The sequence below is a fragment of the Vibrio hippocampi genome (genome assembly GCF_921292975.1).
Classification (GTDB): domain Bacteria; phylum Pseudomonadota; class Gammaproteobacteria; order Enterobacterales; family Vibrionaceae; genus Vibrio; species Vibrio hippocampi.
The window spans coordinates 288,358-346,028 of sequence record NZ_CAKLCM010000002.1 but is presented as its reverse complement, the minus strand read 5'-3'; the positions used below and the strand labels follow the sequence as shown (position 1 = coordinate 346,028).

The window sequence follows — 57,671 nt, the reverse complement described above, 5'->3', positions numbered from 1 at the left end:
TTACCGACAATCTTAGAACCGTCCAAACCTTCGGCGCTAAATCCGCTCACGACCAAGTTACCTTGAGCCACCGCATACACTTCACCATCCAGACCTTGTAAGAAAGTCTGCATTAAGGTGCCGCCACGGAGACTTTTTGCCGCACCGATTGAGGAAACGGTGACGTCAATTTTCTGCCCCGGTTTCGAGAAAGCCGGTAAGTCTGCCGTTACCACGACCGCCGCAACGTTCTTTGACTTAGGCTTAAAGCCAATCGGCATCTGAATCCCGAATTTTTCCAGCATTGAGCGGAAACTCTGGTCTGTGAACGGCGTTTGCTCACCTGTACCCGGCAAACCAGTCACTAAACCATAACCGACCAGTTGGTTACTTCTGACTCCGGCAACTTCTGCCACGTCTTTTATACGTGCCGCCTGGCTGTTTGCCGCTACTAAAAATAGCGACAAAAGGAAAAATGTGATTTTTTTCATAACGTTACCTATAAAACGAAACAAGCCCTCTGTTGAGAGGGCTTGCCGCGTTATGTTCGTAATATCCTCTGCTAGAGAGAGACATTAAAGAATCGTGCCAAGAATCCAGGTTCCTGCATATCTTTTTGAGTTCCAGTGCCAGAGTATTGAATTCTTGCGTTGGAGATGCGGTTGGAGGCAATGGTATTGTCGAAATCAATATCGTTGGGACGGATTGTGCCACTCAGGCGAATATATTCGTCGCCGGTATTCAATGTCAGCCATTTTTCACCACGGATCACGAGGTTGCCGTTTGATAGCACTTCAATCACTTCAACGGTAATGGAGCCCGAGATACTGTTACTTTGGTTTGCTGAGCTATTACCAGAGAAGTTGTTGTCACTTTGTAGATCGTACGAGAAGTTATAGCCACTCACTGTCATCTCTTGTCCACCTACGGCGATAGGGTCCATGGAGGAGTCATTCGATTTTGACAGGTCAGCGTCGGCACTTTTTGCCGCTTTGGTGGCTTCGTTCAACTGAACGGTAATGATGTCACCGACTCGGCGTGGCTTGAAATCATCATACCAATTGCGTGCGTAGTGAGTATTGAACAGAGAACCTGTTGCCGCGGCATAGTGCTCCGGTTTGGCTTTTGGATGAATTGGCGCCCATGCTGGATCGTCAGCCACCGGATCGGTGCGACCGCGCATGGTGTCCACGAGACCGGTTGAATCAGATTGGGAGAGATCGCCCTCAACCGCATCGACAGTGGTGGTCGAATCGACCACGTCATCAATGGTTTCGGGTGGGTTGAACTGCGCACAACCTCCCATCACTAACATCAATGTGGCTAGTACTAGCTTCTTCATCACATATTACCTTTCAACTATTTACCTTGCCGCTATTGTCTTACTGTTGTTTCAACACAGCTATTTTGTCAGAGCTATTTTGTCAGAGCTATTTCGTAAGAGCTATTTCATCAGAGCTATTGCGCTACAGCGATAGCTTTACAGCTTAAAGCTGCTGGTTGGCGTAGCTCATCATCTTATCAACCGCAGAAATCACTTTAGAGTTCATCTCATAAACACGCTGTGCTTCGATCATGTTGACGAGTTCTTCGGTTACGTTCACGTTCGAAGTTTCTAACATTGATTGACGGATTTGACCGTAGCCATCAAGCCCCGGGACGCCCTCGGTTGGATCGCCACTCGCACCAGTTGGTAGATACAAGTTTTGACCAATAGGCTCAAGACCGCCTGGGTTGATAAAATCGACGGTAGTAATATTGCCCACGACTTGGTTTTCTTGTTGACCACGTAGACGCACAGACACTTCACCATCCGTACCTACGGTCACAGAAATCGCATCTTGTGGGATGGCAATTTCTGGCTCCAACGCATAGCCCGCGCCTGAAGTCACGATCACGCCTTCGTCGTTAAGGGTAAATTGACCGTTGCGGCTATAACCGATGTTGCCATCTGGCATCAATACTTGGAAGAAGCCATCGCCTTCAATCATCATGTCTAGGCTGTTACTGGTCGTTTGCGCGTTACCCGCCGTATGGATTTTCTGCGTTGCCACGACTTTGGAGCCGGCACCCAACATCAGACCCGAAGGTAATTCGGTATTCTGAGAAGATTGCCCACCCGCTTGATTAATATTTTGATAAAACAGATCTTCAAACACCGCTCGGCTCTTTTTGTAACCGACGGTCGAGGCGTTCGCTAGGTTGTTAGAGATCGTTGAAATATTAGTTTGTTGAGCATCTAAGCCCGTCTTACTTACCCATAATGCCGGATGCATGGTATTCCCCTATCATTTAACCCATACGCAGTAGAGAATCGGACGCTTTATCCATCTCTTCTGCGGTACTCATCAATTTAACTTGCATTTCAAACTGGCGCTGTAAATCGATAAGCCCAGTCATTTCACCAATGGTATTGACGTTACTGCCCTCTACCGCACCGGTCATCAGTTGCACTTGTGCTGATGCCTGATAAGGCATTTGCGGCACTTTGTTACGGAACAAACCGTTGGTATCTTTGAACAAAGATTGGTTATCCGTATTGGTCAATTTGATGCGATCTATCTCTTGCATCTCGTTAGCTGGCGCGCCCTGTGGGATCACCGAAACCGTACCATCTTTACCAATTTCTATCTTACTCAATGGGATCGGCAGCGTAATCGGTGTGCCATTTTCACCCAGAATCAAGTGACCGCGGTCATTGGTCAGCAGACCGTTTTGGTCCACTTTCAAACTGCCATTACGGGTCAAACCTTCTTTGCCATTGTTATCAAGCACGGCAATCCAACCCTGTCCTTGGATAGTGACATCCAAATCACGACCTGTGGTCACCACGCTGCCTTGGTCAAAGTTATAGCCTGGACGCTCTGTCATGCTAAACACGCGTGATGGCATGCCGTCACCGTAAGCCTGCATTGAGCGAGCTTGCGCAAGGTCAGCTCGAAAGCCAGGGGTACTCGCATTGGCTAGGTTATTAGCACGCATTTGTAGAGCATGCATATTTTGCTTTGCTCCACTCATCGATAGATACAGGGCACGATCCATTGGTCACTCCAAGATTCAAGGTACACCACTGATAAAGCAAGCACCGTGCCAAAAATGAAACTGGCTATTTATCAATAAGTTAAAGTTAAATCGTGGCAACAATAGGGGGAATCATTTGCCTAAGCGGCAAGCTGGAACGGCAAGGGGGAGATAAAAAAGGAAGGGTAATGCCGTTTTTGTTACCCACGGCAATTACCCTTAAAGCTAGACAGCATTGAGTCTGCCAAAGCCGACTCAATCTGTTAATTAGCGGATTTGTAGAATGTTTTGTTGTACTTGGTTGTGAACATCCAGCGCACGTGAGTTCGCTTGGAAGTTTCTCTGGGCAGAGATCAGGTCAACAAGCTCTTGAGTCATATCAATATTCGATTGCTCAAGCGTACCATTGTTAATCGTACCAAATGATCCCTTATTCGACTCACCCCAAATCTTCGCACCTGAAGCGGTGGTGGAATCCCATTGAGTGCCGCCTTTTTTATCAAGACCTTGCTCATTAGGAACACGAACCATGGCAACACGACCAAGGGTGACGTTTTCACCATTTGAGTAACTGCCTAGCACGTTACCTTTTTGGTCAAAATCAATCTTCGTCAAGAAACCTGTTGTGGCACCATCGTCTTTAAACGATGTTAGTTCAAACGGCGCTGCATATTGAGTGGCGCTGTTCAAATCAAAGTTCAGTGTTTGGTTAGGATCTGAACCTTGCAGGTTAATTGGGGTTTCACCCGAACCGAGTGCTTCGGTAATCATTGGGTTGCCGTTGTTTAGGCTCGCTAATGATCCATCACTATTAAAACGCACCGTGTGACCAACGTGACCCGTTGGTGTGGTTGCATCACCACCAGAGATATTCACTGGCTTTTCACCTTCGGTATCGGTGACGGTGTAATACGTATTCCAAGTGTTGGTTTGAGTCTGATCTTTCAAATAGTAAGTCGTTAACTTGTACGACTGACCCATAGAGTCATGAATAGTCGAAGACGTTGAACGGTTAAACGTATCTGGATCGTTGTAGTCAAACTGCAGCGGATCTTTCGCTTGATCGTTAGCTGGAAGGTTGACGCCGACTTCAACATTCGCACTCTGTCTTGGCTTACCAAACTCAGGCGGAATATTGATTGGCTTTGCTTCGTACGACACGACTTGGTCAGTATCAGGGTTTACATCATAGCCCAGCAAGAACTCATCGTTAGAGGTAACCATGTAACTGTCTTGATCAAGATGGAAAGCACCATTACGTGTTAATTCGTTCTGATCGGGAACAAAGCGGTCTTTAGATACGGCAAAAAAGCCAGTACCACTGATACGCAGATCCATTGGGTTATTGGTATAAATACTCGAACCTTCATGGAATTGCTGTGCCACTTTTTGTGCTTGCGCACCGCCACCAGGCGTGGTTTTAGCATTGGTAAACAATGACTTAGAGTAAACATCACCAAATTCAGCACGCGACTCTTTGAAGCCGAAAGTGTTAGCGTTGGCAATGTTGTTACTGGTCGTGTTTAAGTCTAATTGAGCAGCGGAAAGGCCACTTAAAGATACATATGACATTCTAATCTCCTAATTTAGCTAGCAGCGATGCTTGTTTAAAAGCAACTATGCTTTGCCAACTTCTAGTACTTCAGCTAGTCGAACTGGGTTCTCGAAGCCAGCTAAATTGAGTAATACATTTCCATCACCTTTGCCGAGAAGTACGCTGTTGACGTTTGCATAAGTGGAAACCTCAAACTCTTTACTCTCGCCTTCAAGTAGACCTGAGGCTTTCACCTTATATCTACCTTCAGGTAACGCATTACCACGGTCATCTTTGCCGTCCCATTCAACCCGTGCATCACCCGCAGGTTTTGCGCCAGCACTAAAGGTACGAACCAGTTGACCTGCTTCATTTTCTACACGAACAAACACTTCGTTCATGGCTTGTGGCAATTTCACCATTGCCGCCATGCCCTTATCCGCTTCTTTTACCCCTGCAGCGCCAGGTACGAGTACATCGCGACCAACCAGAGAAGAAGCTTGCAACGCTTGGTTAGAGGTCATCGAAGAGTTCAAGCTCTCAAACTGGCTATTCATCTTGCCGATACCGTCAACCGTTGCAAACGAAGCCATTTGGGCGATCATCTGATCGTTACCGACTGGCTTGAATGGGTCCTGCTGAGCCAACTGTTTAGTAAGCAGTGACAAGAAATCTTCTTGCTTGAGTTCCTGCTTACCTGTGGATTCATTAGGTTTGTTTTGTTCTTGCAGTTTTTTCAGTTGGTCAACGTAGGATAAACCGCCTTGACCAACATTGTTGATTCCAGACATCTGCTCTCTCCTATCTCTATTGACCCATACGTAAAGTACTTAACAACATCTGCTTACTCGCATCCGCTACCTGAACGTTTGTCTGGTAAGAACGAGAAGCAGAAATCATGTTCGCCATCTCTTCCATCACGTTGACGTTAGGCTTGTAGATATAGCCTTCTTCATTCGCTAATGGGTGATCTGGGTTGTACTCTGCGTTTAAGGGTTTATCGCTCTCTACAATGCCAAGCACTTTGACTGGCACCGTATGATCGCTGTTGTAACGAGCTTTGTTCAGCTCAGCGCCAAACACAGCATGACGAGCTTTATAAGTCTCTTTTGCTGAGCTGCTGACACTGTCTGCATTGGCAAGGTTACTTGAGGTCGTATTTAGACGTACTGACTCTGCACTCATCGCGCTGCCGGTAACGTTAAAAATATTAAATATACTCATCTAAATTACTCCCCTTTAATTGCCTTGGTCATATTTTTGAACTTGCCGCCTAAGAAATCGATTGATGCTTGATGTCTTAATTGGTTTTGCATAAACAAGTTTCGTTCTAAGTCCACATCGACGGTATTGCCGTCGCCGGTGTCCGGTTGAGTCGGCAAACGGTAAAGGGTTTCCCCTGGCGCTGCCGAGGTGGCAGAAATATGCCGTCCATCTGTACGACTCAAACCAAAGCTTGTTCCAGAAGTTGCCATTTTTAATGCGCGGTCGAAGTCCATCCCTTTTGCCTTAAAGCCCGGTGTGTTGGACTGAGCAATGTTGGTAGAGATAACTCCTGCGTTCTTTTCACGTACACCCACGGTGTGCTGATGAATGCCTAACGCGTTATTAAAAGAAATGGCCATTAAAACCTCTTAGTTCAAAAATAGTGCCTGTTTTGCCGTCTGGCAAAGCTTTGCGGCATTGACGATATAAACAAAGCAATTATCAAGCCAACATCGGTAGAGCGGTTAAATTTGTCTTGCTGCGATTTTGTCTTGTCGCGATTTTGTCTTGCTGCGATATCGTGTTATCGACAATTCTTCTCAAGATAGATTTGCAAAATGCAGACCAAGTTTTGGTTTAGGCATGAATCTAGCCGTGAAAGAGAGGTAAAAAAATACCACTCGCGATGGAGTGGTATTGATTGGGCTTGGGATGGCGAAGTAAGCACGCGCCTACTTAAGTTTGTAAATGATCCCTGGATTACAGCGCACCATCTCAAAATGATCCGTTAATCCGGTCAATGATTCCGATGCGCCGAGCAGCAAGTAACCACCTGGATTCAAGCTGCGAGCCATCTGATTGAGAACCTTCGCTTTCATTTCTGGCGAGAAGTAAATCAACACGTTTCGACAAAAAATAATATCGAACTTACCAAGTAATGCGTACGAGTCCATCAGGTTCTGAGTACGGAAGTTCACCATGCGTTTCACATTGTCTTTGATCTTCATCTTGCCATCGGTTGTTGGCTCGAAGAACGCACGTCGTCGCTCTGGTGATAAACCTCTACCCAAGGCGAGATTGTCATATTCACCGACTCGGCACATATCAAGCATCGTATTTGATATGTCTGTTGCAGTGATGGACACACTTGGCAAACCCGGACGTTTTAATTGAGTTTCTAGAACGGTCATTGCCATCGAGTAGGGTTCTTGACCTGAGGAACTGGCTGCAGACCAAATTTTTATTGGGCGCTTATTTGCCGCCATTTCCGGCAATAGTTTGTCCGATAACAAAGTAAAGGGATAACCATCCCTAAACCAAAGGGTTTCATTCGTTGTCATCGCATCCACTGCAGCAACCCTGAGATCTCTCATTCTTCCCGTCGCAACCTCTCTCAGTAGCTCCGATAACGAAGACAAACCAAACTTGGCAACCAAAGGACTCAGTCGACTACGAACCAAATATTGTTTACTGTCTCCCAGCACGATGCCGCACTGGGACTCAAGAAAACGGCTAAAATCACGATACTCTTGATCGCTAATGGTAATCGCTGTCATTCACTACTCTATCATGCTTACAAATGGCAAAGTGCCATTCAATCTATTCGTTACTGCTTGAAGTTTATTCGTTACTTCTTGCCGCCAGAAATGGCCGTTTTCACCGCGGTGCCAAGCTCATCTGGGTTAAACTTAGCGATAAATTCATTCGCACCTACACGCTCTACCATCGCTTGGTTAAACACGCCACTCAAGGATGTATGCAAGATAACGTGGAGATCTTTGAGATCGGGATGACGGCGAATTTCTGCCGTTAGCGTGTATCCATCCATCTCTGGCATCTCAATATCAGAAATAAGCAACGAGATTTGGTCTCGGATATCCCCTTCTGCCGCCATTTCTAACAGCTTATTGTAGGCCTCTTTGCCATCTTTAACCAAGATAGATTCAAAGCCGATAGATTCAATCGCGCGCTGTACTTGCTTACGTGCGACTGCCGAGTCATCCGCAATCAAGATGCGTCTTACGATTTTCTTCTCTTCTTTTTTCTCAACTTCAGCGATTTGTGACATCAGTTCGCCATTCATCGCTTCATCGACAGGAGAGATCTCAGCAAGGATCTTTTCTACGTCGATGATCTCAACCAATTCATCGTCAATATTGGTGACAGCGGTGAGGTAGTTTGAACGTCCAGCGCCTTCAGGAGGCGGTAAGATCGACTCCCAGTGCATGTTAATAATGCGCTCCACCGAACTGACTAAGAAGCCTTGCACGCTACGGTTAAACTCAGAAATAACCACAAAGCTATTTTCTACGTCTGTAGTAGGACGCCCACCCACCGCTAAGCTCAGGTCAATGACAGAAATCGTCTGTCCACGAATGTGAGCCACACCTTTAACCAAACGGTGTAAATTTGGCATGGAGGTAAGCCTAGGACATTGTAAGACTTCTTTTACTTTGAATACGTTAATGCCGTATCGCTGTCGCCCCATTAGCTTGAACATCAGCAGCTCTAGGCGGTTTTGTCCCACCAGCTGTGTTCTCTGGTTTACCGAATCTAAGATACCGGTCATAACTTCATCTCCATTTCAAACTTTTAGGCTAAAAAGTGATACTCTACACAGGTAGCTAGGAACCCGAGATACCTTATGATGCATTGTAAAACATCTTTTTTGATCATATCCAGTCGCAAATCAGGAAAAATGTTTCACTTAATTCCCTTATTTATCGTCTGCTATTTAATTTTCTTTAGCGCATTTACGCATGCCGCTACCATTGAGCAAATAGAAAATATTCAAAAGGCTGCCGAAGGTCATGTTTTAGATACCATTGACGCGCCTCGTGGCGGTGAAATTGTGGCAACCGCAAGCCGCTTGGACACCAGAGTCTTTGCAACCGACTGTCCGACTATCTTACAGACTTCTTCGTCGAATACTCGTCATACCAGCAGTAATATAACGGTATTGGTTGAGTGCCCACAGGACAATTGGCGTATTTATGTTCCGGTTAAGCTCTCCATTTCCGCTCCCCTTGTTGCGACCACTACTTCATTAAGTCGTGGAAGTATTGTGGGACCGCAAGATGTGACCTTGACCATGGTCGAGCAGAGACGTTTTCGGCGACAAGGCTTTACCGATCTCGACCAAGTGATTGGTTCAAAGTTAAAAAAGAACCTACAAATTGGCGACATCATCGAGCGCAACGACGTATGCGTTGTGTGCCGCAATGAAAAGGTGGTAATAAAGGCGGTCAAGGGCGAATTAGCCATCTCAACCAAAGGCACGGCTTTGAACGATGGGGCGAGCGGCGATCAAGTCAGGGTGAAAAATGACAAATCTCAACGTATAATTGAGGGAATTGTTACTGGTGTCGGCGAAATTACCGTTAATTTCTGATTTTTTTCTAAAGGTTTGTTTCACATCGTCGATACACCATGTATAAAAGCAAACCTTGCAATCATTTTGTGGGGTGTCACCATCCATTTTTATTCACTGATAGATAGGGGCAACCTTATGTATCTACATTTGAAGAAGGCTTAAACTATGGCAGGCATTGATAATATTCGTTCTGGACAGACACTGGCGACCACCAGTCGTACTGCTGCCCGTTCGGAAAATCGTAGCGATAACAGCTTAGACCAAGTTTCAACCTCATCAGCACAACAAGATGCAGTCACGCTTAGCCAAGGCGGCAAAGCGATTGGTCAAATGCATCAACAGATGGCCGCTCAACCTAGCTTTGATTCAGCAAAAGTGGCTGCAATCAAAGAAGCAATCTCAAATGGCTCATATTCCGTCGATGCCGAAAAGCTCGCTGATAACATGATGAAATTTGAAAACGAATTCGGTGGGCTAAGATAGTCCGCTGATTGATCGTCCGTTGATTGATAGGTAAACACCATGGCCGCTCTGGTTGATTTGATTGAGTATCAACTAAAAAATGCAAAAGCGCTTTCGATTCTTCTTAGTGAAGAAACGAAGGCGATTGCTGCGCGTGAGTCATCAAAAATAGAATCCATTGCCAAAGACAAAATGGCACTGATTGCTCAGTTGCAACAAACCGACCAGCGTTTGAGTCAACACCAAGATATTGAGCGACTCAAAAGCGAACCTCATCTTGCCCAGCAAGTGGCTGATATCCAGTCTGTCATACTCGACTGCCAACAGCTCAATGACATCAACGGTCAAAGCCTACAGCGTGCTCAACTTAGCTTTAACAAGCTAAACAACTTAATGCAGCAGAGCCATGGCAAGGTCGGTATGACTTACAATGCCGGTGGTCAAACGCACACGCTGTCTACCCTAGGCACCAATATCAAAGCCTGATAAACCTGATACGCGGCAAAGACAAAAGAAAACGGCAAAGAACATTCTTTGCCGTTTTTTTATCTATTCTCTAAAACAAGCTAACTCGCTTCTTCTCACTGACGGTCTGGATTTCTCCGTAGTCACGCAGTCTGTCCATCTTATCAATATCGAGGACAAGCTCAGTCACATAGCTGTCGCCCACTTTGTAGCTGCGAACCACTTGAGCGCCACGAATCACACCATCCACCGCGCCCGATGTTAATTCAACGCCTAGGCGTTGGTCTTGCAGATCGGCTCTTGCGGATACACGCAGTCCATACACCTGTTCAGCTAATTCACGATAGGCATCAATTTTTGAAGCACGCATCGCACGGACTTGCTGCTCGCCTTCATTCTTGCCGCTCTGTTCGCTGATGCTCGCATAGCCAACGGCGGTCAAAGTATTTTGCTTCATTACACTGATCGGCGCACAACCCAGCATAAGCAGTGACACTAGCGTGGCAATTAAAAGTCTCATCATTACACTCCAACTAAGGTCGTAAAATCACAGTATGTGGGGTTGTCATTGACGGGTCAGAGCGAATCAAGACACCATCTTCCGTACGGATTTGGTTTAGCGTATCTAAGTCTCGGCCGATACGGTCCGCAGGCAAGAAGCCCTGCGCAGACGCTACAACTATTCTTGACTGCATCCCCACAACACGAGCATTGACTAACACACCGCCGTCTTGGCGCAGCATTGTTCCGGTCAGGACAAACTGGATCTGCTGCTCTTTGGCTAAGTCTTGCCAGTCACGGCTAAAGGCAAAATCACCTTGACTCGTCACCTGAATCGAACCGGTTGTCTTATAGTCAACGACTTTAAAACCTCGGCTCTGAAACTGATGAATAAAACCTTCTGATACGGAGTTACCCAGCCAGTTAGTGGCGTCTAAGTTTTGTAAATCGACAAAGGACGCAACCGCGATTGGCGTACGTGCAGAGATACTGGTATTCGACTTGACCAGTTCATCAGTTAGGCTCTCTACAAAAAAATCCATGGTATGTCTCGGGCTCTGCATCAGCATAAACTGAGATCCCGCGTAGGATTCTTTACCATTGTAGATTGGTGAGTAGGCACAAGAGGTCAGTGTTAACACCGACGCCATCAATAGCCACTTTTTCATTTCACACTCTCCAAAGTTATTCATTGGGGCAATCATTCTTTACGCTATGTAAAAGCTGGAACAATCTTTGCTTTTCTAAAAATGCTCATAATTAGAAAGCCCGCTCCAATCTTCGCTGATTCGCTGATTTAGTGAATAACGAAAGCAAATATTGTTCCGCATTTGGATGTGACCATGAAAAAATTTATTTTCTCTTTAATTTCAACCACGTTAGCCAGCTTAACCATCAGCAGTGCTCACGCGGCTTGGTATGAAGTGACGGGTGTTGCCACCATCGTTTCCTCTGAGAAGGCGGCACGTCTGCACGCGCTAGAGGACGCGGTATATAAGGCGGTAGACTTTGCCGGTGCCGATATCGGCACATTGGCTCAGCTTGCCCCTTTATTAGAAGAAGAAAAAAGTCAGTATCAGTTTGTTAACTCTGAAGTTAGACATATCGTGATCGACAGAACCAGAGTGAGCGGCAATCAGGTGCGGATCAAGGCAAGGCTGGACATCTACCCGACGGCAAAGGCTTGCCATAACACCATGTACAAAAAAACCATTGGCGTGGCAAATTTTGAGATCGACGATCCTCAGCAAGCGGTAATGGGACAAATTTATAAGGTGGGGCATGATTTCAGCTCATTGGTTGAAAAACAGCTGGCAAATCGCTCTTACAGTTTTGTGTCTGTCGGTACCACCCGCTACCAAATCGAGAAAGCCCGACCAGAGCACATCAAGATGATTGCCGATGATCTTGGGGCACAATACTTAATCACCGGACATATTCGTGATCTCACCGCGACGGTCACGCAAGGAGGTCTGTTGAAAGACGATGTGATTAACCGTCAGTTTGCTATGGATCTTAAGGTTTTTGATGGCAAAACCGGTCACGAGATCAACCAATACTCCTTCCGAGAAGTGGCACAATGGCCATTTGCGAAAACCAGTAAGGTCGACACCACCAGCGCCCGCTTCTGGACCTCAACCTATGGGGAAATGATGCAGCGTATCAGCCGTAACATTATGTTGGCACTTGAATCAGACATCTCTTGTAAGATGACACTCCCTGAAGTGGTCGCCGCCTACGGCAATACCGTGACCCTAGATCTCGGTCGTGTTCATGGGGTAAAAGAGGGGGACAAGTTAACGCTTTGGCACACCGGCGCCTTTATCGACCAAAACGGCATCCCTCGTAATAAAGTGAGCCAGAGTGACATCACTCTGACCGTTTCGCGCGTTTACGAGAGAGAAGCCGAAGCCGTCGTTGACCAAGCCAATTTAGCCAACAGTATTCAAATTGGCGATGTGATGCACAAACAATAGGTTAAGTGACCGGCAACACGGCAAAGCAAAATCGCTTTTAGTAACATAACCTAAAAGCTCTCGTGGCACAGCTGGATAGCGCAGCCCCCTCCTAAGGGGCAGGTCACAGGTTCGAATCCTGTCGGGAGCGCCATATTTAAAAGGGCTAGCAAGTTAGTTAGTGACTGCCAGCCCTTTGTTGTTTTTGGGTTGAAAAACATATCTTTGCGCTTTGAAGGCTGGTATGGCACTCACTCCAAATGCTTAACATAGTGTACAAACGACACTTCCTCGCCATTCATATTAAAAGTATTTGTTTCCCTAACTGTTTCCGAGAAACCTTGCTTTTCTAAGACTTTCATTGAGGCAATATTGTTAGTCGTTGTCTTCGCATTTAATTCCTTTAAGCCTAATTTATGTTTTGCGACATCAATAAGGTAGTTCAAAGCTGCTGACCCATAGCCTTTGCCAGTTTGATTGCGGCAAACACGGTAACCAATACTTCCCACTCCATTCGATAGTTCTGTTAAATTTGCTCGTGCAATAATTGTGTCGCCTAAGTAACCAACATAGAAATAACTAGCGCCAGAATCCTGTTCTCGCAAAAGCGCGTCTGAAGCACAACTAAAACCGACTAGCGTTTGATATGCTCTAGGTCGAGGAGGAACAAACAATTCAAACCACTCTTTGTTTCTGGTTTCGAAGTCAAAAAGGGCTTTGTAATGTTCTTGATTTAATTGATGAACTTTCATAGTACTCCTTGAGTGCTAGCTCAATTCAGGACTGAGGCACGCGATTCCAATAAAGCTCGAATGGAAGAACACAAAGCCAGAACTCGCAATCGAGGAAAACCATGATTTGATGGGAAGAAGATTCCTTAATGATCTAGATAATATCTTTGAATTTCTCTAAGATTTCAAGCCTAAGGCAGCAGAGAGTGCTGCCCACCTCGTTGAAACCGATTCCAAACCGAAAGTACCAAGCGTTGCGAATCGCTCTTAAAAACCTTTCCTTCGGCGTGTTATACAAACTCTCTAACCGTATGAGTCACACCATTTTCTAACTAAGACTTCAAAAGGCTGCTTGATTGGTACACCTGAATCGAGACTCTGATTTATATGAAGTGCATCCTTCGTTTCTTTGTACGCTTTCATGCCCGATGAATTCGCCCAGTAATAAAGCCCCCAATTAGGCAGGTTCCATAGTGGGTCATATTGGTTATATTCATAGTCAACATAATAGAGTACTTCATTCATCACTACGAAATTATCAGGAAAGTAATCAATGTTGAGGTCTGATGCTTTTAGCACACGAGCCATTTCAAAAACTTGTTTCACACAAGCGTCTGGTAAAGAAGCTGCTATAACTAGGTCGGTAACAAGCTTTCCATCAATATATTCTTTTAGCAAGAAGTTGTGATCTGCATTCGCTTCCAATAGTCGGGGGAGTTTGATACCCATACGCTCTAATTTTTTGAATGCTACAACTTCTAGGTCTACTTTATTGGCATCACCAAACGAATAGTATGCACACGGTTCATAATGCATGAATTTTATCACATACGTGCTTACATCATTTTCTGCCAAGTAAGAATACCCTGATTTCCCTTTACCCAAAAACCTCCGAATGGTCACATCACCTAGTGTCGTGGCAACCCGTTCTCCAACTGCATTGGTGATGTCCATATTTGACCTCTCTTGTATAACGCTGATTTGATGCCTATCAACTATTCACAACCTACTATATTAATTCCTCAATTTTAAATTCAAAGCTTAGAGTGCAAACTAAGAAACCAGACCGCTCTGTAGCGCGAAATTCAGACGATTATTTGTAGTAGAAGTATTCATCCTCAAGTGACGCCAAGGCTATCTAAAGAGAAAGTCACTACGCAACAAAATTTTAGTAGTCGCTGAAACGAAGAGACGAGCGGCTCAATACAGTGATCACCCTGCCAACTCCAGACTTACCTCAAGCCAATATTAGACAAATGAAACTGCATTCATATACAGTTTCATTTGTTTGGTGGTTCAATGGAATGACTGGTTTTAAGAGAACTAGTGGTTGCAGATCTATCTCTACATTGATTAAAAGGAGAAGGCTTATGTCTCAAGAATTCGATGATATTCCGTCAATTATTTCCCATCTATCATTAAGCACCAATCAACTTGAAAAGGCGCTCAATTTTTACGATCAAGTGCTGGCAACCATTGGCGCAAGTCGTCAAGAGGAAGTCCCTAACGTTGCCGTTGCATACGGCAAGAAGTTCCCCGAGTTCTGGGTGCAACTCCCATACAATCAAAAGCCTGCAGAGGTTGCGAATGGCGTGCATTTTGCCTTTATTGCCAACTCAGAAAAGGCCGTGCATGCTTTTTACGACACCGCCTTAAAGCTGGGGGGAACCTGTGACGGCGCACCGGGACCTCGTCCAGAATATGGGGACCCATACTATGGTTGCTTTGTCCGAGACTTGGATGGACATAAGATTGAGGCTGTATTTTGGGACGAGACAAAGTTGATACCGAATGGAGCAATCCACTAGCTCTGCCTTTTTCTAGATATTAGCGCTCTAGCTCTGACAGGACTTCTTTTAGAGTAAACATACCGTTCAACGCCGCTGGAAATCCAGCATAAACCGACATTTGAAGTATGATTTCCTTAAGTTCTGTTTGAGTGCAGCCGACATTTAACGCGGCATGCAAATGCACTTTCAGTTGTGGAGTACAAGTGCCCATTGCCGTTAAGGCGGCGACCGTGGCGATTTCTCTCTCTTTTAAACTCAGACCTTCACGGCTGTATATATCGCCAAAAGGGTATTCAATGGTTAACCTCGCCAAATCTGGGCAAATGTCTTCCAAACTGTCGATGACTTTTTGCCCTACTTCACCATCAATTTTTGCTAGCTGCTCTAAACCTATTTGGTACCTTGAATTATTCATCATGCTTTCCTTTTGTTTGATAACAATAGGCTAGCCGTTAGAGCTTACTCTAAGTCAAGCGTCAATTTTAAGCTCATAGACGTGGATTTTTGCATCGAGTGCGGATAAGTGCCGCTTTTGCTTTTCGATTTCTTTTTCAATCTGGCGACGATGTTGCTCAAGTAACTGTTTTCTTTCGAGCAGTGTGGTGTCTCCCTGATGTCGCAGTTCAGCGTATTGCTTGATACCGTCCAACGGCATTCCTGTTTCCTTAAGACGGACAATAAACTGAACCCAGTCGATGTCCTTGTTAACAAAACTCCGTCGCCCACCAGAATCACGGTGGATATCTCTTATTAACCCTATCTTCTCGTAATATCGAAGTGTATGGGCTGATAAGCCCACCAATTTGGAAAATCGCGTTATGTCCATATAATGAGCCCAGATTATGTTGTTTGTACTGTCGCCGTTATCTAGTCTGCCCCTCTTAGCCCTTTGGTCAAAAACTCAATCAGGCGACGAACTTTGGTTGATAAGTGGCGATTATTGGGATACACCGCCCATATGCCTTGCTGCCCCTGTCGATACGCTTGCAAAATTTCAACCAAACAGATGTGAAGCTCGAGTTCGGACAATGAATACGGTTCACCGTATTTTTTAAGGTAGTCAGGAGAGGCACAAACTCTTATCTGACGTGACGCAAGTTGTTTTGCCATCATACTTGAATCTGTGAGGTGTCCAAGGCGAATCGCCAAGTCAAAATCTTACTCTATTAGGTCAAAGGTTTGATTGGACAACACCAACTCTAACTCTATCTGCGGATAAAGCAGCATAAATTGATTGATCAGCGGTGAAGCTCTGTTGTTCGGCTACGGCGACAAACTCGGTCACACCGATGATCGTTAGCATGATCGGTAACTTGATCGGTGCTGACCGATCAAATTCGAATTTCGTTAGAGATATTATATAGAACAACGCCTTAGCGAATAACCTCGCTAAGGCGCTTTCGTTTATTCTCGCTTACGTTTTTGCCATTACGGCGCACTGTCTACTTCAACTGGCAGGTAGTGCTTAGGCTCAATTTTCAACCACTCTGGCAAAATCGTACCGATGGAGATTGACGACCAAGTACCCGATAACACGCCAATAAACATAGCGGTTGAGAAGCCCGCTAATGCTGAGCCGCCAAGCAACCATAATGCACTGACGGTAATCAAGGTCGTTCCTGAAGTGACCATGGTACGTGAGAAGGTCGTCATAATCGCTTGGTCATTGATTTTACTGGTCGGCCAATCTTGCTTGGAGACCAGCAGCTCACGTATTCTGTCGGCGATAATGATGGAGTCATTGAGTGAATAGCCGAGTATGGCAAGAATGGCGGCAAAGACGGTCAAGTTAAACTCCATTTGCGTGGCCGCAAAAAAGCCTAGCACTAAAACGACATCGTGAATCAATGCCATCAGTGCGCCGCTGGCTAAGCGCCATTCAAAGCGAAAACATAGATAGCCGAGAATCGCTAACGTTGAAATAAGCAGAGCCAATCCGCCTTGTTCAAACAACTCCTGACCAACTTGAGCGCCAACAATACTGTTGCTGACTACCTCAACTTGAGTTGAGATTGGCGTTAATATATCAACGACGTTCGCCTGAACATCACCACCTTCCGGTGCCGAATAGCGGATCACCCAACGCCCAGCTTCACCCGACGCGGTCACAGACGTGGTATCACCCAACTCCGGCTTAAGGGTTTTAAGGAGTTGTTGGTTAGTCAATGACGGGGCGACTTTCACCTCGGTCACCATACCTCCGGTGAAGTCCAATCCCAGATTCAGACCGTTAACAGATAAACTCAGCAGCGAGACTGCCATCAGAAAAACGGAGATCCAAGTCGTCAAGTAGCGCAATTGACGCATATTTTTCTTAATCGTATTCAGCATCTTTATACCCTTACATCACGACGGGCATCGCGGCCCCAAATGAGATTGATCATCGCTCTTGAAGCGAATACACCGGTGAACATACTGGTCAGTAGTCCTAGCCCTAAAGTGAGTGAAAAGCCCTGAATCGGTCCATTACCGATGGTGTAAAGAATCACGGCGGTAATCATAGTGGTGACGTTGGCGTCCAAGATGGTTGAAAAGGCACTATCAAAGCCAGCATCAATCGCTTGAGCAAAGCTGCGACCTTCTCGCATTTTGTCTCTGATCCGTTCAAATATAATTACGTTGGTGTCCACCGCCATACCGACAGTCAATACCAATCCAGCAATGCCCGGCAAGGTCAACACTGAACCCGGTATCAAAGCAATTAACCCCAGTAAGCAAACCATATTGGTACATAAGGCCACATTAGCGACCCAACCTAATCGGCGATACCAGCAAGCCATAAACAGCAGCGTTAACCCCATGCCAAGCGCCAGTGCAGCAAAGCCATTTTTGATGTTTTCAGCGCCTAAAGAAGCGCCAATGGTACGCTCTTCGACTAAGGTCACTGGAGCAGTTAATGAGCCAGCTCTTAACAACAGCGCGAGTTCTTGAGCATCCGCCATACTGCCAGCGCCCGTAATGCGAAACTGGCTGCCCAGTTTGGATTGGATGGTGGCGACGCTAATCACGCGCTCTTCAAGTTGAGTCGCGCCCTGTGCATCTTTGGTGTATTCGCGGTAAACCGTTGCCATGGGTTTGTGGATATGGGTTTCGGAGAAATCACTGATCTTTTTACCACCCGCTTGGTCAAGTGAGATGTTCACTTCGGACATCCCCATCTCGTCAACGCCCGCTCTGGCGTTAACAATATGCTCGCCCGTCAATACAGGTCGTTTGGCCACCACAACCTGACGACCATCATTATCCTGCAACACTAGATTTTGCTTGCTTCGAGCGCGGTCGCCGTCTAGTACCTCATAAAAAGCCAGACTGGCGGTCGCGCCAATCACGTTCTTCGCTTGTGCGGGATCTTGGACACCTGGCAATTCAATCCGTATCTTGTCCTTACCCTGGCGCTGAACCATGGCTTCGGTGATCCCCAACTCTTCGATTCGACCACGCATGATCTTCAGGTTTTGTTCTACCGTAGTGGTTTGAAACTCCACCATACTCTGCTCAGTCGGTGTGAGCTCAAGACCACGACTGGTGCTGGTCAGTTGCCAAGTGGGGTAATTTTGACGAATAAAATTCTGCACCGCACTTCGCCCTGCATCGCTGTCTGTTATCACATTGATAGCGTTGTGTGCGTTGGCTCGCACCTGAACACCTCGGACTCGCTGTGCTCTTAGAGAAGTTTGCAGTTCATCCATCAACGCATCACGCTGTAGAGCAAACGCTTTTTCTATATCAACATCGAGTAGGAATTGCACCCCGCCACGTAAATCTAACCCTAGCTTTATCGGCGCAAAACCAAGGTCGCTAAGCCATTGCGGAGCAACTGAGACATAGGCAAAGGTAATGTTGTCATCCTTTGATAACGTATTGTCCAACAATGTACGTGCAGCGGTTTGCGCTTGTTCATCGGCAAAAACTAACGTGGTTTTATCGCCCTGTTGGGTGATCTGGCTTGCTTCAATGCCTTTGGATTGCAACAACTGCGATACCGCTAATGGCGAATTAAGATAAGGGCTATCCTGCTGCGAGGTGATCTGGATCGACGGCTTCTCTCCAAACCAGGTAGGAATAGCGCTGAGTCCCAAAATAATGATGGTGGTCACCAACACAATATATTTCCATGCCGAGTAGTGGTTTAACACTCGGCGCTGAGTATGCGTTCTTTTCATATACTTTTTGTCCCTCTGCCAACAGGCAGAGTTATCTTTTAATAACAGATTCGGTGGCTGGAGTTGCCCACAAGGACCTCAATCGGCGCTTGCAAATTAAAGCGCTTATAAACAAAGACGCTTGCGAACAAAGCCACTAATAGGAAGCACCTAAGTGCCAAAAAGTGATTTAAGAGAAGAACTGACTATTTAATGCCACATACAGGGCATTGGTTTCTTTCCAGCCTGAGATGCGATGGGATCGTGAATAATGAAAGTGGTGAGAGGTCTGTTTCCAACGAGCGACGTTTAATCGCGTCGAATCAGTAAATGCCGCACTTTTCGGATGAGAGTAAGGCTGTTCTAAGGAGTCTGATTCAGACTCTAAATCTTTTCTTTGAACATAAGCATGGCGATAGTAGTTAACTATCGCGACGACTTCTTCGCTAAAACGAGTTTTTGATTTCGGGGCTTTCGGGGTGACGGATTCGCTTTCGGCAAGAGAAAGGGTTACTCCCTTATAATGCGTGAATCCATCGGAAGGTGTGGCTGCTTGAAAAAGCGTTAAGCCCGTTTGGCTAGATAATGGATGATGTTGCCATTCTGCAGATGTGCCTTGCACTGGCATAAACACCAGCATAAGTAACAAGGTCAACAGAGTTTTCATCACATTCCGATACATACAGACTTACTTAAATAACTTACCTAAAAAGTTAATTACTCCGTGAATGACGCATAACCATCTTGGTTGGGGACAGCCGATCAAATAACTCGCTGCGGCGCTTAACCTAACCCAGTTGGGCGATGGGGATTTTGATTATGCACAAGATTCTATAAATCACCTATCAATTATTCTATCAGCAGCGAATTATTCTATCGGCAGTAGGTTAATCCATTGAAACCGTGATACTTGAAATACTCATTATCTAAAGAATAATAGTGGCTTCACCGAAATGAGTCAGCCACTGCTAATTTCACCTAAACCGTTACCCAAATAATTTATCTTAAACTTTGTAAATTACCTATAATAGTGAAATATTAACCTATAAGTTCCGGCCAGATACGCTGCCAATCATGGGGTCTGAGTGCCTGTCTAGTCACTTTTCCTTGAGTGTTTTTTTCTATCTGAACACAAAGTATTGGGTTAAGATTTTGCGATACACTGATAGCCTTTCTTAAATAACCTATTGAAGTTTCGCAGTTTTCTGCAAAAATCATTTGTTGATAAGGTTTCAAAGTATTTAGATAATTACGTAATTGTTCCATTCGTTACCTCCATATTTCTCTCTTGAACATACCTAGAGGTTAAAGCTTTATCAATACCTACAGGTCATTTACCTATTGGTAATCAAGCTGTTATAGTGATCGGGTTAAGAGTGATAAATGGAGAGAACGAACAATGGATAGGTATGAGGTCAGAAGACTGAATTTGTTACGAATTCGTAAGGATCGTTTTGACGACAAAAACGCCATGTTAGCAAGAGCTATCGATCGTGAGGCCTCATATGTGTCGAGAATGTTGAGCCCACCAGGTAATGAATATAAAAAACGTATCTCGGAGAAAATGATCGAAATCATTGAGACGGCGTTGCGATTGCCCAGCGGCTACTTAGATGACCCAGCTCACTGCGATCAAACTTTACCGTTGCCGATACAGGCAGAGCTAAAGCAAGTGACCCATTTAGACAATATGATGGTGTGGAATGGAGAGACGCCATTAGCCGAAGACGAAGTGGCTGTGCCGCTGTTATCTGATGACGAGATGATTGTTGATGACAACGTCATAAGAGAGCCCAAGCGCGGCAATAAAACCTACCTTAAATTCACTAAATCCATGCTGTATCGATACGCGATTGAACCCGAGGATGCCATCTGTGTGACCATGCTAGGAAAAAGTATGGAACCCGTGTTACCTCAAGGCTGTACCTTGGGTATTAACTGCGGTGATCAAACGTTAGTCGACGGTAGCCTGTACGTGCTCGCTCATGCCGGAGAGGTGTATATACGAAAACTCTACCACCTTCCGGGACAGGGAATGCGAGTCGTCAGTATTAACCACACTGAATATCCAGCTCGAGAATACACCCGGTCCGAAATCTCTCAACAAAACATTACGATTCTTGGGCGAGTTTTTTGGTACTCAGTGATCTTATGACACTCTAGCATCATTACCTGAGCAGACTCCATCGTTACCTTTAGAACAGTGTTTTATTGTACCTGCAGGACATAGAGCGGCTGTTAAAAGACGCTCTCGGTGATGTCAGCACTTGGTCACAGAGAGCACGTTTAATCTCAAACAACCCTACAGCAAAGTTACCCTTGTTCGGAGGCCACAATATCCGCCAAGCTGTGAGGGTGCAGTTTGATGCAAATTCCTTGGTGTTTAAAAGCAACCGTTGGGTTCGCTAATCTTTCCCCCTCGCCTTTTGGGCTCGATAACTTCATCTTTATGCCTAATTTTTCGAGGTGTTGCTCTGAGCAATCAAGTTCAGGAAAGTGCTGTTGTAGGTAAGCAAGATAGTCTTGTGCTGTTTCTGCATCGGAAGGCACAACAAATTCGACATGCTCCCAACCTTCAACAGGATGGGTCTTATTGACGGCAGGATATGGGAGCTCTAAGCACTTAATGCGCCATTCCTCAATCTCAATAGGTTGCGTCAATGCGATCACCACAATCGGTCGACCATTAATATGAGCTCGAGAAATAACATCACCATACTCGCTCCATGCTTGGTCAATAACCTGTGCAACTTGCTCGTCGTTAACACGTAACGCGATATGATCCGCCTCGTAGCCTTGTAAGTTCAAGCCTAACAAAGCGCTAAGCGACTGTATTTTTGAGATAAATGGTTCGATTTCCACCAGCATCTGCGGTGGCATCAAACCTTTGTTTTGGGCGTGTTGAATCATATCTTGGCTCCTTTGTGCGATCGTGCGCCAATATACTGATTTGTCTGCGTAAGCTCAACTCAGCCGGCAAAACTGACTTAACCCAGTTCGAAGTGAAAATTCATCACTAGAGACTAGGTGGATCACACTAAAATTGTTATCATGTGCGGCTAACTGATTAAGCTATTGCTGCTGAATGCCAATTTGTCACCCCTGTTGCTAACTTATTTCTGTCACAGACGAGATAGCATCAGTTTCAATGACCCTTGGTTTCAATAACAATCGGTTTCAATAGCCATCGGTACCAATAGCAATCGCTATGACAAAACATCTAAATTCTAAGTTCTAAGAGTTGAAGGAAACGCGTGTGAATATCCAAGCACTGATCAACGATAAAGTATCTCAGGCTCTCGAAGCCGCTGGCGCACCTGCAGGCAGTCCTGCGGCGGTTCGCCAATCTGCAAAACCACAGTTTGGTGACTACCAAGCAAACGGCGTGATGGGCGTAGCAAAGAAACTGGGTACTAATCCTCGAGAATTCGCACAAAAGGTTCTCGACGTCTTAGATCTTGACGGTATCGCGAGCAAAACTGAGATCGCGGGTCCAGGTTTTATTAACATTTTCCTAAGCGAAGCGTTTCTTGCTAAGCAAGCCGATGCGGCTTTGGCTGATCCTCGCATCGGTGTCAGCGCGCAACAAGCGCAAACGATCGTTGCTGATTACTCAGCGCCAAACGTTGCAAAAGAAATGCACGTTGGTCACCTGCGCTCAACCATCATTGGTGACGCGGTAGTGCGTACGCTGGAGTTCCTAGGTCATAAAGTAATTCGCGCCAACCACATCGGTGACTGGGGTACGCAGTTTGGTATGTTGATCGCTAACCTTGAACGCGTACAGCAAACATCAGGTGAAGTCTCAATGGAGCTTTCCGATCTGGAAGCCTTCTATCGTGAATCTAAGAAACTGTACGATGAAGACGAAGCTTTCGCTGCGCGCGCTCGTAACTACGTGGTGAAACTGCAAAGCGGTGACGAGTTCTGCAACCAGATGTGGAAGAAATTGGTGGACATCACCATGATCCAAAACCAGCGTAACTACGACCGCCTAAACGTATCGCTAACTCGCGATGACGTGATGGGTGAAAGTATGTACAACGACATGCTGCCCGCTATCGTCGAAGATCTACAACAAAAAGGGCTGTCAGTTGAAGATGACGGCGCGCAAGTTGTGTTCCTTGATGAATACAAAAATAAAGATGGTGAGCCTATGGGCGTTATCATCCGTAAGCGTGACGGCGGTTTCCTGTACACGACTACCGATATTGCTTGCGCAAAATACCGTTATGAACAGCTAAACGCAGACCGCGTGCTGTACTTCATCGACTCGCGTCAACACCAACACCTACAGCAAGCTTGGACTATCGTTCGCAAAGCGGGTTATGTGCCAGAGTCTACTACCCTTGAACACCATGCTTTCGGTATGATGCTGGGCAAAGACGGTCGTCCATTTAAGACTCGTGCTGGCGGTACTGTCCGTCTTGCGGATCTTCTGGATGAAGCGGTTGAACGTGCCTCAACGCTGATCGAAAGCAAAAACCCAGAGCTAGACAGCGAAGAAAAAACCAAGATTGCCAACACGGTTGCAATGGCTGCGGTTAAGTATGCTGATCTTTCTAAGCACCGCACCACGGACTACGTGTTTGACTGGGATAACATGCTTGCCTTTGAAGGTAACACTGCGCCGTATATGCAGTATGCCTATACTCGTGTCGCTTCTGTGTTTGCGAAAGCAGGCGTGGAAATGGATGCCCTAAGCGGTGACATCGTGATTGGTGATGAGAAAGAGAAAGCACTGGTCGCTAAACTGCTGCAATTTGAAGAAGCGGTACAGTCGGTTGCTCGTGAAGGTCAGCCTCATATCATGTGTAGCTACCTGTTTGAGCTTGCTGGTCAATTCTCTAGCTTCTATGAAGCGTGCCCTATTCTTTCTGCGGACGATGCCACTAAGCAGAGCCGCCTTAAGCTAGCGGCATTAACTGCGAATACCATCAAACAAGGTCTTTCACTATTGGGTATCGATACGCTTGAGCGTATGTAATCAACCGCATTAGATAAACACGTATTAGATAAACAAAAGGCGATAAGTGAACTCACTTATCGCCTTTTTTAATGCTCTCAACAGACCAGTTTTATCACTTTCAACCTGCTATTCGCCTGTTTTCCAGTTCTATCGCTACATCTTCACTTGCAGTGAAAACGCGCCAGCCTGATTGAGGTGATAACGAATACCTAAAATATTGCCCTGCTTATCACAATCTTCCGTGCGAGAAACCTGCCCCTTATTGAGCCATACCTGTAACATGGCATCTACCCCGTCTTCACTCAGGGCAAAATGCTTGGCAAGAGCCCCACGGGTAACGCCCGGGTGGCTCTCAATATGACTTTTCAGTTCAGATAAAATCACGCGATGCTTAATTCCAATTGCTGTTGGGTACGAGCTTGCTTTTTCAAGGCTGCGTAGGTCAGTGCACAAGCGGCAATGACGATAGTAATCCAAATCGCACTGGTTAGCGGGTCATTGGCAAAGTTTAGCACTTGATAATACAAAGTCGCGCCACCGTAAGCTAAACCCATAGTCCAGACCGCAATAAAGCGTGCGTATTTATGACCAAACTCTTTAACGTAAGCACCCATCGCTGCGACACATGGCGTATAAAGAAGAATAAAGATCAAGTAAGCAAAGGCTGCATGACTGCTCACAAAGAAGCCTTTTAGATTACCAAAGATCGTGGTATCCACTTCTTGGTCTTCAGCCACGGCTTGTGAATCCGATAGGTCACCGACTTCAACACCTAAAGGATCAGAGTAACTTAGATCCGCTAGGTTGGCTGGAATAGACTCTAACGCTTCTTGCAGACTGCCCATCAGATCATACTCGCCTTCTTCACCTTCTGCTGACGTGTACAAGCTATTTAACGTACCCACGACCGCTTCTTTAGCAAAGATACCGGTAATAATACCCACGGTTGCTGGCCAGTTATCCTCTTGAACACCCATCGGAGAAAACACGGGTGTAACAAGCTGAGAAGCTTTTGATAGCACTGAATTTTCGCTATCTTCATTACCGAAAGTCCCATCAGTGCCGACAGAGTTTAGGAAGCTTAAAATCGTCACCACGACCACAATCGTTTTACCTGCACCCAGTACAAAGCGCTTCAGCTTCTGCCATGTTTTGATCAATACGTTCTGAATCGTTGGGAATTCATAGTCTGGCATTTCCATCAATAGCGTGTCGCTCGAACCCGGATAGATGGTGTGTTTCAACACCAAACCAGTAAAGACGGCGGCGACAATACCCAGTAGATAGAGAGCAAAAACGATGTTTTGACCACTGTCTGGGAAAAACGCTGCCGCAAACAACGCATAAACTGGCAAACGAGCACCACAAGACATAAAGGGTGCCATGGATGCCGCGAGTTTACGCTCGCGCTCTTGGTCTAGCGTACGCGTTGCCATGATAGACGGAACATTACAGCCAAAGCCAAGCACTAAAGGCACAAACGCTTTTCCCGGTAGCCCGATTTTTTGCATCACCTTATCAAGAACAAATGCAGCGCGCGCCATATAGCCCGAGCTTTCAAGCACAGCAAGAAATAGATATAGCGCCGCGATAACCGGAATAAAGGTGGCAACCGTTTGGACACCACCGCCCACACCATCAGCGATTAATGTCACGAGCCAAACCGGAAGGTGGTCATCAAGAAGATAGTGAGTACCATCAACAAACAGCGCACCGGTACTAATATCAAAGAAGTCGATAAACGCCCCACCAATATTGATGGCGAACATAAACATCAGGTACATCACCACGAAGAAGAACGGCACACCGATCCATTTATTCAGGATCACAGCGTCCACTTTTTCTGAGTGACTACGACTAAACTTGCCTTCGCTACGGCGCAGCTGTTTACACAGTTGATGCAAAAGCGTGTATTTGACGTTGGCTACCTGAAGATCGATATCAACGTTAGTTTGGTTTAGTGTCGCGTTAACGGTTTGTTTGTCTTGCGGTGCGAGCATATTGACGACAAGCGTATCACGCTCAAGAGCACGTATTGCAAGCGCTCTGGAATCCACCACTTGGTCAGAAAATAGCGGGCTAACGTTAGCGATAGCCGCTTCCATCTCGCTGCCATAATCGATATTGAGAGAATCAATGGAAAGACCTTGCACCACAACTTTGTGCAATTGTTCTTTCAATCCTTTGACTTGCTGTTTATCCGTTGCGGAAAGAGCCAATACTGGACAACCTAGCGCCTGCTCTAGTCCTGCGATATCAAGTTTGATGCGTTCACGTTTTAGCGCATCCATCTTGTTTAATACCACAACCATTGGGCGACCTAATTCACGCAGTTGCAGCGTCATATAAAGGCTACGTTCTAAACTGGAGGCGTCTACAACGTTGATAATTAGATCAGTTTCTTGAGTCAGTACGGCACGAGAGGCAATCGACTCATCAATACTGTTGCCATCATTGCCACTATCAAGGGCATAAATACCAGGCAAATCAGTCAACAAAAAGTCTTCGCCGGCATGTGAATATTGACCAGTACGCTTTTCTACCGTCACACCTGCCCAGTTACCGACGTGCTGCTTAGCACCCGTTAAGCCATTAAATAGCGTCGTTTTACCACTGTTCGGGTTACCGACTGTTAATATGTTATAACTCATTATTTTTGCTCCACTTCAATCGCTTGTGCAATGGTGTTACGTACAGCAAGTGATACACCACGAACTTCCACTTGCAACGGATCCCCCATTGGAGCACGACGCACAAGCTTAATGTCTGTATTGGGTAGCAGCCCCATTACCATCAGTTTCTTTCTCACGTCCGTTGAGAGGCCATCAAGTTGAGTAATGGTTGCACTGCTTCCTACTTTCAGTTCCGATAACTTCATAATTTTCCTAGAATAATATTGGTAATGAGAAGAATTAGCGTTTATTTTATAATTTTTATCCCTGCACTGACCTTGCGATAAATCAATTTTGCCCAACTTTTCGCCGCAATTGTAAGCAAGTATTATCAAGGGAGTGGTCAAGCCCCCGTCAAAAACCGTCAAATTCCATTTAATTAAAGTTATCCGAAAACACTGGTCATAAACCTCATATCGTCACTGTTCTGGCGCGATTTCAACACTCGTTTGGCGTCAATTTGATACCTCATATTGCCGTATGTACAAGATAATCAGCGGTGACTTGGGAAGACATTGCTAAGTCGTTACATTCTGAGGTGCTCGCGTTCCCAGCACACCTCAACAGCAAGCGTTGGTGTGATTTCACCCGCCGTAAGATCATCCTCCTCTGATTTTACGGCGTTTTTTTTGTCTATTGCTTTGCTAGTGGTGAATGGCTTAAATTTTTTCAATGACCTTGGTTTAGGTGAATAGTTTAGATGAATAGTTTTGGTGAATAGCTTAGGTTTAAGTGATTAAGTCGATATAACAACGCAATCTATGCTCATCATTTCTAATTCTCTGATTATTGGCGTTATAATGATCAAATAGGTTAGCAATGGACGCAAAATTATGATGACTCTCAATGGAGATGTAGGGGAAAACGAGCACTCAGAAAGTCGCCTAGACCATCTACTGATTCCCCTACTTGATATGGCCAATATCGCTTGCGGTTTCCACGCATCAACCCCTCAACTGATGACCGATACCCTTCAACTTTGTGTCGAGAATAACGTAATGATTGGCGCGCATCCGAGTTACGATGATCGTGAAGGATTTGGAAGACGCTCAGTCTCTATGCCGAACGATGAACTTATCCACCTTGTCTGTTATCAAATTGGCGCGCTACAAAGTCTCTGTCACTATCACAATACTCAAGTCAGCTACTTTAAACCTCATGGTGCGTTATATAACGATATGATGGCGTCACCGCAAATCATGCAAGCAATGCTCATGCTCGGGGCGAAACTAAAGCTGCCTGTGATGTTGCTGGCGACAGGGGATAGCGAACAACATCTTGCACTCGCCAAAAGGTTGGGCGCAGAGCTAATCTTTGAGGCGTTCGCTGACCGACGTTATCAAAACAACGGACACCTCACGCCTCGCACCCAATCAGGGGCAGTATTTCACCAGCCAGAGCAAATCCTGCATCAGGCGAACGCTATTGCTCGAGAGCAGTACGTCATCACCGCGGACGATCACCGCCTATCACTGAAAGCCGATACACTTTGTGTCCACGGTGACAATATGGCTTCGGTGCAAGTGGCGCAAAACATTCGCTCTCTGTTAGATCAAGCCAAAGAGGCGCATCAGAATCATGACTGACCATTTAAAGATATCCCCTATTTCGGAGTCGGCTTGTATTGTCTATTTTGGTGAGGCGATCGATATCGCGCTTCCACCTTTAATTGGTCAGTACGCGAATGCGGTTTGCTTACATTTTGGAAACGCCATTTTAGACTGCACACCAAGCTATACCTCGCTTGTCATTGAGTATCATCCATTGCTCTGTTCCTATCACGATGTGGTCAATTTTATTGGTCAATATCAGCCCAATCAGGAACAAACACAAACGCAACAGCCGTTAGTCACCATTCCAGCGTTTTACCATCCTAAAGTCGCCCCCGACTTAGCGCCGATGGCAGCACAGCTCAAGTTAGCGATTGATGAGGTTGTTCGCCTACACTGTGAAGCTATTTATACCGTTTGTGCCATTGGTTTTGCGCCTGGGTTTGCGTTTATGGCTCAGGTGAATCCAAAGATAGAGATGCCGAGATTGAAAGTACCGCGTAAAAAGGTTCCTAAAGGCAGCATTGGTATCGCTAACCAACAGACGGCGATCTATCCCAGCGAAACGCCCGGTGGTTGGCAAATTATTGGTAACAGTCCTATCGCCCTGTTTGATGTGTCAGCCCCACAAGATTCACTGTTAAGCGTTGGACAAAGGGTACAATTTCAACCGATTACAGAAGCGGAGTATATCGACCTTGGAGGTAAGCTATGTCATTGGTAATTGTCTCGGCGGGACACCATCTCACGCTGCAAGATCTCGGTCGCTATCGAGTCTCTCGATTTGGTCTCAGTCAAGGGGGAGCCGCCGATTTGCATGCTCATTGTTGGGGACAAAAGCTGCTCGGAAATCCCTGCCATACTGCAAGCATCGAAATCGTGTTGGGAAAAGCTCAGTTTCGCGCATCGGCGGATATGACTATTGTCATGACTGGTGCTGACTGCGATGCCAGAATTGGCTCTAGCAACCGTGCCATTCCCAACTGGCAACCCTTTCACCTTAAGCAAGGTGAGGAGTTGCTGCTTGGTCTACCTAGAAATGGGCTACGCAGCTACTTATCCGTGAAAGGTGGCTTTAATGTTCCACTCACCTTGGGTAGCGCTTCTGCTATCGAACGCAATCAAGTGGGCGGTTTAGCCAATGGTTTACCACTGGCGGCGGGAGACCAGCTTGCTTTAGCTGCCGAGACTGACAGCCTAATCGATACCTCTATTGTCATGCCACAATCGGCTATTCCGGACTATCCGCGGCAGCAAACATTGCACCTAATTCCTAGTTACCAATATTCATCCTTTTCAAATGCGACCCTTCAGCACTTATTGAGTCAGACATATCGTATCTCGCCGGATAGCAATCGGATGGGGGTTCGACTAGAACCTAATCAAGCGTCATGTTTTCAAGTTATCGACAACCATTACGATGCTAATATTATTTCCGAGGGAATCGTCACGGGATCGGTGCAAGTTCCCGATAGCGGATTGCCGATTATCATGCTGCAAGATAGACAGACGTTAGGGGGCTACAAAAAGCTCGGGACTATCGCCTTTCGCGATCTTGCTAAGCTCGCTCAAATGCGACCTGGGGATAGCTGTAATTTTAAGCTCACTGCACTCGAGTTAGAGCGACTCAAGCAACAGGCATTCTACCGATATTTCGACATTTAACGATCATCGGGCTTGTTGTTGTGTCGCTGAGTTAGCTGGTGGGGTCGCTGAGGCAAATAGTGAGACGGCGACACGCCATAATACTGCTTAAAACAAAAACAGAAATAAGAAAGATCCGAATAACCACAACGCGCCGCGACTTCCGAGACCAACAACGACTCTTGCAGTAACGCTTTGGCAGACGTCATACGAACCATCATCAGGTACGATCCAAATGTCATCTCAAACTCGGCTTTAAATCGACGCTGAAAACTTCGCTTGGACATGTACAACATTTGAGCGATATCCCCAGTGTGTAAACCCGTTTGGTGTAAATGTTGGGAGATCAAACTGCTGACTTTGTCACGCCACGCTTCCGAAGTCTGCGGTGTACTTGAGGTGATTTGAGAGTCGTTTTGGGCTGGATCTTGAACTTGGGAAAAAGTGGAGGTTTGAACCGTATGGCGTTGCTTTAGCCTGTAACGCAATTGAAGCACGTAAACAAGCAGTGCAACCAGCAACAGATGCAGAATCACAAAATAGCACAGGTATAAGAAATCGGTCATTGCTTCAAGGTCATTGCTTCAACTGAGTGGGTTAATTTCACTGCTTGTCAAATTAACCACATTCACGGTCGATCTAAAGTATTTTAGCCACTTGCGTTGACACTTTTGCCTGAAGATCACTTCACTTCCCTTGCTATCGACTCAGCCGATAACAAGGGATTCGATTAAGCACTATTTACAATGACCTAAACGACGGTACACGCGACTGCATAAGCTATTGCGATAAGCTATTGCCCTAAACAGTTAGTATAGCTGTCTGCGATCGTTTGCAAGAATTGGAAGTAACTGCCTTTCGCCACTTTGATATCGGTGCCTAGAGGATCAAGTTGACCGATGCGGGTATCGGTCCCTCTCACCACTGTTTCCACGACAGCAGGAGTATATTGCGGCTCTGAGAATACACATTTAACATTGTCATTCCTCAACGTCTTTTTAATGCCAATCAAGGTCTTTGCACCCGGTCTTCTTTCAGGACTAACGGTAAAATGACCCAGATTATTGAGTCCAAAATGGTGTTCAAAATACGCGTAGGCATCATGGAACACGTAATAACCCTCGTCTTTAACGGGCGCAAGTTGAGCCACGATTTCCGCTTCTTTGTTCGCTAAGTTGCTCTGGAACTGAGCGAGTTTAGCTTCATAAGCCGATTGGTTACTTGGATCTAGCTGAATCAGCTTTGCGGTAATGGCAGCGGCCACTTGTCCACTCACCTCAGGACCAAGCCAAACGTGAGGATCATGACTGCCATGGTTGTGACCATCGTGATCATGATGCGCTTCTTCACTACCAAATTCACGTAACGACACGCCTTCGATATCTTGAATCGTCAGTACTTTATTTTTATCAGCAAGCGATTTTTGCAAAAAGCCTTCTAAGTCAGGACCAAACCAAATCACTAAATCACTGCTATCTATGCGTTTAATATCTGACGGTTTTAACGCGTAATCGTGAGGGGAGGCATTGGTGGCTAAAAGAGAAGAGTTCGATTGAGCATCTAAAACCAATTCTTCCGTGATCATTTCAAAAGGTTTGATACTATTAAGCACTTCAAGGGCTTGTGCTGATACTGAGTACCAAGCTGTCATAAGTATTAATGTCATGGTGCGGCGCATATTCCCTCGCATAATCTAGGTAAGTACAAAACGGTGTACTGGCTAACAAAGTGTTGAGATGTTACATTATAACATTAGTTAATTGCAAATGAGTTGTATTTGATGTCAGAACTGATTTCTCTCGATAACGTCACGGTCGAGTTCAGTAAGCGCAAAGTTCTCGATAAAGTCAGTCTTACTATTACCAAAGGTGAGATCATTACCCTTATCGGTCCCAATGGTGCGGGTAAATCAACCTTGGTGAAAGTCATATTGGGGCTGCAAAAGCAGTCGCAAGGGCAGATCACGCGCAGCAAAGGGCTGCGCATCGGCTATGTGCCGCAAAAATTGAAGCTCAATGAAACGCTACCGTTAAATGTAGAGCATTTTTTGTCATTAGCTGGAAATTACAGCGCTCAAGAACGTTTGGATGCGCTAAAGCTCGTCGGGGCTGAGCATCTAATGAAAAGTAATATGCATCAATTGTCCGGTGGTGAAACCCAACGCGTCCTGATTGCTCGCGCCTTATTGAGACGCCCTGATTTATTGGTGTTGGATGAACCCGCCCAAGGTGTCGATGTACAAGGTCAAATCGACTTATACGACTTGATTGACACCTTACGTCATCGTTTTGGTTGTGCCGTGTTTATGGTTTCTCACGACTTACATTTAGTGATGGCGAAAACCAATGACGTGATCTGCTTACATCATCACATCTGCTGTCAGGGAAGTCCGCAGATTATCACCAAGCATCCGTCGTACATTGCTTTGTTTGGTAACGCGACACAGCAGACTCTTGCGTTTTATCAGCATCAACATCTTCACCATCATGATTTAGCCGGTGAGCCTGTCTCTGGTGATGCTCAGACTTGTTCAAATCACCAACATGGACACCATCATCATGATTGAGTTTTTACTGCCTTCTATTATTGCTGGATTGGGTATCGCTTTGATTGCGGGACCGCTAGGTTCTTTCGTCGTTTGGAGAAAGATGGCCTATTTTGGTGACACCTTAGCGCACGCTTCATTGATGGGTTTGGCGTTAGGTTTGTTATTTGATATTAACCTTTACCTCGCTCTTATCGCTTGCTGTATGGTGCTTGCTGTGGTTCTTGTCACCCTGCAAAAGCAACGTTTAGTGGCAACAGACACCCTTTTGGGCATATTGGCTCACAGCTCACTTTCACTGGGCTTAGTGGCGGTCAGCTTTTTAGACAACGTTCGTGTCGATTTAATGAGTTACCTGTTTGGGGATTTGCTGGCGGTCTCGCCCGAAGATCTCCTTTATATCTACGCAGGCGTTGCGGCTGTGCTTCTATTGCTAACTCTATTTTGGCGTCCATTGTTATCATCGACGGTCAACGAAGATCTCGCAGCCGTTGAGGGGGTCAATGTTGACCTTATGCGCTTGCTGATTATGGTGATGGTGGGCTTAGTGATTGCCGTGGGTATGAAGTTTGTTGGGGCGTTGATTATCACATCGCTGCTGATTATTCCGGCTGCCACCGCGCGAAAATATACCGCAACGCCAAAACAAATGGCGGTTGTGGCTTCTGGAATTGGCATGATTTCTGTGTTGGCAGGGCTGAGCTTATCTTGGTTTTACGACACACCTGCGGGGCCGTCTGTGGTGATCTCCGCAGCCGCGATTTTCTTGCTATCGCAACTGACACCAGCGAAACAATAGCCGTCCCGAATTAGCTCATTGCTGCCGCCGATGCGGCATTTAGTCACAAAAAAAGCTGCAATCAATGCAGCTTTTTTTCACTTAGGTAGACACGGAAATATTACCAACCCGTGACTTCACGTAGTGCTCTACCAATATCAGCAAGGCTTTTCACTGTCTTAACGCCTGCGGCTTCAAGTGCAAAAAACTTATCCTCGGCTGTTCCTTTACCGCCAGAGATAATTGCGCCTGCGTGACCCATACGCTTACCTGGAGGTGCGGTGACACCAGCGATATACGACACAACCGGCTTAGTGACATTGTCTTTGATAAACGCGGCCGCTTCTTCTTCCGCAGTACCGCCAATCTCACCGATCATCACAATCGCTTCTGTCTCCGCATCGGCCTCAAACAGCTTCAAAATATCGATAAAGTTAGAACCCGGAATTGGGTCACCACCGATACCCACACACGTAGACTGACCAAAGCCTTCATCTGTCGTCTGTTTTACGGCTTCATAAGTCAGTGTACCGGAGCGAGAAACGATGCCCACTTTACCCTTCTTATGGATATGACCCGGCATAATGCCGATCTTACACTCATCAGGAGTAATCACACCTGGGCAGTTAGGACCAATCATGACCACGCCCGCTTCGTCTAAGCGAACCTTAACATCCAACAGATCAAGCGTTGGGATGCCTTCGGTGATCGTCACAATGAGCTTGATGCCCGCATCGATAGCTTCCAAGATCGCATCTTTACAAAATGGTGCTGGAACATAGATAACCGACGCCGTTGCACCGGTTTGCTCCACCGCTTCACGCACGGTGTTAAACACTGGAAGACCAAGATGAACTTGACCGCCTTTACCTGGCGAAACACCACCAACCATCTGCGTGCCGTAAGCGATCGCTTGCTCAGAGTGGAAAGTCCCTTGACCACCAGTAAAACCTTGGCAGATGACCTTTGTCTGTTTATTAATGAGTACCGACATTATTTGCCCTCCGCTGCTGCAACGACTTTTTCCGCTGCTTCTGTTAGCGAGTTCGCAGCAATAATGTTAAGACCACTTTCCGCCAGTTTTTGCGAACCGAGTGGTGCATTGTTACCTTCTAGACGAACCACGACTGGAACCTTAACGCCGACTTCTTCGACTGCACCTATGATGCCATCTGCAATCAGGTCACAGCGGACGATACCGCCAAAAATGTTGACCAATACCGCTTTCACATTGTCATCAGACAAGATGATCTTAAAGGCTTCCGTAACACGCTCTTTGGTCGCACCGCCACCAACATCGAGGAAGTTTGCTGGCTTACCGCCGTGTAGGTTAACAATGTCCATGGTTCCCATTGCGAGACCCGCACCGTTCACCATGCAACCGATACTGCCATCAAGCGCAACATAGTTAAGTTCCCATTGAGCAGCATGAGCTTCGCGCTCATCTTCCTGTGAAGGATCATGCATCTCACGCAACTTTGGCTGACGGTAAAGTGCGTTAGAGTCGATGTTAATCTTGCCATCAAGACACAGTAGGTTTCCTTGGCCGGTAATCACAAGTGGGTTGATCTCAAGCAGAGCAAGATCATATTGAGAGAACATATTACCGAGACCAATAAAGATTTTAACGAACTGTTTAATCTGGTCGCCTTCAAGACCCAGTTTAAATGCCAGTTCACGTCCTTGATAAGCTTGAGGTCCCACAAGCGGGTCAATCGCCGCTTTGTGAATCAACTCAGGTGTCTCTTCAGCGACTTTCTCAATCTCAACACCACCTTCGGTTGATGCCATGAAAACAATGCGCTGAGTCGAACGATCAACCACCGCACCTAGGTACAGTTCGTTGGCAATATCGGACGCTTCTTCAACAAGGATTTTGGTCACAGGCTGACCATTGGCATCTGTTTGATAAGTCACTAGGTTCTGACCTAGCCACTTTTGAGCAAATTGCTTAACACCATCTTTTGTATCGTGTAATTCAACACCACCGGCTTTACCTCGACCACCCGCGTGAACTTGGCATTTCACGACTTTCTTGGTAGTGCTAATACGACCGGCAGCGTCGAACGCTTCTTGGGGGGTATTACATGCGTAACCTTCGGGTACGGGCAACCCGAATTCTGCAAACAGCTGTTTGGCTTGATATTCATGCAAATTCATTGTGCGTTTCCATTTGTTATATCCCTGACGGGATTCTTTTGTTCCATTTATTGCAAGCAAGCATAATGCGTGTAAGCCTGCGCAGCAAGCGTCGCCTTTTTAGGCGCTTAGTTGAAGAGTAGAGTGTTGAGCATGCCCTACTCCTGTTTCTACTTCCAACAGCAACGCCTAACCGTAGGCGTTGTGTTGTGGCTGCTGAGCGTAATCTTAAACGTTCAGCAGCAGTCTTGCAGGATCCTCTAGCAACTCTTTAATTGTGACTAGGAAACCTACCGATTCACGACCATCAATCAAACGATGGTCGTAAGATAGAGCAAGGTACATCATTGGCAAGATTTCCACCTTGCCATCCACCGCCATTGGACGCTCTTGGATTTTATGCATACCCAGAATCGCCGCTTGTGGTGGGTTAATGATTGGCGTCGACATCAGTGAACCAAATACGCCGCCGTTAGTGATGGTAAAGTTACCGCCGGTCAACTCCTCAACCGTTAGCTTACCGTCACGACCTTTCAGTGCGAGCTCTTTGATGCCTTTTTCAATCTCAGCAAAGCCAAGCGTGTCGCAGTCTTTGAGAACTGGGGTAACGAGACCACGCGGTGTTGATACCGCCATGCTGATATCAAAATAGTTGTGATAAACAATGTCTTCACCGTCAATGGATGCGTTTACTTCTGGGAAACGCTTCAATGCTTCAGTGACCGCTTTCACGTAAAAAGACATAAACCCAAGACGAATATCATGGCGTTTTTCAAACTGGTCTTTGTACTGCGCACGAAGATCCATAATTGGCTTCATGTTGACTTCGTTAAACGTCGTCAGCATGGCGGTGCTGTTTTTCGCCTCAAGCAGACGTTCTGCAACACGCTTACGCAGGCGAGTCATTGGTACACGCTTTTGACTGCGAGCCAGTGCTGGCGCAATCACTTCCGGCTGTTCAGTAACAGCAGGTGTTGGTGCTACAGCGCCCGATTTCGCGTTTGCTAGATGGGCTTCAACGTCTTCACGAGTGATTCGTCCACCGACACCCGTACCTGCAACCTGAGATGGCTGTAGATCATTTTCAGCAAGTAAGCGACGAGCTGTTGGGCTAAGTGCGTCATTTGATTCTTCCGTTAACGACGCTTTGTGGCGTTTATCCGGTGACGCTTCTTTCTCATCTAATGAGTCTTTGGTTGGCTCACCAGCAACGGCACCCAACTTGATTTTGGCGATCAACTGCTTAGATAAAACCGTAGCGCCTTCTTGTTCAATAATCGCTTCAAGTACACCGTCATCCGGTGCCGGGACTTCCAACACAACTTTATCGGTTTCGATATCAACGATAACTTCATCACGCGCTACCGCTTCACCTGGTTGTTTATGCCATGTTGCCACTGTTGCATCGGCGACTGATTCAGGTAAGTCTGGAACCAGAATTTCAATTGTCATAGCTGTTTCTTCCTTTTCTTCTAGTTCTTAATCCAAGGTTAACGCGTCATTGATTAACGCTTTTTGCTGTTTTAGGTGTAACGACATATAGCCAACTGCAGGGGATGCCGAAGCATCTCGACCGGCGTATTTTAGATCCGTACCAGCAGGAATTGCGGCGCGGAAGTTATGTTGACTTGAATACCATGCGCCTTGGTTCTGTGGCTCTTCCTGACACCACACAAAGTCCTGCACATTGGTATAAGGCGCAATCTTCTGTTTCACATCATCTAATGGGAACGGATAGAGTTGCTCAATACGAACAATCGCTACATCATCTTGTTGATTACTGCGGCGTTGTTCCAGTAGGTCAAAGTAAACCTTACCGGAACAGAACACCACGCGTTTCACGTTTTCTGGCGCGATATCATCCACTTCACCAATCGCTGGCTGGAAAGTGCCTTCCGATAAATCTTCTAGGCTTGACACACACAGTGGATGACGTAGTAGAGATTTCGGTGACATCACAATCAGTGGACGACGCATCGGGCGAACAACCTGACGGCGAATCATGTGATAAACCTGTGCTGGCGTTGATGGAATGACCACCTGCATATTTTGCTCAGCGCAGAGTTGTAAGTAACGTTCAAGACGTGCCGATGAGTGTTCAGGACCTTGACCTTCATAGCCATGAGGCAACAGCATGGTTAAACCACAAAGGCGTCCCCACTTCTGCTCACCAGACGAGATAAATTGGTCAATCACCACTTGAGCCCCGTTGGCAAAATCACCAAATTGCGCTTCCCAAAGCGTCAAACCACTAGGCTCTGCCGTGGCATAACCGTATTCAAACGCCAAGACGGCTTCTTCTGATAATACAGAATCGAAGACCTGGAATGGTCCTTGTTTATCATGAATGTTACACAGCGGGATATACGTGCTGGCATCACCTTGGTTGTGCAATACCGAATGGCGGTGGAAGAAAGTGCCTCGACCAGAGTCTTGCCCTGAAATACGGATACGTTTACCTTCATCGAGTATGGTTGCGTAGGCCAATGTTTCCGCCATGCCCCAATCAAGCATCTTCTCACCACTCATCATGGCAGCGCGGTCGTTGTAGAGCTTGTTGACCCGGCTTTGCAGCTTGTGGCTGTCTGGATATTGTCCTAGACGCTGACCTAGCTCGACCAAACGTTCGGTATCAATGGTACTATTCCAAGCTTCATCCCAATCGCGACCAATGTATGGGCTCCAATCGACAGAATGAAGTGCCATTGGACGCCACTCTTTACATACCACTTCCCCTCGGTCGAGGGCATCACGGTATTCGTTCACCATTTGAGTTGCAATCTCGATATCCGCTTCACCACGCTCCATCAGCACATCGGCATAGAGTTTTCTTGGCGTTGGATGTTTCTTGATTTTTTGATACATCAATGGCTGAGTTGCATTCGGCTCATCCGCTTCGTTGTGACCATGACGACGATAACAAACCAGATCGATGACCACGTCTTTACCAAACTCATTACGGAAATCCAATGCAATCCGAGTCACAAAGGCCACGGCTTCTGGATCGTCTGAGTTAACGTGGAAGATCGGCGCCTGAACCATCTTCGCGATGTCGGTACAGTACATGGTTGAGCGAGTGTCTCGTGGGTTTGAGGTCGTGAAGCCTACTTGGTTGTTCACCACAATTCTCACCGTACCACCCACTTTAAAGCCACGGGCTTGCGACATGTTAAAGGTTTCCGCTACCACCCCTTGACCCGCAATCGCTGAGTCACCGTGAATGGTAATAGGCAGAACCATGCTGCCCTGCTTATCGCCTAGCCTGTCTTGTCGTGCACGAACTGAGCCGATGACCACAGGGTTAACAATTTCGAGGTGAGACGGGTTGAAAGCCAACGCGAGGTGAACATCACCACCCGGCGTGGCAAAGTCGGCAGAGAAACCTTGGTGATACTTAACGTCACCCGTGCCCCAGCTATCGTCGTTCTTTTTACCCGCAAACTCATCAAATAGGTCTTGTGGCTTCTTACCTAATACGTTAACCAACATATTAAGACGACCACGGTGTGCCATACCTACCACGACCTCGCGCATACCGACTTCACCGGCGTGGCGAATCAGTTCTTTGGTCATTGGAATAAGGGCATCACCACCTTCGAGGGAAAAACGCTTAGCGCCCGGGAATTTCGCTCCCAAGTAGCGTTCTAGTCCTTCGGCAGCGGTCAGTTCGGCCAAAAAGGTGTGCTTGGTTTCAAGATCAAATGAGGGTTGGCCAACGACTGATTCTAAACGCTGTTGAATCCAACGTTTTTGTGCCGTATTGGTCATGTGCATGTATTCTGCACCGATAGAGCCACAGTAGGTTTTTTGAAGCGCGTTGTGGAGATCTCGTAACGTCATGCTCTCTTGACCGATAGCAAACGAACCAACATTGAAGGTTTCGTCGAGATCTTCTTCTGTTAATGAGTGATATCCAGGGTCGAGTTCTTCTACAACTGGACGTTTCCATAACCCTAAAGGATCAAGATTGGCTGCTTGATGACCACGAAAACGATAAGCGTTGATCATCTGTAGTACTTTTACTTGTTTAGCATCAACTTCTGGATCACTAACTTGTGTACTGGAATGCTTTGTTTCTTGAGCGAGCCTGCGGAAGTAATCGCGAACACGTGAATGGGGTTGTTCCACCACCTCAGGTTGCGTTGGCAACCCATCAAATACACGTTTCCACTCCTCACTAACCTGTTCGGGATCACTGAGATACAGTTCGTAGAGGTCTTCTACGTACGTTGCATTGGCTCCAGCCAAGTGTGAAGACTCGAGCCATGCCTTCATCACACCATTGTGCATATTTTCCCTTAACCAGTTGTTTTCACTTATGCTTCGGTCTATGCCGAGCTATCAAAAGCCGACCGCCTGAGGTTGGTCGGCAATATTTTGTACTGTTTATACCGAACGATTTAGTAACATTGATTTGATGTGACCAATGGCTTTCGTTGGGTTGAGCCCCTTAGGGCACACACTGACGCAGTTCATGATCCCGTGACAACGGAATACACTAAATGCATCATCGAGATTTGAGAGACGCTCATCCGTTGCGGTATCTCGGCTGTCGATTAACCATCGGTAGGCGGCAAGCAGACCCGCAGGGCCGATAAACTTGTCCGGATTCCACCAGAATGATGGGCACGAGGTGGTACAACAGGCACACATAATACACTCGTATAGACCATCCAAATGCTCACGTTCGTCAGGCGATTGCAAATTCTCTCTCGATGGAGGTAGATTACCATCAGAAATAAGAAAAGGCTTTACTTTCGCGTAGTTATCATAAAACTGAGTCATGTCGACAATCAAGTCTCTTACCACAGGAAGACCGGGTAAAGGACGAATAATAATGTCTTTGCCTGTTAACGCTGACAATGGAGTAATACACGCTAGACCATTTTTACCATTCATATTCAGACCATCGGAGCCACAAACCCCTTCACGGCAAGAACGGCGAAATGATAACGATGGGTCTTGCTCTTTAAGTAAGATAAGGGCATCAAGGACCATCATGTCCGACCCTTCATCCACCTCGAGCGTGTAACCTTTCATGTAAGGCTTGGTATCCACATCTGGGTTATAACGATAAAGTGAAAATTTCAGTTCCATAGCTGAGTCTCCCCCTAGTAAGTTCGAGCTTTAGGTGGGAAAGCCTCGCGGTGCACTGGCGCCATATTTACATCGCGCTTCGACATCTGCTCAGTTTCCGGATTATAAATTGAGTGACATAGCCACTGATCATCATCACGCTCAGGATAATCAAATCGAGCATGAGCACCGCGACTCTCAGTACGATAGTTGGCGGCCACTGCGGTAGAAAATGCCGTTTCCATTAGGTTGTCTAGCTCAAGGCATTCGATTCGTTGCGTGTTGAACTCTTGGGACTTATCCGCTAGATGGGCATTATCAAGACGCTCTCTGATCACCTTAAGCTCCTCAAGACCGGTCGCCATCGCATCCCCTTCTCTAAATACAGAGAAGCTATTTTGCATGCAAGACTGGAGATCTTTACGGATTTGAACAGGGTCTTCACCTGAGGTGCTGTTTTCCCAACGCATTGTACGAGCGAGAGACGCCTCAATATCAGATTCTGTCGCTGGGCGCGCTTCTGCCTGTGCGGCAAGCGTCTCACCAAGGTGTAGACCTGTTGCACGACCAAACACCACAAGGTCAAGCAGTGAGTTACCACCCAATCGGTTGGCACCATGCACCGATACTGATGCGATCTCACCACAAGCAAACAGACCTTGAACCTCAACATCTTGACCAGAACTCGTCTGTTTCAGCGCTTGACCAGAAACCTGTGTTGGAACGCCACCCATCATATAGTGGCAGGTTGGGATCACTGGAATCGGCTCTTTTACTGGATCGACGTGAGCAAAGGTGCGAGACAGTTCGCAAATACCCGGTAGACGCGATTCGAGGACTTCTTTGCCTAAGTGGTCCATCTTAAGCTTGATATGAGGTCCCCATGGACCATCACAGCCACGACCTTCACGAATTTCGATCATCATAGAGCGTGCAACGACATCACGCCCTGCCAAGTCTTTGGCGTTTGGTGCATAACGTTCCATAAAGCGTTCGCCATCTTTATTGAGAAGATAACCACCTTCACCACGACAGCCTTCTGTCACCAGAACGCCTGCACCCGCGATACCCGTTGGGTGGAACTGCCACATTTCCATGTCTTGCATCGGCACACCAGCGCGCAGTGCCATTCCGACACCATCACCCGTATTGATGTGAGCATTCGTGGTAGATGCATAAATTCGACCTGCACCACCCGTGGCTAAAATGGTCGCCTTGGATTTGAAATAACAAATTTCGCCGGTTTCCATACATAGCGCGGTACAACCCATCACCGCACCGTCTTGGTTTTTCACCAAATCTAATGCGTACCACTCAGAGAAAATCGTGGTTTTATGTTTAATGTTCTGTTGATACAAAGTATGCAGCAGTGCATGACCCGTACGGTCCGCCGCTGCCGCTGTTCTTGCCGCCTGTTCACCACCAAACGCTTTAGACTGCCCCCCAAAAGGACGCTGGTAGATGCTACCGTCTTCAAATCTAGAGAAAGGCAAACCCATCTTCTCTAGTTCGATGACCGATTTAGGACCGTTCTTACACATATACTCAATCGCATTCTGGTCGCCAATATAGTCAGACCCTTTGACGGTATCGTACATATGCCACTGCCAATCATCTTGGTGCGAGTTACCAAGAGCAACGGTAATACCACCCTGCGCCGAAACAGTGTGTGAACGAGTTGGAAATACTTTAGAGAGCAAGGCACAACTTAGTCCTTGCTCAGAAATTTGCAATGCAGCACGCATACCTGCACCACCAGCACCGATAACAACGGCGTCAAACTCTCGAACTGGAATAGTCACTTACGCACCCCACAAAATAAAGAAACCAGAGAAGAAATAGCCAAGCAGCACCGCTATCACACCCACTTGCAGCGCACCACGAAGTTTTGCGCATTTGATGTAATCGGTTAATACTTGCCATAACCCTATCCACGCGTGAATCAGCACCGAAGTGAGTGCGAGCATGGTAAAGATTTTTGTGAATAGACCGCCAAAGAACTGGGTCCAAGATAAGTAAGAGACATCACCTGAAAATGCGATGTAACCCACGATGTAAATCGTGTAGAGAGTCATAATAATGGCCGAGGCACGGATCAGTACAAAATCGTGTACACCGTTACGACCTACGGAAGAAACACTTCTCACCATACTAATACTCCTGACAACAGTGAAAGAACACCGGTTACAATGAATGCAACCTTGGCACTTTTCGCCCCGGACTCGAGTTCTTCAAAATAACCGAGGTCCATAATTAAGTGGCGAATCCCGCCTACAATGTGATACGCGAGTGCTGTCAAAATACCCCACAAGATAAACTTAACGAAAAAACCGTCAACAATATCCACTGCCTCGGCAAATCCGATGGGGGATGAGAGTGATTTGGCTAAAAGCCAAAGAAGGATTCCAATCGAAACAAACGTAATCACACCTGACACACGGTGTAAGATGGATGCGATTGCTGTGATCGGAAAGTGAATTGTCTGTAAATCAAGATTTACAGGTCTGGACTTTCTTTCTTTCACGGGCTTGCTCACTCAGCTCCATTGAGCATTTATAGTTATAACTAATTATTTGGTCTTATAAGCTTCAAAAGTTAACATAAAATCAACAAAAAACTTTCATCACGACCGAGTTAAATGTAAACGCCTTGTTAACAAATGAAGGGGAAATCCCATTTTTGTCTGCTATTTACCCTATACTAAATAAGGCATTCGCTTATATTTGCACCGAAACTATACGGTTAGCAACATTCTAATACAATCCTCGTAACAAATTATGATACATAGGGCAGATTTTTAACCATTTTTGTATAAAAAATCGTAACAAGTCCACACAAAGCCGTATAAAAATTGACTTTAGCGGCGAAGCAAAGTAAAAAACTGACACACAAACATCCTGGATGGATTAAATAATAAACAAAGGAGATTGTTATGGCGGATAAGAAAGCGACCCTTCATATCGAGGGGAAAGCGCCAATCGAACTGCCAATTATGGAAGGTTCTATCGGACCAGAAGTAGTTGATGTTCGTAAACTGGGAGCCAATGGTTACTTCACTTTTGACCCAGGTTTTCTTGCCACTGCATCTTGTGAATCTCAGATCACTTATATTGATGGAGACAAAGGTGTCCTTCTACACCGCGGTTTCTTGATTGATCAGTTAGCGAACAATGCCGATTACCTGGAAGTCTGTTATATCCTACTCAACGGTGAAGCCCCGACTCGGACTCAATATGAAGAGTTCAAGCAAATCGTTACTCGTCACACCATGGTTCACGAGCAAATCGCAAGCTTTTTCCACGGCTTCCGACGTGATGCTCACCCAATGGCTGTGATGTGTGGTGTAGTTGGTGCTCTTGCCGCGTTCTATCATGATTCATTAGATATCAATAACGACACTCACCGTGAAATTGCGGCCTATCGTCTGATATCGAAAATGCCGACACTGGCAGCAATGTGCTACAAATATTCGATTGGGCAGCCTTTTATCTACCCTCGAAATGACCTGACTTACGCAGAAAACTTCTTGCAGATGATGTTTGCCAATCCGTGTGAAGAGTACGATGTAAACCCTGTTGTCGCTCGAGCAATGGACAAAATCTTTACTCTACATGCCGACCACGAACAGAACGCATCGACCTCTACCGTGCGTCTAGCAGGCTCGTCAGGCGCTAACCCATTCGCTTGTATTGCTGCTGGTATTGCTTCTCTTTGGGGTCCTGCACACGGTGGTGCCAACGAAGCGTGTTTGCGTATGCTTGAAGAGATTGGTTCTTTAGAAAATATCCCTGAGTACGTTGAGCGTGCCAAAGACAAAGACGACCCATTCCGTTTGATGGGCTTTGGTCACCGTGTTTACAAAAACTATGATCCACGAGCAACGGTTATGCGTGAAGCATGCCATGACGTACTGAAAGAGCTAAACATCCAAGACCCACTGCTTGATGTAGCTATGGAGCTTGAGCGTATTGCTCTATCTGATCCGTACTTCGTTGAGAAGAAACTGTATCCAAACGTAGACTTCTACTCAGGCATCATCCTCAAAGCGATTGGTATCCCTGTTTCTATGTTTACCGTTATCTTCGCAATGTCTCGTACTGTTGGTTGGATCGCGCACTGGAATGAAATGCACAGTGACCCAACAAACCGTATTGGTCGTCCACGACAGTTGTATACCGGTCAAACCATGCGTGAGTTTAAGCCTCTGCATGAACGTGAATAATGGTGAGTTATTTTCGATAAAAAAAGGCTTCCAACGTGACAACGTTGGAAGCCTTTTTAATGTTAATCATTATTTAAACTGGGTTATCAATATCGACAAATTCAACCTCTAAGCCATGCTCTTGAGCTAACCACTCGCCTAACGCTTTTATGCCATATCTTTCCGTTGCATGATGCCCCGCTGAAAAATAGTGAATGCCCATTTCACGTGCGGTGTATGTTGTACGCTCCGAAATCTCACCGGAAATAAACGCATCTAGCCCCTGAGAAGCCGCCAGTTCAACAAAGTCTTGTCCTCCTCCCGTACACCAGCCTACTGTCGAGATCAGCTTGTCAGACTGTTCTGGTGCGATATGGAGAGGGGTTCGTTGTAGCACCTTAGCGATTCGTTGTGCAAATTCGTGACCAGATACAGGGGAAGGCAGATGACCAAACATCGCCACGGATTGTGGATGCCCCTCAAGACCCCCATCAATTTCAATGCCTAATAACTTCGCAAGTTGCACGTTATTACCCAATTCTGGGTGTATATCGAGTGGCAGATGGTAACCATACAGATTGATGTCATGTTTGATTAAACTTCTAATCCGTTTGCCTTTCATGCCACGAATCGGCTCGGGTTCACCTTTCCAGAAATAGCCATGATGCACCAACAGCGCGTCTGCACCCACTTTGATCGCATAGTCTATTAATGCTTGCGATGCAGTAACACCCGTGACAATCTTTTTCACTTGCTCTGCACCTTCAACTTGTAACCCATTCGGGCTGTAATCTTTTATCAGGTGCGGCGACAATTTCTCATTAAGCAGTTGCTCAAGTTGCACATTATTCATTAGATTTTCCAAACTCGCGGTTGATTTGACAGGTTATAGCAATTTACTCTTGTATTGTCGAAAGGAATATATTGACGGAGAAACTGCATGATCAAAAGGGAATTAGGTCGCTAATAAAATGAACAGTTTAAACCCAACCCCAAGCCTGACTCGTTTTTATGAGTGGATATTAACCACGCCTAGTTTGATTCACGCAGTACCGCCATCCGTCGAGTTGATCAGCAAGGCAAACGACAAGGTAAACATCGTTGAATGCTTACCTATAACGGCAAGTAACTTGCGCGATTTACCGGACACTTACGAGGGGAATCGTCGGTTAGGATTTTTATATCAGGAATTGTGTCGCAGATTATTCGATTTAAGTTCAGAACATAACGTGGTCGCCGAAGAAGTACAACTGCAAGAGAATGGTCAAACTCAAGGTGCCATTGACTTCCTGATCGAAAACTCACAACAGCAAGTCGAACACTGGGAAGTAGCGATAAAATTCTATCTTTTATACGACGGCATTTGGTACGGACCCAACAGCCAAGATCAATTGGATAAAAAGCTATCACGCATGTTAACGCATCAACTTATGATGAGCGAGCGAGCCAGTTTTCGTGAACAGTTCCCCGATTTCACGACCGTCAGTAAGCACCTTTTGCTACAAGGTCGGCTTTATATCAATCCCTTTAGAGCCGAGACTATTCCTAGTCACTGTCTTGAGTACCCAATTACTACTAACCAAATCAACGGCTTTTGGTGTCATTATCGTGATGCAGATAAAATTGAGTCGCCTCTTTACTCGTTATCGAAAGACAAGTGGGCGGTCGGTGAGGTTGCAGAAGAGAGAGGTAAGAGGCAACCCCATAAGATGATTCCTGACCGGATTAACCACTGCCAAGACCAACAAGGGCAATTCTGGTTTGTCCTACCTGATACTTGGCCATTCAACCATCAGCACGATCCTTCGCCCCAAAAACAAAAAGACTAGATGATAAACTCATCTAGTCTTTTTACGCTGAATGTTTAATTACGCTGAAGGTTAAATGCTCGCTAAACTAAGGGCGGTACACCTTAACGTTGTGATAGCCCTGCTCTTTGAGATAAAGCGCTTGTAAGCGACTCATCACACCGCGGTCACAATACAGTAGATAGGACTTGGTCTGATCCAAGTCACCGAACTTAGTCGCCAGTTTAAAGAATGGAATATGCTGCACCTCAACATTGTCCAATTCCAGTGGACTCGCTTCCTCTTCTTCTGCGCTGCGAATATCAAGAACGATCGCGTCGTCTTCTACCGCTTCAACCTGTTCCACTTCGGGTGCCTGCTCCTGACTCTCTTTTTCGATGTCACGGATATCCATCACACGCGCGTCACGAACAACTTGATCTAGAATCTCGAAATCAAAATTATTTTCTTCCGTTTCGAGCTTCGCTTTGACCGCTTTGACCGTTGGCTTACGAGAGATCACGCCACAATACTCTGGCATGGTTTTGGCGAAATCTTCAGTGCCGATAACACGCGCAAGATCGATAATGTCTTCTTTATCCCAGTTGATCAGTGGACGCAGAATCAAGGTGTCGGTTACACCGTCGATATGACGCAAGTTAGTCAGTGTTTGGCTAGATACCTGACCTAATGCTTCACCCGTTACCAGCGCCTGAATACCAAATTTCTCTGCCAGCATGCCGCCAGCACGCATAAACATACGCTTCAGCACCACGCCCATTTGACCGTCTTCGACTTTCTCTAAGATCTCTGCCACGACGGGCTCAAAATCAACCGAGATAAATTTCACTTTAGCTGACGAGCCGTATTTGTTCCACAAGTAGTGTGCGACTTGTTTTACGCCAATCTCGTGCGCTGGACCACCTAGATTGAAGAAGCAGTAATGCGTTTTCGAGCCACGTTTAATGTGCAGGTAACTTGATACACCCGAATCAAAACCACCAGAAATCAAGCTTAGAACGTCTTCTTGAGTACCCAGAGGGAAACCACCAAGACCTTTGTGACGCGCGATAACTTGATTCAGTTTGTCGTTTGCCACTTCAATGTTCACTGTGACATCAGGGCGAGACAGTTTTACTTTCGCAGATTCAATCGCTTGATTTAGACCGCCGCCAACGTAACGCTCAAGTTCAATCGAGGTAAAGTCATGCTTACCGCGACGCTTAGCGCGTACCACGAAGGTTTTGTTTTCTAGACGATCTTTATTGAGCTCAAGCACTTGCTCGTAGATATCGTGCATATCCGCAAATTCTGATTGCTGAACTTCTAGCACATGGTGGATACCTGGAGTGTGCGTCAGAATTTCCAATACTTCTTGATAGTACTGATCTGAGCTGGCATTCACTTCAATGTGATCACGTCGATTATAAACGGCTACCGATTCCGTGCGGCGTTGAATGATAATACGCAGGTTACACTCTAGGATCTTTGTAAAGCGCTTACGAACAGATTCACTTTTGACAAAAATCTCTGGGTGGGGCTTGACGATAAATCTCATGGTTTTCACATCTCATTGCATGCTGTCAAAACGCGACAGTAAGGAACACTTATTACAATATAACTGTAGAACAATCTCACTTTACTAAGACCAAAATCGGTATCACTGAGACCAAAATCAGTATCGGAGATTAAATTAGTCGCGCAGTATATACCCAAGTGAGTGAAGATGCGAGCGCTGAGGGGAAAACGCTTACTGGTGCTAAATCACCAGTAAGCGTTAATATATAAACAAAATTATTTTACTGACACTTCATCAGAAACGCTTGGTTTCCCTTGCATGATGCTTATTTCCACGCGGCGGTTTCTTGCACGCTGTCTTTCAGAATCATTTGCAACGAGAGGTTCCGTATCAGCAAGACCTAAGACTCTCAATCGAGTATGGGAAAACCCTTTCACTTTTTCCATCTCTTGAGCAACCGAAACGGCGCGTTGAGAAGAGAGGTCCCAGTTAGAACGGTATAACTCTGAATCCAATGGGCGATTATCGGTATGACCCGAAATTCTTACCTGTCCGGGAATATCTTTTACCAAATCGGCAACCTGTCGAACTAACGGTCGAAATTTAGGCTGCAAGAATGCGGAACCTTCAGGGAATGCCCCTTTTTCTTGAATTCTGATCACGAGTTGTTGACCTAGATTCTCCAGTTCCACTGCCCCTTGCTGAATCTCTTGCTTAAGAGCTTGCTTGATCACTTTTTCTAGCTGCTCTAACTCTTCTGAAGAGGACTGGCTCTCCACAGCCGTCGCAGCATCCGTTCGCTGCTGGCTACGCTCTGCGGTTTCGCCTCCCGTCATCTTGCCTGCATCACGCTGCTTACCCCCAGCCCTTTCGTTCTCATCTTCATGAAACTCAAGGGTTTGTTGAGTAATATCTATTGTCTGCTGCATTATCACATCAATGGGTGTTGGCTCTGGTCGACCCGGACGAAACTCCTGAGCAATAATGCTGGTTCCTTTCGGAATGTCCTTTACCTCTAAACGATTTTGAACACCAAAAGCAAACTTCATAGAACCGGCAATTTGCTTAAACTTCAATACGTCCATCTCAGAGAAAGATAACAATAGGACGAAAAAGCACATCAGCAGCGACATGAGGTCAGCAAAAGTCCCCATCCACTGAGGCAACCCCGGAGGGGGGCAATTACATTGTTCTTCTTCCATCTTTTACTCCCAACTACACTCTATTCTCTGGTTTTAAGCGTGATTTGGCTCACTACTCAACATCCAAATCAAGGACACGTTTACCCTCATTGAGATAATTCTTAAGGTAGTTATCGATAACACGTGGGTTTTGACCATCTTGGATGGCAAGAACACCATCCATAATGAGACGACGATTCAGCTTCTCCTGCTCACGACGCAAGGTCAGTTTGTCCGCAATAGGGAAAAATAACATATTGGACAAAATCGCCCCGTACAACGTGGTTAATAGCGCAACCGCCATCGCAGGACCGATAGATTTGGGGTCATCCATGTTAGACAACATGGCAACCAGACCAACAAGCGTGCCTATCATACCCATTGCTGGCGCGACATCGCCAAAGGCCTTAAATACACCCGCACCTTTGACATGGCGTTCATCCGTCAAGGCAATGTCTTTTTGCAATGCGTTTCGAACCACTTCGGCATCATGTCCATCAACCAATAGGTCAATGCCTTTCTGCATAAAGCTGTTTTGAATATCCATCTCTTCAAGGGCAAGAAAGCCACCTTTACGTGCTGCATCCGCCATCTCGACCACTTTGGCTATCAAATCTTCTGGCTCATCCGCTTTAAACATAAACGCCTTGCCGGCAATTTTGGCGGCACTGGCAAATTGCCCAAGGGTAAACTTCATTAAGACAACGAAGGTAGAACCACCAATAACGATGAATATGGAGGTCATATCCACATAAATTGAGATACTGCCGCCAAGCACCATAGCGATAATGACCGATGCTATGCCTCCAATAAGGCCTATAAGCGTTGCTAAATCCACTCAACACTCCAACTATTATTCAAATTCACTTAACTCTATTGAAGTTAAAATTCACAAGAGACTACCGTTTTATAATGATGTTATCGACCAGTGCCCAGTATCTTTAAGCAAATTATGATTAGAAACTCACAATTTTTAGATTGTCACAAACCGCACAAGATCCTGCTGATTGATAGCATGTCCATTCAACAAGGCTCTAAGCGTTTAAATGGTGCCTCAACACGCGCGATGTTCCATCCTGTTAAATTTACGTACTTTTTAGTGTCATTAGTTTGACCAACTGCAGTACCTCATGTAACGTTCAAACATTTCTCAAAAAGCAAATACGTTATGGCAACAAAGAAACCAGAGAACATGTCTTTTGAAGCAACAATTGACGAGCTTGATACCTTGGTTGAACAGCTTGAGCAAGGGGACTTAGCCCTTGATGATGCTTTAAAGAAATTTGAACGCGGGATTGCGCTGACACGTTCTGGTCAGCAGAAGTTATCTGAAGCCGAGCAAAAAGTGAGTATCCTTTTAGAGAAGGATGATAACTCACCACTTTCGGACTTCATTCAACCTACGGAATAACATCAAGTATGAGCCAAACCATGATTGATGCGTTGCAGCATTACCAAGCGCGCAATAATCAACAGCTGAATGATTGGCTGGATCAATACCCTGTCCAACAGCAAAGATTGATTGAGGCTATGCGTTACGGTTTGCTGCTTGGCGGCAAGCGCGCTCGCCCTTTCTTGGTGTACGCTACCGGCAACATGTTGGGTGTGGACGTTGAACACCTCGATACGCCAGCGTCCGCTATCGAATGTATCCATGCTTACTCATTGATTCATGATGATCTTCCGGCTATGGATGATGATAACCTGCGCCGCGGGCAACCGACCTGCCATATAGAATTTGATGAAGCAACTGCTATCCTTACCGGAGATGCATTGCAAACCTTGGCCTTTACTGTGCTTTCTGAGGGTCAAATAGCACCAATAGCTGAAGCTCAACGTATCAATATGGTGAAGCAACTAGCGAAAGCGTCTGGCGCGGCCGGGATGTGTATCGGTCAAGCTTTAGATCTAGAAGCAGAAAACCAAGCCGTCTCACTTGAACAATTAGAGCAGATACATCGCCACAAGACTGGCGCACTCATTAAGTGTGCCGTTGTGCTTGGCGCATTATCGGCTGGAGAGGTGGGCATAAAAGTGCTGCCCCAACTCGAAAAATACGCGGATGCCATCGGTCTAGCATTTCAGGTACAGGACGATATCCTCGATATTGTCAGTGATACCAAAACCTTAGGTAAGCCTCAGGGCTCTGATGAACAGAAGGCAAAAAGTACTTATCCTGCTCTGCTCGGACTCGATGGGGCAAAACAGAAAGCTGACGCGCTTTTTGAGGAAGCTCTTTCTGCCCTGGATGCGATACCGTACAATACAAAATTACTGGAAGATTTCGCCAGATATGTCATCGAACGCAACAACTAAATTTATAAGCGCTACATCACTATGACACTTGATATCTCAAAATATCCGACATTGAGTCTAACCAATACTCCTGATGAGTTAAGGTTAATGCCAAAAGAGTCGCTGCCTAAGCTTTGCCAAGAACTGAGGGAGTATTTGCTTAACTCAGTGAGTCAATCTAGTGGTCACCTTGCATCGGGCTTAGGAACCGTCGAACTGACTGTTGCTTTACACTACGTCTATAACACTCCTTTTGATCAGTTAATTTGGGACGTTGGCCACCAAGCCTACCCTCACAAAATTATGACGGGTCGCCGTGAGCAGATGTCGACGATACGTCAAAAAGAAGGGTTACACCCTTTTCCTTGGCGTGGAGAAAGCGAATATGATGTATTGTCGGTGGGTCACTCTTCCACATCAATTAGTGCTGCGTTAGGCATCGCTATTTCCGCAGCCAAAGAAGGCAACAATCGTAAAGTCGTCAGTGTTATTGGAGATGGTGCTATTACTGCAGGTATGGCATTTGAAGCGTTAAACCATGCCGGTGATATTCGTCCTGACATGCTAGTGATCCTTAACGACAATGAAATGTCGATTTCAGAGAACGTCGGCGCACTAAATAATCACCTTGCACGTATTCTGTCTGGCAGTCTCTATACCTCTATTCGTGAAGGGGGTAAAAAAGCTTTACGCGGTCTGCCGCCAATCAAAGAGTTGGTAAAGCGTACCGAAGAACACCTCAAAGGGATGATCGTACCCGGCACCCTATTCGAAGAATTTGGCTTTAACTATATTGGTCCAATTGACGGTCATGATGTCAACGAGCTCGTAAAAACGCTTAAGAACATGCGTGATCTTAAAGGTCCTCAATTTCTACATATCATGACCAAGAAAGGCAAAGGTTATGAGCCTGCGGAAAAAGACCCTATCGGTTATCATGGTGTTCCAAAATTCGACCCATCAAGAACTAGCCTTCCAAAGAGTCAGTCTGGCAAACCGACATATTCACAGATCTTCGGTGACTTCTTGTGCGACATGGCCGCGCAAGATGAAAAATTGATGGCCATTACGCCTGCGATGCGTGAAGGGTCAGGGATGGTGCGTTTTTCAAAAGAATTTCCAAAGCAATATTTTGATGTTGCAATTGCAGAGCAACATGCGGTGACCTTAGCAACGGGGATGGCAATTGCGGGCAATAAACCTATCGTCGCCATCTATTCGACCTTCTTACAACGAGGCTATGATCAGCTCATTCATGATGTTGCTATCATGGATTTGCCTGTGATGTTTGCTATCGACCGCGCTGGATTAGTCGGAGCTGATGGTCAAACACACCAAGGTGCCTTCGATCTTAGCTTCATGCGTTGTATTCCAAATATGGTCATTATGGCGCCAAGTGACGAAAATGAATGTCGCCAAATGCTCTACACGGGTCACCAACACACCGGTCCAAGTGCGGTACGTTATCCAAGAGGTGGCGGTAATGGCACCTCTGTTGACAAGTGTTTTACCGCATTAGAAATAGGCAAAGGACGCCTTATTCGTCAAGGTGAAAAAGTGGCAATCCTCTCTTTCGGCACCTTCCTTGATAATGCGCTGATTGCAGCCGAAAAGCTCAACGCAACGGTTGCCGATATGCGTTTTGTCAAACCTCTAGATGAAGAACTTATCCGCAACCTATCTCAGTGTCACGATGTAATCGTGACACTTGAGGAGAACGCGATTATGGGCGGTGCGGGCGCAGGGGTGAATGAATTTATGATGAAAGAAAAACTACTGAAACCTGTGCTAAATTTGGGCTTGCCTGATCACTTTGTCGCTCAGGGGACACAAGAAGAGTTGCACGCCGAGTTAGGCTTGGATGCCGGAGGTATTGAGCAATCCATCCTAGATTATCTAGCCAAATAGCTACTCAATCATCACTAACAAGTAAACACCCAGCCTACGTGGTTTGGGTGTTTTTGTATTTGTGTCTTTAATGCTATCTATTTTTTAATTCTATCTATTTTTAATGCTATCTGTCTTTAGTTCTATCTGTTTTTGATTCTACCTGTCCTAAATCCGTTAAATACCCATTATTTGTCCTTAATTATTGCCAAATGTCTTTAGTGGTGCTAGTTTAACCACATTTAAGGACACTTATTAGCAGCCTATGAAGCCTACTGCAAGGTCAATAGATCGACAGATTGATATCATTCAAGAAATCATTGATAACGCCTCCACTCCGCTATCAAGAAGCCAAATACTTGAAAAAATTACTATTGATATCACTGAAAAAACCTTACAAAGACGTCTTAAAAAACTAAAGGAAGCGACAAGGATTGCTACCATTGGTGAAAAGAGCGGTCTCAAGTATGTGTCCCTAAATATAACTAAAGACATACCTAAGGACACATCTAAGGACATTTCTATTCGAGCACCAGGTGCCGAATATTTAACTGATGTCACTTCCGTTTTTTCTCAACAATCCAGTATTCGCTTAGAAAGCCTTAATGTTCCGTCTTTCATGCGCCCTAAAGTGTCCTATAACTCGTCGTTGATTGAACAGTATGTCCCTAACCAGACCCGTTATCTATCTAGGGACACAGCTGAAAGGCTGATGAATCTTGGTACTCGATTCAATAAAAATCTCGCGGCTGGCACTTATGCAAAAGACATCGCTCAAAGACTTCTGATCGACCTATCATTTAACTCTAGTCGCTTAGAAGGCAACACCTACTCAATGCTAGATACGCGAAAATTACTACTCGTTGGTGAGGCGGCTAATGGTAAATTCGACGAAGAAACCATTATGATCCTGAACCACAAGGAAGCCATCTTGTTTATGATAGAAAACGCTGAAGAACTCTCAGTCACTCCTTTCGTCATACGCAATTTGCATCAATTACTTTCACAAGACTTACTATCCGACAGCGCGGCATGTGGACAAGTACGTCAAAAAGAAGTCCGTATCACCAAAACGTCTTATCTGCCACTTAATGCCCCCCAACAACTCGAAGAACTGTTTATCCTGCTATTAAGGAAAGCAGCCAAAATAACCGAACCATTCGAACAAGCCTTTTTTCTATTTATTCACCTTTCCTATCTTCAAGCATTTGAAGATGTGAATAAGCGTACCGCACGGTTAGGTTGTAACTTACCTTTTATTCAACAAAACCTCTGCCCCTTAAGCTTTGTCGATGTACCAAAAGACGACTATGTTCGATCACTAATTTATTTTTACGAGACCGGCGATTATCTTCCTGCTTTAGATGTGTTTATTTGGGCCTATGAGCGTTCTTGTCAGCAATATACCAGCGTCGAGAAGTCGGTCGGTCATATCGATTCTTATCGAATTAAATATCGTAGTGAAAGAAAGCAAGCCATTGGCGAGATAATAAGAAATGGAATGACGGGTCAACAGATACCGAGTTATCTTGAACAGTTCTGTAAAAAACATCAGATTGCAGAGAGTGATAAGTTTGTTTCTATTGCAATGGTGGAGCTAGGTAAACTTCATAGTGGGGCGATCATTTCAATCGGTGTCACAGAACAGATGTTTATTGCTTGGAAAGAAAAATTCGACGCCACTCAATAGAGCAGCGTCGAATTCAAAAACGCAATATGAATACGATTCTTTAGCGATGATTATGCGTTGGCTTCACGCTCAGCGATAAAGTCCAGGGCCATCTTGATACGAGCTACTGCGCGCTCTTTACCAACCAGCTCCATGACTGCATCGACAGATGGAGATTGACCACCACCAGTTACAGCAACACGCAGAGGCATACCAATCTTGCCCATACCGATTTCTAGCTCTTCGCAAACCGCGGCAATCACTTGATCTTTAATGTTTTCCGTCGTCCACTCTGCAAGTGCTTCAGCTTTCGCAAGTGCCGCTTCAAGCGGCGCTTTGGCAACGCCACGTAAGTGCTTCTTCGCAGCGCCGGCTTCAAATTCTGAGAAGTCTTGGTAGAAGTAACCAATTTGATCAGCAAGCTCAACTAAAGTGTTGCAACGCTCACCCACCAGTTTAATCACTTCTGTGATCGCTGGACCGTTGTCCACTTTAAGATCGCGTTGATCAAGGTGCCATTGCAGATGCTCAGCGACATAGCTTGGCTCAGAGGTTTTAATGTAATGGTTGTTCAACCACAATAGCTTATCGGTGTTGAACGCTGACGCTGACTTAGAGATAGCATTCAGGCTAAACAAATCAATCATCTCTTGCTGCGAGAAGATCTCTTGGTCACCGTGAGACCAGCCCAAACGCACTAGATAGTTGTTCAATGCGTTAGGCAGATAACCTTCATCGCGATATTGCATCACAGATACCGCACCATGGCGTTTAGACAGTTTCGCGCCGTCATCACCCAAAATCATAGCACAGTGTGCAAACGTCGGAACTGGTGCGCCAAGTGCTTCATAAATGTTGATTTGGCGTGGCGTGTTGTTGATATGGTCTTCACCACGAACGACGTGAGTGATACCCATATCCCAGTCATCAACAACAACAACAAAGTTGTAGGTTGGTGCGCCATCAGTACGACGGATGATAAGGTCATCCATTTGTGTGTTACTAATTTCGATGCGACCACGGATTTGGTCATCAAAAACTACGCTACCCTCTTTTGGATTGCGGAAACGAATCACACAAGGGTCACCGTCTTTTGCTGCTGCATTAGCCGCGACCACTTTAGGGTGGTTAGCGTCATAACGAGGCATCTCTTTGTTCGCTTCTTGCTCAGCGCGGATCTCTTCCAAGACCTCTTTCGGTGCATAGCACTTATACGCTTTGTCTTCAGCAAGCAGCTTATCAACCATCTCGTTATAACGGTCAAAACGTTTTGATTGGAAGTAAGGACCTTCATCCCACTCCAGACCCATCCATTGCATACCTTCAAGAATCGCATCTACTGCTTCTTGAGAGTTACGCTCTAAATCTGTGTCTTCAATTCGTAGTACAAACTCACCACCTTGGTTTTTCGCAAATAACCAAGAGTATAGAGCGGTGCGAGCACCACCAACATGAAGATAGCCTGTTGGGCTTGGAGCAAAACGTGTTTTAACCGTCATTGAATTTACCTTATTGTCAACTGCGTAGGGTGCTAGTCACTATGGCGTTGCAAAAAAACCTACGTTGCAAATTTGCGCGCTATTTTATACTCAACTTCACTCAAGTACCAGTTCAGCAAGGGAATTAGCCATACCAAACTGTTTACTCACCTCAGAACCCAAACAACCTTAGAATACGGAGCGCCTTGGATAGGAAGTGTAATTAATCATTAGAATCTAAATTTTATTCCAAATGCTTGACCTTCCCCTAAGGGCAAGGTTTATGGTTACATCATCAGAGATATCACGAGTGCCGTTATGAATCACTATGAACTAGATTTAGCAGGCCTATCCTGCATGGGTTGCGTTAAAAAACTGACCAATGCCTTAAACGCTTCAGAACGGAATATTGAGATTATTGACATCTCACCCCAACACCTGAAAGTTAAAACTGAGGCACCACTCGCTAATGTCACCGACGTTGTGTCTCAAGTTGGCTATCAAGCCAGCTTGAAGAGTCACGTTCAGCATTTCACCTTAACGGGTTTAAACTGTGGCAAATGTGTCGCAAAACTGCGCGAGCACTTACACTCGCTACAAGATTCTTCTATTATCGAGCTCAACAAGCATTATCTCACTATCGAATCATCACTCAAGAGCGAGACGGTCGAGGCACATATCCAGCAAATAGGTTTCGAGGCTCAACCGGTAAGTGAACATTCACATACTCAAGATGAACAACCTGTTCCCACTCCCAGTATAGACACAAATTCAGCACCGCAGAGCAACACACCGCAAGCCTCGTATTCCATTCAACTGTTAATTCAAGGAATGACATGCGCGAGTTGCGTTTCTTCGGTCGAGAAAGCAATCAAACAAGTGCCTCAAGTTCATTCAGCGAACGTCAACCTTGCCGAACAAAGTGCCATCGTCAGTATTAATCAAGACGAGGATGACTTTGATACAAAGAGCTCTGAAGGAAATAGCTCTGACGTAAATAGCTCTGATGCAAAGAGCCTTAATGCACAAAGCATTGATGAACAGATCATCAAGGCCATCTCAAACGCTGGCTATCAAGCTGAGGTGGTGCTTGATCTCACGTCATCGCAACAACAGCAACAA

At 45.9% G+C, this 57,671-nt stretch carries 59 protein-coding genes and 1 tRNA gene (2 of these 60 only partly in view); 20 read left to right on the top strand and 40 right to left on the bottom strand.

What is annotated here, in order from left to right:
- From L9Q39_RS04075 to L9Q39_RS04030, 10 genes are all read right to left on the bottom strand, one after another.
- On the bottom strand, positions 1-470 hold the 5' end (the start) of the coding sequence (locus L9Q39_RS04075) for a flagellar basal body P-ring protein FlgI (protein ID WP_237483848.1). The gene continues 622 nt to the left of window position 1, outside the view; 470 of the gene's 1,092 nt are visible here — the first part of the coding sequence; the start codon lies at positions 468-470; the stop codon falls past the left edge of the window.
- A 71-nt stretch (positions 471-541) separates the two neighbouring features.
- Positions 542-1,321, bottom strand: a complete 780-nt coding sequence (gene flgH, locus L9Q39_RS04070) for a flagellar basal body L-ring protein FlgH (protein ID WP_237483847.1) — start codon at positions 1,319-1,321, stop codon at positions 542-544.
- Positions 1,322-1,466: 145 nt separating this feature from the next.
- On the bottom strand, positions 1,467-2,255 hold the full coding sequence (gene flgG / locus L9Q39_RS04065; protein ID WP_237483846.1) for a flagellar basal-body rod protein FlgG: 789 nt from the start codon (positions 2,253-2,255) through the stop codon (positions 1,467-1,469).
- Positions 2,256-2,271: 16 nt separating this feature from the next.
- Positions 2,272-3,021: a flagellar basal-body rod protein FlgF gene (flgF, locus tag L9Q39_RS04060; protein ID WP_237483845.1), complete on the bottom strand. Its 750-nt coding sequence runs from the start codon at positions 3,019-3,021 to the stop codon at positions 2,272-2,274.
- A 246-nt stretch (positions 3,022-3,267) separates the two neighbouring features.
- The gene (gene flgE / locus L9Q39_RS04055) at positions 3,268-4,572 is read right to left on the bottom strand and encodes a flagellar hook protein FlgE (RefSeq protein ID WP_237483844.1); all 1,305 of its coding nucleotides are present in this window, start codon (positions 4,570-4,572) and stop codon (positions 3,268-3,270) included.
- A 45-nt stretch (positions 4,573-4,617) separates the two neighbouring features.
- A complete protein-coding gene (gene flgD, locus L9Q39_RS04050) occupies positions 4,618-5,325 on the bottom strand; it encodes a flagellar hook assembly protein FlgD (protein WP_237483843.1) in 708 nt (235 codons plus the stop codon).
- Positions 5,326-5,341: 16 nt separating this feature from the next.
- Entirely contained in the window at positions 5,342-5,758 is a 417-nt protein-coding gene (gene flgC / locus L9Q39_RS04045; protein ID WP_237483842.1) for a flagellar basal body rod protein FlgC, read from the bottom strand.
- Between the two features lie 5 nt (positions 5,759-5,763).
- Positions 5,764-6,159, bottom strand: a complete 396-nt coding sequence (gene flgB / locus L9Q39_RS04040; protein WP_237483841.1) for a flagellar basal body rod protein FlgB — start codon at positions 6,157-6,159, stop codon at positions 5,764-5,766.
- A gap of 312 nt (positions 6,160-6,471) precedes the next feature.
- Positions 6,472-7,296, bottom strand: a complete 825-nt coding sequence (locus L9Q39_RS04035) for a CheR family methyltransferase (protein ID WP_237483840.1) — start codon at positions 7,294-7,296, stop codon at positions 6,472-6,474.
- 71 nt (positions 7,297-7,367) lie between these two features.
- On the bottom strand, positions 7,368-8,309 hold the full coding sequence (locus tag L9Q39_RS04030; protein ID WP_237483839.1) for a chemotaxis protein CheV: 942 nt from the start codon (positions 8,307-8,309) through the stop codon (positions 7,368-7,370).
- Positions 8,310-8,438: 129 nt separating this feature from the next.
- Here L9Q39_RS04030 and flgA point away from each other — a divergent pair, with 129 nt between their 5' ends.
- The 3 genes from flgA to L9Q39_RS04015 all read left to right on the top strand — a co-directional run bounded on the left by flgA (position 8,439) and on the right by L9Q39_RS04015 (position 10,061).
- The gene (gene flgA / locus L9Q39_RS04025; protein WP_237483838.1) at positions 8,439-9,131 is read left to right on the top strand and encodes a flagellar basal body P-ring formation chaperone FlgA; all 693 of its coding nucleotides are present in this window, start codon (positions 8,439-8,441) and stop codon (positions 9,129-9,131) included.
- Positions 9,132-9,278: 147 nt separating this feature from the next.
- Positions 9,279-9,596, top strand: a complete 318-nt coding sequence (flgM, locus tag L9Q39_RS04020; RefSeq protein WP_237483837.1) for a flagellar biosynthesis anti-sigma factor FlgM — start codon at positions 9,279-9,281, stop codon at positions 9,594-9,596.
- Positions 9,597-9,635: 39 nt separating this feature from the next.
- Positions 9,636-10,061, top strand: coding sequence for a flagella synthesis protein FlgN (locus L9Q39_RS04015; protein ID WP_237483836.1), 426 nt, complete (start codon positions 9,636-9,638; stop codon positions 10,059-10,061).
- Between the two features lie 70 nt (positions 10,062-10,131).
- Here L9Q39_RS04015 and L9Q39_RS04010 read toward each other — a convergent pair whose 3' ends face one another.
- Positions 10,132-10,560, bottom strand: coding sequence for an LPP20 family lipoprotein (locus L9Q39_RS04010; protein WP_237485497.1), 429 nt, complete (start codon positions 10,558-10,560; stop codon positions 10,132-10,134).
- Between the two features lie 13 nt (positions 10,561-10,573).
- A complete protein-coding gene (locus L9Q39_RS04005; RefSeq protein ID WP_237483835.1) occupies positions 10,574-11,209 on the bottom strand; it encodes a FlgO family outer membrane protein in 636 nt (211 codons plus the stop codon).
- Between the two features lie 174 nt (positions 11,210-11,383).
- On the opposite strand from L9Q39_RS04005, the gene L9Q39_RS04000 reads away from it, so the two are divergent.
- Positions 11,384-12,517, top strand: a complete 1,134-nt coding sequence (locus tag L9Q39_RS04000; RefSeq protein ID WP_237483834.1) for a flagellar assembly protein FlgT — start codon at positions 11,384-11,386, stop codon at positions 12,515-12,517.
- Between the two features lie 56 nt (positions 12,518-12,573).
- Positions 12,574-12,650: transfer RNA gene (locus L9Q39_RS03995), tRNA-Arg, on the top strand.
- A 97-nt stretch (positions 12,651-12,747) separates the two neighbouring features.
- Here the strand turns inward: L9Q39_RS03995 and L9Q39_RS03990 are convergent.
- Together L9Q39_RS03990 and L9Q39_RS03985 are read right to left on the bottom strand one after the other, a co-directional pair.
- Positions 12,748-13,248: a GNAT family N-acetyltransferase gene (locus L9Q39_RS03990; RefSeq protein WP_237483833.1), complete on the bottom strand. Its 501-nt coding sequence runs from the start codon at positions 13,246-13,248 to the stop codon at positions 12,748-12,750.
- Between the two features lie 282 nt (positions 13,249-13,530).
- Positions 13,531-14,181 (bottom strand): BUD32 family EKC/KEOPS complex subunit, encoded by a 651-nt coding sequence (locus L9Q39_RS03985; RefSeq protein WP_237483832.1) that lies wholly within the window; start codon positions 14,179-14,181, stop codon positions 13,531-13,533.
- Positions 14,182-14,597: 416 nt separating this feature from the next.
- Between L9Q39_RS03985 and L9Q39_RS03980 the strand changes: the two genes are divergently transcribed.
- The gene (locus L9Q39_RS03980; protein WP_237483831.1) at positions 14,598-15,035 is read left to right on the top strand and encodes a VOC family protein; all 438 of its coding nucleotides are present in this window, start codon (positions 14,598-14,600) and stop codon (positions 15,033-15,035) included.
- Positions 15,036-15,054: 19 nt separating this feature from the next.
- On the opposite strand, the gene L9Q39_RS03975 is transcribed toward L9Q39_RS03980, so the two are convergent.
- The 7 genes from L9Q39_RS03975 to L9Q39_RS03945 all read right to left on the bottom strand — a co-directional run bounded on the left by L9Q39_RS03975 (position 15,055) and on the right by L9Q39_RS03945 (position 20,425).
- Positions 15,055-15,432 (bottom strand): carboxymuconolactone decarboxylase family protein, encoded by a 378-nt coding sequence (locus L9Q39_RS03975; protein ID WP_237483830.1) that lies wholly within the window; start codon positions 15,430-15,432, stop codon positions 15,055-15,057.
- 54 nt (positions 15,433-15,486) lie between these two features.
- Entirely contained in the window at positions 15,487-15,843 is a 357-nt protein-coding gene (locus L9Q39_RS03970; RefSeq protein ID WP_237483829.1) for a MerR family transcriptional regulator, read from the bottom strand.
- 41 nt (positions 15,844-15,884) lie between these two features.
- Positions 15,885-16,166: a type 2 periplasmic-binding domain-containing protein gene (locus tag L9Q39_RS03965; protein WP_435532803.1), complete on the bottom strand. Its 282-nt coding sequence runs from the start codon at positions 16,164-16,166 to the stop codon at positions 15,885-15,887.
- Positions 16,167-16,445: 279 nt separating this feature from the next.
- Positions 16,446-17,348 (bottom strand): protein translocase subunit SecF, encoded by a 903-nt coding sequence (gene secF, locus L9Q39_RS03960; RefSeq protein ID WP_237483828.1) that lies wholly within the window; start codon positions 17,346-17,348, stop codon positions 16,446-16,448.
- Positions 17,349-17,350: 2 nt separating this feature from the next.
- Positions 17,351-19,180, bottom strand: a complete 1,830-nt coding sequence (gene secD, locus L9Q39_RS03955) for a protein translocase subunit SecD (RefSeq protein ID WP_237483827.1) — start codon at positions 19,178-19,180, stop codon at positions 17,351-17,353.
- A gap of 169 nt (positions 19,181-19,349) precedes the next feature.
- The gene (locus L9Q39_RS03950; RefSeq protein WP_237483826.1) at positions 19,350-19,826 is read right to left on the bottom strand and encodes a hypothetical protein; all 477 of its coding nucleotides are present in this window, start codon (positions 19,824-19,826) and stop codon (positions 19,350-19,352) included.
- A 371-nt stretch (positions 19,827-20,197) separates the two neighbouring features.
- Positions 20,198-20,425 carry a helix-turn-helix domain-containing protein gene (locus tag L9Q39_RS03945; RefSeq protein WP_237483825.1) on the bottom strand — a complete coding sequence of 76 codons (228 nt, stop codon included), beginning with the start codon at positions 20,423-20,425 and terminating at the stop codon, positions 20,198-20,200.
- Positions 20,426-20,558: 133 nt separating this feature from the next.
- Here L9Q39_RS03945 and L9Q39_RS03940 point away from each other — a divergent pair, with 133 nt between their 5' ends.
- Positions 20,559-21,314 (top strand): S24 family peptidase, encoded by a 756-nt coding sequence (locus tag L9Q39_RS03940; RefSeq protein ID WP_237483824.1) that lies wholly within the window; start codon positions 20,559-20,561, stop codon positions 21,312-21,314.
- 158 nt (positions 21,315-21,472) lie between these two features.
- Here the strand turns inward: L9Q39_RS03940 and L9Q39_RS03935 are convergent, their stop codons facing one another.
- On the bottom strand, positions 21,473-22,069 hold the full coding sequence (locus tag L9Q39_RS03935; protein WP_237483823.1) for a VOC family protein: 597 nt from the start codon (positions 22,067-22,069) through the stop codon (positions 21,473-21,475).
- 346 nt (positions 22,070-22,415) lie between these two features.
- Between L9Q39_RS03935 and argS the strand changes: the two genes are divergently transcribed.
- Positions 22,416-24,146 (top strand): arginine--tRNA ligase, encoded by a 1,731-nt coding sequence (gene argS, locus L9Q39_RS03930; RefSeq protein ID WP_237483822.1) that lies wholly within the window; start codon positions 22,416-22,418, stop codon positions 24,144-24,146.
- Between the two features lie 135 nt (positions 24,147-24,281).
- Here the strand turns inward: argS and L9Q39_RS03925 are convergent, their stop codons facing one another.
- Genes L9Q39_RS03925 through L9Q39_RS03915 form a run of 3 tightly spaced genes read right to left on the bottom strand, consistent with a single transcriptional unit; the run spans position 24,282 to position 27,006 of the window.
- Positions 24,282-24,512: a FeoC-like transcriptional regulator gene (locus L9Q39_RS03925; protein WP_237483821.1), complete on the bottom strand. Its 231-nt coding sequence runs from the start codon at positions 24,510-24,512 to the stop codon at positions 24,282-24,284.
- Complete coding sequence (gene feoB, locus L9Q39_RS03920) at positions 24,509-26,779, bottom strand: Fe(2+) transporter permease subunit FeoB (protein ID WP_237483820.1); 2,271 nt, start codon at positions 26,777-26,779, stop codon at positions 24,509-24,511. Before feoB ends, L9Q39_RS03925 begins: the two co-directional genes overlap by 4 nt.
- Positions 26,779-27,006 carry a FeoA family protein gene (locus tag L9Q39_RS03915; RefSeq protein ID WP_237483819.1) on the bottom strand — a complete coding sequence of 76 codons (228 nt, stop codon included), beginning with the start codon at positions 27,004-27,006 and terminating at the stop codon, positions 26,779-26,781. The genes feoB and L9Q39_RS03915 overlap by 1 nt, the downstream gene beginning before the upstream one ends.
- A gap of 627 nt (positions 27,007-27,633) precedes the next feature.
- On the opposite strand from L9Q39_RS03915, the gene L9Q39_RS03910 reads away from it, so the two are divergent.
- The 3 genes from L9Q39_RS03910 to L9Q39_RS03900 are packed head-to-tail and all read left to right on the top strand — an operon-like array spanning position 27,634 to position 30,015.
- Positions 27,634-28,386, top strand: a complete 753-nt coding sequence (locus L9Q39_RS03910; protein WP_237483818.1) for a 5-oxoprolinase subunit PxpA — start codon at positions 27,634-27,636, stop codon at positions 28,384-28,386.
- Positions 28,379-29,074: a 5-oxoprolinase subunit B family protein gene (locus L9Q39_RS03905; protein WP_237483817.1), complete on the top strand. Its 696-nt coding sequence runs from the start codon at positions 28,379-28,381 to the stop codon at positions 29,072-29,074. Before L9Q39_RS03910 ends, L9Q39_RS03905 begins: the two co-directional genes overlap by 8 nt.
- The gene (locus tag L9Q39_RS03900) at positions 29,062-30,015 is read left to right on the top strand and encodes a 5-oxoprolinase subunit C family protein (RefSeq protein ID WP_237483816.1); all 954 of its coding nucleotides are present in this window, start codon (positions 29,062-29,064) and stop codon (positions 30,013-30,015) included. The genes L9Q39_RS03905 and L9Q39_RS03900 overlap by 13 nt, the downstream gene beginning before the upstream one ends.
- Here L9Q39_RS03900 and L9Q39_RS03895 read toward each other — a convergent pair.
- Both L9Q39_RS03895 and znuA read right to left on the bottom strand, forming a co-directional pair.
- The gene (locus tag L9Q39_RS03895; RefSeq protein ID WP_237483815.1) at positions 30,012-30,560 is read right to left on the bottom strand and encodes a helix-turn-helix transcriptional regulator; all 549 of its coding nucleotides are present in this window, start codon (positions 30,558-30,560) and stop codon (positions 30,012-30,014) included. The genes L9Q39_RS03900 and L9Q39_RS03895 overlap by 4 nt on opposite strands.
- Positions 30,561-30,787: 227 nt before the next feature.
- Complete coding sequence (gene znuA / locus L9Q39_RS03890) at positions 30,788-31,672, bottom strand: zinc ABC transporter substrate-binding protein ZnuA (RefSeq protein ID WP_237483814.1); 885 nt, start codon at positions 31,670-31,672, stop codon at positions 30,788-30,790.
- Positions 31,673-31,774: 102 nt separating this feature from the next.
- On the opposite strand from znuA, the gene znuC reads away from it, so the two are divergent.
- Together znuC and znuB are read left to right on the top strand one after the other, a co-directional pair.
- Positions 31,775-32,560, top strand: a complete 786-nt coding sequence (znuC, locus tag L9Q39_RS03885) for a zinc ABC transporter ATP-binding protein ZnuC (protein WP_237483813.1) — start codon at positions 31,775-31,777, stop codon at positions 32,558-32,560.
- On the top strand, positions 32,553-33,338 hold the full coding sequence (gene znuB, locus L9Q39_RS03880; RefSeq protein ID WP_237483812.1) for a zinc ABC transporter permease subunit ZnuB: 786 nt from the start codon (positions 32,553-32,555) through the stop codon (positions 33,336-33,338). The genes znuC and znuB overlap by 8 nt, the downstream gene beginning before the upstream one ends.
- A gap of 100 nt (positions 33,339-33,438) precedes the next feature.
- Here znuB and sucD read toward each other — a convergent pair whose 3' ends face one another.
- From sucD to sdhC, 8 genes are all read right to left on the bottom strand, one after another.
- On the bottom strand, positions 33,439-34,311 hold the full coding sequence (gene sucD, locus L9Q39_RS03875; RefSeq protein ID WP_237483811.1) for a succinate--CoA ligase subunit alpha: 873 nt from the start codon (positions 34,309-34,311) through the stop codon (positions 33,439-33,441).
- Positions 34,311-35,477, bottom strand: coding sequence for an ADP-forming succinate--CoA ligase subunit beta (gene sucC / locus L9Q39_RS03870; protein ID WP_237483810.1), 1,167 nt, complete (start codon positions 35,475-35,477; stop codon positions 34,311-34,313). Before sucC ends, sucD begins: the two co-directional genes overlap by 1 nt.
- Before the next feature lie 207 nt (positions 35,478-35,684).
- A complete protein-coding gene (gene odhB, locus L9Q39_RS03865; protein WP_237483809.1) occupies positions 35,685-36,908 on the bottom strand; it encodes a 2-oxoglutarate dehydrogenase complex dihydrolipoyllysine-residue succinyltransferase in 1,224 nt (407 codons plus the stop codon).
- A gap of 27 nt (positions 36,909-36,935) precedes the next feature.
- Positions 36,936-39,746, bottom strand: coding sequence for a 2-oxoglutarate dehydrogenase E1 component (sucA, locus tag L9Q39_RS03860; protein WP_237483808.1), 2,811 nt, complete (start codon positions 39,744-39,746; stop codon positions 36,936-36,938).
- Between the two features lie 96 nt (positions 39,747-39,842).
- Complete coding sequence (locus L9Q39_RS03855) at positions 39,843-40,553, bottom strand: succinate dehydrogenase iron-sulfur subunit (RefSeq protein WP_237483807.1); 711 nt, start codon at positions 40,551-40,553, stop codon at positions 39,843-39,845.
- A gap of 14 nt (positions 40,554-40,567) precedes the next feature.
- Complete coding sequence (gene sdhA / locus L9Q39_RS03850) at positions 40,568-42,334, bottom strand: succinate dehydrogenase flavoprotein subunit (protein WP_237483806.1); 1,767 nt, start codon at positions 42,332-42,334, stop codon at positions 40,568-40,570.
- Positions 42,335-42,682, bottom strand: a complete 348-nt coding sequence (gene sdhD / locus L9Q39_RS03845; RefSeq protein WP_237483805.1) for a succinate dehydrogenase, hydrophobic membrane anchor protein — start codon at positions 42,680-42,682, stop codon at positions 42,335-42,337. It lies immediately after the preceding gene.
- Complete coding sequence (gene sdhC / locus L9Q39_RS03840) at positions 42,676-43,068, bottom strand: succinate dehydrogenase cytochrome b556 subunit (protein WP_237483804.1); 393 nt, start codon at positions 43,066-43,068, stop codon at positions 42,676-42,678. Before sdhC ends, sdhD begins: the two co-directional genes overlap by 7 nt.
- A gap of 396 nt (positions 43,069-43,464) precedes the next feature.
- Here sdhC and L9Q39_RS03835 point away from each other — a divergent pair, with 396 nt between their 5' ends.
- The gene (locus L9Q39_RS03835) at positions 43,465-44,754 is read left to right on the top strand and encodes a citrate synthase (protein WP_237483803.1); all 1,290 of its coding nucleotides are present in this window, start codon (positions 43,465-43,467) and stop codon (positions 44,752-44,754) included.
- A gap of 73 nt (positions 44,755-44,827) precedes the next feature.
- Here the strand turns inward: L9Q39_RS03835 and L9Q39_RS03830 are convergent, their stop codons facing one another.
- Positions 44,828-45,586, bottom strand: a complete 759-nt coding sequence (locus L9Q39_RS03830; RefSeq protein WP_237483802.1) for a Nif3-like dinuclear metal center hexameric protein — start codon at positions 45,584-45,586, stop codon at positions 44,828-44,830.
- Between the two features lie 118 nt (positions 45,587-45,704).
- Here L9Q39_RS03830 and L9Q39_RS03825 point away from each other — a divergent pair, with 118 nt between their 5' ends.
- The gene (locus L9Q39_RS03825) at positions 45,705-46,562 is read left to right on the top strand and encodes a DUF1853 family protein (RefSeq protein WP_237483801.1); all 858 of its coding nucleotides are present in this window, start codon (positions 45,705-45,707) and stop codon (positions 46,560-46,562) included.
- A gap of 67 nt (positions 46,563-46,629) precedes the next feature.
- Here L9Q39_RS03825 and thiI read toward each other — a convergent pair whose 3' ends face one another.
- From thiI to pomA, 3 genes are all read right to left on the bottom strand, one after another.
- Positions 46,630-48,078: a tRNA uracil 4-sulfurtransferase ThiI gene (thiI, locus tag L9Q39_RS03820; protein WP_237483800.1), complete on the bottom strand. Its 1,449-nt coding sequence runs from the start codon at positions 48,076-48,078 to the stop codon at positions 46,630-46,632.
- Between the two features lie 236 nt (positions 48,079-48,314).
- Complete coding sequence (locus L9Q39_RS03815) at positions 48,315-49,241, bottom strand: flagellar motor protein MotB (RefSeq protein ID WP_237483799.1); 927 nt, start codon at positions 49,239-49,241, stop codon at positions 48,315-48,317.
- 52 nt (positions 49,242-49,293) lie between these two features.
- A complete protein-coding gene (gene pomA / locus L9Q39_RS03810) occupies positions 49,294-50,058 on the bottom strand; it encodes a flagellar motor protein PomA (RefSeq protein ID WP_237483798.1) in 765 nt (254 codons plus the stop codon).
- A 330-nt stretch (positions 50,059-50,388) separates the two neighbouring features.
- Between pomA and xseB the strand changes: the two genes are divergently transcribed.
- The 4 genes from xseB to L9Q39_RS03790 all read left to right on the top strand — a co-directional run bounded on the left by xseB (position 50,389) and on the right by L9Q39_RS03790 (position 55,092).
- The gene (xseB, locus tag L9Q39_RS03805; protein ID WP_237483797.1) at positions 50,389-50,631 is read left to right on the top strand and encodes an exodeoxyribonuclease VII small subunit; all 243 of its coding nucleotides are present in this window, start codon (positions 50,389-50,391) and stop codon (positions 50,629-50,631) included.
- A 20-nt stretch (positions 50,632-50,651) separates the two neighbouring features.
- Positions 50,652-51,536, top strand: a complete 885-nt coding sequence (ispA, locus tag L9Q39_RS03800) for a (2E,6E)-farnesyl diphosphate synthase (protein ID WP_237485496.1) — start codon at positions 50,652-50,654, stop codon at positions 51,534-51,536.
- 21 nt (positions 51,537-51,557) lie between these two features.
- Complete coding sequence (dxs, locus tag L9Q39_RS03795; protein WP_237483796.1) at positions 51,558-53,423, top strand: 1-deoxy-D-xylulose-5-phosphate synthase; 1,866 nt, start codon at positions 51,558-51,560, stop codon at positions 53,421-53,423.
- 244 nt (positions 53,424-53,667) lie between these two features.
- On the top strand, positions 53,668-55,092 hold the full coding sequence (locus tag L9Q39_RS03790; protein ID WP_237483795.1) for a Fic family protein: 1,425 nt from the start codon (positions 53,668-53,670) through the stop codon (positions 55,090-55,092).
- Between the two features lie 50 nt (positions 55,093-55,142).
- On the opposite strand, the gene gltX is transcribed toward L9Q39_RS03790, so the two are convergent.
- Positions 55,143-56,570: a glutamate--tRNA ligase gene (gltX, locus tag L9Q39_RS03785; protein ID WP_237483794.1), complete on the bottom strand. Its 1,428-nt coding sequence runs from the start codon at positions 56,568-56,570 to the stop codon at positions 55,143-55,145.
- A 297-nt stretch (positions 56,571-56,867) separates the two neighbouring features.
- On the opposite strand from gltX, the gene L9Q39_RS03780 reads away from it, so the two are divergent.
- Positions 56,868-57,671, top strand: the 5' end (the start) of a protein-coding gene (locus L9Q39_RS03780) for a heavy metal translocating P-type ATPase (RefSeq protein ID WP_237483793.1). It continues 1,992 nt past the right edge of the window; the window shows 804 of its 2,796 coding nt (coding positions 1-804); the start codon lies at positions 56,868-56,870; its stop codon lies off the right edge, out of view.

Coding starts and splice junctions, on each gene's coding strand:
- ispA (WP_237485496.1), top strand. CDS start 50,652: ATGATTGATGCGTTGCAGCATTACCAAGCGCGCAATAATCAACAGCTG.
- L9Q39_RS03990 (WP_237483833.1), bottom strand. CDS start 13,248: ATGAAAGTTCATCAATTAAATCAAGAACATTACAAAGCCCTTTTTGAC.
- secF (WP_237483828.1), bottom strand. CDS start 17,348: ATGCTGAATACGATTAAGAAAAATATGCGTCAATTGCGCTACTTGACG.
- L9Q39_RS03935 (WP_237483823.1), bottom strand. CDS start 22,069: ATGATTCAACACGCCCAAAACAAAGGTTTGATGCCACCGCAGATGCTG.
- L9Q39_RS03950 (WP_237483826.1), bottom strand. CDS start 19,826: ATGAAAACTCTGTTGACCTTGTTACTTATGCTGGTGTTTATGCCAGTG.
- flgA (WP_237483838.1), top strand. CDS start 8,439: ATGTTTCACTTAATTCCCTTATTTATCGTCTGCTATTTAATTTTCTTT.
- L9Q39_RS04000 (WP_237483834.1), top strand. CDS start 11,384: ATGAAAAAATTTATTTTCTCTTTAATTTCAACCACGTTAGCCAGCTTA.
- flgM (WP_237483837.1), top strand. CDS start 9,279: ATGGCAGGCATTGATAATATTCGTTCTGGACAGACACTGGCGACCACC.
- znuA (WP_237483814.1), bottom strand. CDS start 31,672: ATGCGCCGCACCATGACATTAATACTTATGACAGCTTGGTACTCAGTA.
- sucA (WP_237483808.1), bottom strand. CDS start 39,746: ATGCACAATGGTGTGATGAAGGCATGGCTCGAGTCTTCACACTTGGCT.
- L9Q39_RS03970 (WP_237483829.1), bottom strand. CDS start 15,843: ATGGACATAACGCGATTTTCCAAATTGGTGGGCTTATCAGCCCATACA.
- L9Q39_RS03975 (WP_237483830.1), bottom strand. CDS start 15,432: ATGAATAATTCAAGGTACCAAATAGGTTTAGAGCAGCTAGCAAAAATT.
- L9Q39_RS03855 (WP_237483807.1), bottom strand. CDS start 40,553: ATGGAACTGAAATTTTCACTTTATCGTTATAACCCAGATGTGGATACC.
- L9Q39_RS04035 (WP_237483840.1), bottom strand. CDS start 7,296: ATGACAGCGATTACCATTAGCGATCAAGAGTATCGTGATTTTAGCCGT.
- flgB (WP_237483841.1), bottom strand. CDS start 6,159: ATGGCCATTTCTTTTAATAACGCGTTAGGCATTCATCAGCACACCGTG.
- dxs (WP_237483796.1), top strand. CDS start 51,558: ATGACACTTGATATCTCAAAATATCCGACATTGAGTCTAACCAATACT.
- flgC (WP_237483842.1), bottom strand. CDS start 5,758: ATGAGTATATTTAATATTTTTAACGTTACCGGCAGCGCGATGAGTGCA.
- znuB (WP_237483812.1), top strand. CDS start 32,553: ATGATTGAGTTTTTACTGCCTTCTATTATTGCTGGATTGGGTATCGCT.
- L9Q39_RS03980 (WP_237483831.1), top strand. CDS start 14,598: ATGTCTCAAGAATTCGATGATATTCCGTCAATTATTTCCCATCTATCA.
- L9Q39_RS04015 (WP_237483836.1), top strand. CDS start 9,636: ATGGCCGCTCTGGTTGATTTGATTGAGTATCAACTAAAAAATGCAAAA.
- L9Q39_RS03910 (WP_237483818.1), top strand. CDS start 27,634: ATGATGACTCTCAATGGAGATGTAGGGGAAAACGAGCACTCAGAAAGT.
- secD (WP_237483827.1), bottom strand. CDS start 19,180: ATGAAAAGAACGCATACTCAGCGCCGAGTGTTAAACCACTACTCGGCA.
- gltX (WP_237483794.1), bottom strand. CDS start 56,570: ATGACGGTTAAAACACGTTTTGCTCCAAGCCCAACAGGCTATCTTCAT.
- sdhD (WP_237483805.1), bottom strand. CDS start 42,682: ATGGTGAGAAGTGTTTCTTCCGTAGGTCGTAACGGTGTACACGATTTT.
- L9Q39_RS04010 (WP_237485497.1), bottom strand. CDS start 10,560: ATGAGACTTTTAATTGCCACGCTAGTGTCACTGCTTATGCTGGGTTGT.
- L9Q39_RS03825 (WP_237483801.1), top strand. CDS start 45,705: ATGAACAGTTTAAACCCAACCCCAAGCCTGACTCGTTTTTATGAGTGG.
- L9Q39_RS03915 (WP_237483819.1), bottom strand. CDS start 27,006: ATGAAGTTATCGGAACTGAAAGTAGGAAGCAGTGCAACCATTACTCAA.
- odhB (WP_237483809.1), bottom strand. CDS start 36,908: ATGACAATTGAAATTCTGGTTCCAGACTTACCTGAATCAGTCGCCGAT.
- L9Q39_RS03790 (WP_237483795.1), top strand. CDS start 53,668: ATGAAGCCTACTGCAAGGTCAATAGATCGACAGATTGATATCATTCAA.
- flgD (WP_237483843.1), bottom strand. CDS start 5,325: ATGTCTGGAATCAACAATGTTGGTCAAGGCGGTTTATCCTACGTTGAC.
- znuC (WP_237483813.1), top strand. CDS start 31,775: ATGTCAGAACTGATTTCTCTCGATAACGTCACGGTCGAGTTCAGTAAG.
- L9Q39_RS03815 (WP_237483799.1), bottom strand. CDS start 49,241: ATGGAAGAAGAACAATGTAATTGCCCCCCTCCGGGGTTGCCTCAGTGG.
- L9Q39_RS03905 (WP_237483817.1), top strand. CDS start 28,379: ATGACTGACCATTTAAAGATATCCCCTATTTCGGAGTCGGCTTGTATT.
- L9Q39_RS03835 (WP_237483803.1), top strand. CDS start 43,465: ATGGCGGATAAGAAAGCGACCCTTCATATCGAGGGGAAAGCGCCAATC.
- flgG (WP_237483846.1), bottom strand. CDS start 2,255: ATGCATCCGGCATTATGGGTAAGTAAGACGGGCTTAGATGCTCAACAA.
- L9Q39_RS03895 (WP_237483815.1), bottom strand. CDS start 30,560: ATGACCGATTTCTTATACCTGTGCTATTTTGTGATTCTGCATCTGTTG.
- flgE (WP_237483844.1), bottom strand. CDS start 4,572: ATGTCATATGTATCTTTAAGTGGCCTTTCCGCTGCTCAATTAGACTTA.
- L9Q39_RS03830 (WP_237483802.1), bottom strand. CDS start 45,586: ATGAATAATGTGCAACTTGAGCAACTGCTTAATGAGAAATTGTCGCCG.
- flgH (WP_237483847.1), bottom strand. CDS start 1,321: ATGAAGAAGCTAGTACTAGCCACATTGATGTTAGTGATGGGAGGTTGT.
- L9Q39_RS04005 (WP_237483835.1), bottom strand. CDS start 11,209: ATGAAAAAGTGGCTATTGATGGCGTCGGTGTTAACACTGACCTCTTGT.
- thiI (WP_237483800.1), bottom strand. CDS start 48,078: ATGAGATTTATCGTCAAGCCCCACCCAGAGATTTTTGTCAAAAGTGAA.
- L9Q39_RS03985 (WP_237483832.1), bottom strand. CDS start 14,181: ATGGACATCACCAATGCAGTTGGAGAACGGGTTGCCACGACACTAGGT.
- feoB (WP_237483820.1), bottom strand. CDS start 26,779: ATGAGTTATAACATATTAACAGTCGGTAACCCGAACAGTGGTAAAACG.
- L9Q39_RS04030 (WP_237483839.1), bottom strand. CDS start 8,309: ATGACCGGTATCTTAGATTCGGTAAACCAGAGAACACAGCTGGTGGGA.
- sucC (WP_237483810.1), bottom strand. CDS start 35,477: ATGAATTTGCATGAATATCAAGCCAAACAGCTGTTTGCAGAATTCGGG.
- flgF (WP_237483845.1), bottom strand. CDS start 3,021: ATGGATCGTGCCCTGTATCTATCGATGAGTGGAGCAAAGCAAAATATG.
- xseB (WP_237483797.1), top strand. CDS start 50,389: ATGGCAACAAAGAAACCAGAGAACATGTCTTTTGAAGCAACAATTGAC.
- L9Q39_RS03940 (WP_237483824.1), top strand. CDS start 20,559: ATGGATAGGTATGAGGTCAGAAGACTGAATTTGTTACGAATTCGTAAG.
- sucD (WP_237483811.1), bottom strand. CDS start 34,311: ATGTCGGTACTCATTAATAAACAGACAAAGGTCATCTGCCAAGGTTTT.
- L9Q39_RS03945 (WP_237483825.1), bottom strand. CDS start 20,425: ATGGAACAATTACGTAATTATCTAAATACTTTGAAACCTTATCAACAA.
- L9Q39_RS03900 (WP_237483816.1), top strand. CDS start 29,062: ATGTCATTGGTAATTGTCTCGGCGGGACACCATCTCACGCTGCAAGAT.